A 51044-nucleotide genomic window follows, 5' to 3' on the forward strand; every position below is an offset into this window, starting at 1 on the left:
AATGTATTTCAGTATTAAACCAAGTGTAATAAAAAATGAAAATTTCTTACTCACAAAGATTGGAGAGAAAAGTATAATTACAAGTTCTACCATGTTTCCACTAGTGTAAGTAAGCGTACTGTCTTTATAATGCAATATGTCTGAAACTACATTCGTTAAAAAATAACCGGAAAATAATATGTATTTTACAGATTGTGTTTTCTTCTTTTTAATCAAATAAATAGAAAACGGGATTAGCGCAATCATGACTCCATATTTAAAAAACATATAATCGTGCCATACGGAACCATTTGCACTAACATCGATCCACGGAAATGCTGGGAAAAGTTTATAATAAAATATATCATAAACAAAAAACACAATATTAAATAACCATAAAAATAATACCGTTGAATTCTTTTCTTCTTGTAACAAAGATGTTTTCTTCATTATTCACCTCTAAATTTATTGACCAATTAATAGACCTTAAGTTCCACATCTCAACTATGAACAAGTGAATATCATTTGTATTCTTTCCCATTTAACTTCTGAAAGCTATCTTCTATCAAACTCTCTACAATCCTAAATTGAGGCTGATGATCAATTATCAAAATGCCCTGAGTACAAATACCTTTATCTAACAAATTTAAAAACTAAATTTATATTAAACACCAGGGGCTTAAATGTCATACCCAGTGATGGCGATATCGCCCAATTATACCACCTATATATTCCCTTTTTTTGGTGTATTATACAAAATTATGTCCAATATACTTAAAACAGGTCTTTAGTCATTACATTTTAATAGAGGTTTCATTTCTATATAACTGTAATTATAGTGTTTTTTAATTAAATGTAAATATTTTTTTGTAAGAAACAGGTATTAACTCCAACAATATTTTGGTTCTTTTACAAATATGCTATTTTAAAACATAGAACATCAATTTCCTTTTAATCTGTGAAGATTTAGCGGTACAATTAGCAATTTCTACTTGGAATACTCTCCGTATTGCCAATTCTCTAGAAGAAACGGGACATGTAAATACCAGTTTTCAATACCAAAAAGCGACCAACAACCATATTTAATATGAACCAGAATAGGTTGTTTAAAAACAATACTGGTACTAGAAAAAAACAGCATCACCCCACCCACTTTAGTAACTTTCATAGAATGTTCTACTTCAAACACTTGATCGACCTCTTGAAATAGTTCCTCTCTAAATTCACTTTCTGTTTGTTCTTTCTTAACCGTCAAAAAGCGCCACCTGTTTATCAGGGAAGCTATTCAAATCATTCATCTTTCATACATGCCTCGAATTTCTTCCATTGGTAAATCCACTTCACTCTCAGTCGATAAAATAATGCTTCACATTGTATCTACCTTCCCACTTACGTTGCAATTCCGGTGTAATTATTTTGTATGATTTATTCTAAATATCTACTAAAAGAAAAATTAAAAATGACTCCATATAGAATGAGCATTGCACAAATGACATATATTATAAAACGAATATCCAATCTTGCTGGTATTAACAAAGATATTCATCCACATCAATTAAGGCATAGCTATATCGGATTCGCCATTTCAGAAATTAATAAGTGACTTCCCAAAGGAAATCCGATATCTCTCTTGAAGACTTGTTCAGAGTTGTCGTTACCAGGTCGTAGTTTAATCACTTCCACACCCGTATTCCGGAATGTTTGTTCAAATATCTAATGCTCCGAAATGGCAAGTGCATGGTCAAAAAACTCTCTTTTCAATTTTTTTAACATCATTAATCACTTTTTCAATTTTCATGTATTTACGTTCACAAAAGACCACTTTTTTTAAGTGTTCCATATTCACTTTGGCAATGTATTTGAGATTGCCTTGAAATTGTTATAACCATAAGTCATTCTCCATGTTCTTAATTCATCCCATTTCCATTGCCTTGATTGTTCATTTAATACACTATTTATGAAATTTAGTTCACTTTGAACGTAGTTGTTTTAATAAATTTTGGTCGGGGTATTGACTTGCTTAAAAAAATAGGTGAATAAAGATAATGGAGGCGATTGAATGATTACGAAGGGGCAGGCTTTATTAACAAAAGCAGATTTTCAAACTAGAACAGACTTGCCGAGTTGGCTCTATAAAGAATACGAAACTTTTCACAACACGGTAACTGATAAAACATTCCCATGTTTTTTTGGAATGAGTGGCGAGCAGAAAGATGAACTTCGCTACGCTTATATCAATCAAGACGACTGGAGTAATCTACCGTCTGCAGTAGCGAGTTTTCTAGATTTATTTAAGTACCCTAACTACAAGAGACACGGTCTTTTTGTATTTGTAGAGCCTTTTGAGCAAGAGGGTTCACTCGAAGATTATCGAAAGCAATTTTGGGGTATACTCCAACACTTACATAAAGTGGATGTAATCGAATGGCCTAAAAACAGTCCGCGTGACCCTGAGCATCATTTATGGGATTTCCGTTTCGCTGGAGAGCCAATCTTTGTGTTTGGAAATGCTCCAGCATATAAGAAACGAAAGACTCGTCATCTAGGAAATGCGATGGTTCTTGGATTTCAGCCTCGCAAGATATTTGAAGGGTTAGAAGGAACTAAAAAAGGTGGTATTATGTCACGTGAAAAAGTTCGTAAACGTGTAGAAGCTTGGGATCAGCTGCCTAAGCATCCAGATATCGGCCACTTTGGTGACCCGACGCATAATGAATGGAAGCAATTCTTTATTGGCGATGATATCGAGCCAATACAAGGCAAATGCCCATTTCAGCATAAATCAAAAATATAAACTCTAGTCCCTGATCAAGAAGATATATTTGCCACCTTCAATTATTTGCTTTGCGGTTTTATAATCATTGCTCTTTACTTTATCCATAAAGGAAATAAATGCTCACAAAACAAAGGACGAATTTCACTTACAGAAATTCGTTCTTTTTTTAGTCTATTAGTTCAAGGCAAGCACCGCTTCACAACGGTGCTTGTAGGTTCATCCGTATAGGCCGCAATTTTTATATCAACGGAATCGAAACTATTTTCGTTTTCATATAAATATGTTGGCTTATACAACTTCTCGGAGTAGTAAAGGAAAATCAGTTAGCTGTATGCCCAGATTTGGAAATGGTTAGGATCAATTCTATCATAAGATGACTTAAGCAAATATCATAGTATAAATGATGAATACACACCATAATATCAAGAAAAAAGTGGTTGGACGTGGTTGTTTGAGCATTTTAAACCCCGTTGACCTTTATGTTGAGTTTAGAGAAGGAATTACATATACAGAATCAATAATCCATAGACACTAAACACTGACACACTTCGATATTACTGCAAACCTTTTTTGAAAATTGGATGCTGGCCTTGCACAGAGAAAACAGATGAGTCGTACAGATTTGTACAACAAAGCTCTGCAGCTCATGCTCTTGAGCCAGCCTAATAACTCCACACTTCACCAAAATCTATGCTGGAAAGCCTACATATACGAAAGGTATTTTTTATTTCATTTTATGTATCACTTAAAAATAAGCACAATAAAAGGCGCTGCTCGTATTACTTTTGCTGAGCAACGCCTTTAGTCAAATGTGTCTAAATCATCATAAAGTTCAATTGTTTTTCCCAATTACTAAGTGGCCTCCTTTAGGATTGTTTTGTTGTTTTCAAGAATATGAATGAATTGATTTAAAATCTTCTCCTCCATTTTCATAGAGCTATTCACTTCTTTTGCAATAATTTTGTTTAATTCTAAAATTGTGCTTACGTCGAGCTTATGTTTTTCCGCTAATTGGAATGCTCGCTCTAACTGACCGGTCACCATCGGCAGTCCCCCTTTACATATGATATGCTCTAATTCTACCTTATTTACATAAAAATTTCATCTATTCTAACATAATAATTAAGAATCTTTTGAATAATTACGGATATTTATACTGTATATACGGCTTTCTCCATAAAAAATTTATCTATCACTTCCCTACCGGTTTTTAGATTTATTCTTCGGAACAATGAAGTATACCAACCATTTTAGCCTCACCAGAAGTTTTTAGCAGTTTTAAAAACTACATAGAGCAAGTTCTCCATTTTATGCATCCATTCCGCATAGTTTATCCATGTTTATTCAAAAAACACCTCTAAATAACCTTCAAGAAATAAATACCCTACTTCTTACTTCTTTTCGAATGCACAAATCTCAATCCATTTTTGTAAGGACAACATTACGTCTTTGAACGCTTGACCACTCGCAGTTAGCTCATATTCCACTTTTTTCGTTGAAGAATCGATTAATCTTTTAGTGACTAATTTAGCATCCACTAAATCATTCAAACGATCGGTAAGTAATCGGTCGGAAATCCCAGGGATATTCGCAATCAGTTCGTTATAGCGTTTTGGTCCAGATAATAACGTGTAAATAATCATCCCCATCCAACGCTTGCCTATAAACTCAATTGCTTCATGGTAATTGCTGCAATAATTATTACAGTTTTTTTTATCAATCGCTTTACTCAATAATAACACCTCCATTTATTCATTCCTTTTCTGTTATTGTAACATACTTGATTTTATTATTTGACGGATAAACTTACTAATGATAAGATACCTTTCGTAAACAAACTTACAAAAGGTAAGTTTAAGGAGGAAACCATATGACAAAAGAACAAGATTCAAATTTATATACGATTATGAATGCAAGAAAATCAGTGCGCGTGTACGATCCTAATTTTAAAATGTCTCAGCAAGAGTTAGAGGGCATTATTAAAGAAGCAACATCTGCCCCTTCTTCTAGTAATCTTCAAGCGTGGAGATTCCTTGTTATTCAAGATGAAAAAACAAAGGTTGAGCTTCGTGCTATTGCAAATAACCAAGAGCAAATTGAAACTTCATCTGCAGTCATTGCCGTATTAGGGAATGCCGAGATGTATAAAAAAGTGGAACAAATATATACTCAAAATGTAGCAGAAGGCCATATGGGTGAGGATATAAAAGAACGAACGATTAAAAATACACATCAAACATATCCATATGCTCCATTCGAAACAAGAAAAAACATTGCTACCTTTGATGCTGGTCTTATTTCAATGCAATTAATGTTAATTGCTAAAGAAAAAGGTTTCGACACAGTAACAATGGGCGGATTTGATAAAGATAAATTTGCGGAAAAATTCGAACTACCTGAGCACATTTTCCCAATTGTACTGATTGCCATTGGTAAAGCAGCTGCACCAGCATTCGGTTCATCACGTCTACCGTTAGATGAAATAATTCAATTTATTTAACAATAAAAATCATTCATTTTCTACTGAAAAAAGTGATTCCAATTCGCTACCTTTGACAAAAAGGTAATAGGCTTAGAATCACTTTTTCTTATAATAATGACTTCCTCGCCTTTAGCTAAACATTTTAAACATGCGTCATCTGATACCCAATGGAACGCGCTACCTACCCCTCAGTTTTCATTATTCTACCCGCCATATTAGTTTCTTTGTATATCTCACATTATTCGTAATATACCCATCCACTAATAATTTTCGAACACGCTTCTGTTGGAATTTTTCAATGACTGGCAGATTAAAATATACGTGTATTTTTTTGTCAACCTCGTGTAAACGCTTCACCACCTTCTCTGATACAATTAGGGATTCTAAGCCAATCAATTCATAATCATTTTCTACTGCATCGTTAAGTGAAAATTCACGATTTTTGTAGAGACGAACGAGCGGAATCGATGGTGCAAGTTCTCTTACTTTTTCCAAACTTTCCGTCTCAAAGGATGCAATGATTATACGCTCTTTATCTAGTAAATCGTATTTTTCCAATAGTGAAATCAGTTTATCTTCCACTAAAAGCTCCCCATCTACTGATTTTGTTTCGATATAATAATGCATTTTTTGACCAAACTTTTGGAATATTTCTTCTAACTTTGGAATTGGTGCCCTATGACCATTTTCCACTGTTTCAAATTGGGAAAGTTGTTTCCATGTCAGATCATTTACTTCACCGGTACCTGTTGTTGTCCGGTCTATATCAATATCGTGCATCGGTACAAGCACACCATCACTTGTCATGCGTATATCTATCTCAATCCAATTTGCTCCGTCTTTGATAGACTGCTCAAATGCTTCGATGGTATTTTCATTGAATTGATCTACCGCCCCTCTGTGCGCAATAATCAAAGCTTCACTACTTACTTTCTCCACATCATTACTAGTAGGATTTTGATAGTAATAAAGGACGGCTACGCAAAAAAATAGTGCAAAACAAGTAAATATCCTAATCATCAAACAATTCCCCTGACTAATTCATGTAATATTAGGAAGTTCCCTTTTGTATTGCATAATAAATCACATAAATCCATCCAAATATTCCGTGAAGGATTGCCCACAGTATGGACTTGTTAACAATCCAGGAGATGAATATTGCAAATACAACGCCCAATCCAATCACACTGGATATTAGCTTTCTTATTTTTTTTACTTTTATTCCTTTTAACATTACACCCAACCAATCCTTTCTGCCCTCTTCTCAAACAATATATTCCGTATACGTAATACCTTATGCAAAGCCCTATACAACTTTTCCGCAATAGCTACCCATTTATTACAGCCAACCTAGTCCAAGTAACACATGTTTACAATGACCTTCTGTTAGTTGTCTAATTCGCTGTATCGTTTTTCAAGTACAGTCATGGTATTCTGCTAATGCTTAGAAAATTATTGATTTTTTCATAAAACCACTAAATTCAGCATATTTACGTTCGTTAAGTAAAAGAGTTTCATAATTTCCGTTGCAGCATTAGTTGGAGATACACCTGAAATAATATTTAACATATACCCATTTATTTAAAAAAGATGAATTCGAAATGAGTGAATTTGAGGTACTATTTGAGGTACCTCGTTTAATGCATGAAATTCTTAACCTACTAGCAAATGATTTGTTGCTGTGAACATTTCGGAAAAAATCTTATATATCAAGGTTTTAATCATAAAAAAACACCCAAAATATTATTGGGTGCTTCGAGTTTTTTATGACAACCACTTTGGTGGTGTATTTTTGGACCAGTAAATTTCGCCTAAATCATAATGCTTCACGAAATTGTCTTCGAACGTGTGGTAATGGAAATTGTAATAATAACCGTCAAATGGACGATTTTCTGTTCGAACGTGGAAACGAATAATATCTTGATTTAATTCATTGTCCATAATGTGAAAAATCTTTTCTGCATATTCGCCACTCGGTCTTTCGGAAATAACGGCATTCTTAAGCTTGTCCTCACCTAAACGATCGACTGTGAATGCAATTGCTTCCTCAATCTTCGGGAAAATATTCGTTTCAAATTCATTTTCAATGACCGGACCAATACGCGTTCCAAATTTCATATAAGACTGCTCTTTTGCTGCGGCTGTAATAGATTCAACAGTTGGTCTTGTGTAATCATCAACTATGAATTCATCGAGCTGATAGGCCGAGGATGTATGATTGTTGTCGGACCGTTCAAATGCCCGATTCGAATTATTTTCCTCTTCAAAATTTGCCCAAATTTCGTGTTTCGGCGTAATCATGCCAAATGTTAATACGGCTACGGATACGACGAGTGATTTATATAACCATTTTTTCATGCGCTCCACCTACCTAATATATGTATAATTTATAAACAAGCTCTCTTAATTATATACGAATAATAGAAGAAAAGGTTTCATCTTTTTTCTTTTCATTGTACAATAATTATGAATCTTATGTACGTTGTTTAAAGGAGGTAAATTTTAATGGACACTTCAATCGTAATCGGTCTTGGCTTACTTTTAATGTTAGGTTATATGACTTCTTTATGCTTCACGGACTAATTTTATCTTTTATTCCTGCCACTCAATTTCGAATTGGGTGGTTTTTTCCAATTCGAAATATTAAGTGCAACACCCGACAAAATAAAAAAAGCCCCTAACGCCCCCCGTGTAAAATGTTGTTACTACACAAACATTTAAACGGAGGAAATCGTTATGAGCTACACATATATTATAACTATATTCAAACGTGCAAAAATATTATTGAAATGAATCAGAAAATAAGCGAACCAGCCTTATTCATTTAATGTTGCGGGATTCGTTTTATTTTGCGGCTTTTCCTTATTGTCACCCGTATTTTGCTTTTTCGCCTGATTGTTCTTTCCAATTACACCTAAATCATCGGCACTAATGTCGTACCCGTAGCCAAACTCTTCTCTACCTACCTTTTTCTTGCCACGATTATCTTTTGTCAAAATATCACCTCCATAAGATAGATTAGCCAGTTAGTCAAAATCTATACTTAAGCGATATTTCAAAAAAACTTTCAACCTGTTTGCAAGTAAAATGAAGTGAACTCCTACACCTTTGTCCTATAAATTGGACAAGGGGCACCTTCAATTAAGAAGGCACCCCTTTAGTATTTGATAGATAGTTTTATAAATAAATGAAAGTCTCAACCCGATCATCCGGGGAATTTATCTATTATTAGAAGCGTAAAGCTCCATTTTTAACCGCGGTAAAATTCAACTAATTTTTTCTAACTTAAGCAACATAGTCCCAACCTTCTACTATGTCCTTGCAGCCCTTTAGCATGCGCCAGTGTGAAAAAGTATCTTCAAAAACACTAGTGGAACGCCAATTTATATATACTACTATCTAAAATAGCACATACAAATCATAGCATAGATATGTTCCTTTGTAAAACCAATTGCCCGGCTATGCTTTTTTTACACAATCCGCTATACTAATAGCTATTATGTTTTTGGCGTAAATTCGTCCACATTTCGACTAAAGGAGCGACATTACCATGAATGAAGTAGAAACTGATCTTTCCATTCAAATGAAGCGCATGGGCATTGCGATTATTAATATGGAGCAAAATCGCTTTATGGCCGCGCAGCAAACGATGGATATAACGACACTTGAACAAGATGTCTATACACAATTTTTCGAACAATATATTGATGCGACATTAAATAGTCCAAAATCCGTAGCGTGCAAATTTTTAGATTCAGATAATGATATTTTGACAAAGATGAATCGTTATATCGAATATCCAGATGATACACATTTTTTATCGCTAACAAATGATTTATCCAATAAATTATTCCAAATTATGCAAAATGTTTCGAGTAGTAATGGCTCTGTTTTCGTTGCCCATGTGGAATTAATTGGGGAACAGTACTTACTTCTCCTGAAGATTGACCCACAAGATGCAGTACAAATCGATTTGGAAACACGCGATTTAAAAACGATAGAAAATATTTTACCTGATGCCTTTAGCCGCGTTCAAAAATGTGCGCTTATTCGCATGGATTACAATCCGTTAGAGGAAAACTTATACGTGCTCGACAAGCAATCTGATGTAGAGCCAGCTAAGTTTTTCATGGAAACTTTTTTACAGGCGACTCCCGTTGCAACGGATAAAAAGAAAACGAAAATGTTAATGACCGAGCTTTATGAAACGATTCAGCCGACTTTAGCAGAGGACAAGGCCCCTCTTTTACAACAAGTCATTGATGAAGAATTTGAAAATGGTAAATATATTGAACTTGAAGCATCTGTGCATAATATTTATGAAGCAATCGCACCTGATGATGAACGTGAAAACTTTGTCTCGCAGCATTCAAAAACATTTATTAACGAATTTACCGAACGGAACCCTAGCTTCACACCAAATTTTGAAGCGAAACGTGATGACTTACAAGTAGTATATAAATCCGAAAATAATGAAATCGTTTTTAAATATGATAAAAGCTTAGATCATATTGATATTCAGCATGATCAAATGAGCGGTACGTACACGATTACGATTAAAAATAGCGATGATTTACAATTTGCATTAAGAAAAAAATAGGCACACAAAAGGCAGAAACGTTGATTGAATGACGTTTCTGCCTTTTGTTTGTTACGGTTTATTATTTCGATGTTAATGCGATAAATTCCTCAACATCTTTTTCGCATAACGCAATACCTTTTAACCAGAAGTCTTGTTCTGTAATATCTTCCCCTAAATGTTTCATCGCTAAATCTTCCACCGTCATAACGGCTGTATCGCGTAATAAGGCCATGTATTTTTCCTCGAACCCTTTGCCCTCTTCTTTTGCCTTTGCATAAATACTAAGAGAGAATAAGTAGCCAAATGTGTACGGGAAGTTATAAAACGGCACACCTGTAATATAGAAATGCATTTTAGATGCCCAGAAATGTGGGTGTGTTTCGCCTAATCCACCTGCATGTGCTTCAATTTGCGCTTCTTCCATTAATTCATTTAAACGCTTTGAAGACACCATTCCTTTTTTGCGTTCCTCGTAGAAGCGTGTTTCAAATAAGAAACGTGCATGTATATTCATTAAAAATGCAATGGAGCTTTGTACTTTATCTTCTAATAATGCGATTTTTTCCTGCTCATTTGCTGCTTCTTGCACCGCTGCATCTGACACAATCATTTCTGCAAATGTTGATGCTGTTTCTGCTACGTTCATAGCATAACGGCGGTTTAATGGGTGCACAGGTAACAGTGCATGTGTATGGAATCCATGGCCGAGCTCATGCGCTAACGTTGAAACGTTTGACATCGTCCCAGAAAACGTCATGAAAATACGTGATTGATCGGATAATGGCACGCCTGTACAGAAGCCACCCGCACCTTTGTTATTACGGTCCTCTGCTTCAATCCAACCATCTTCAAATGCCGTACGTGCATAAGATTCCATTTCCGTACCGAAACGACCAAAATGTTTTAAAATAAACTCTGCCCCTTCTTGGTAGCTAACTTTCGTCGTTGAATCTGTTACAGGTGCATTGAAATCAAACCAATCCAGCTTTTCTTGTCCTAAAAGTGATGCTTTATGTGTTAAATAGTTGGCAAATGTCGCTTTACGAGCAGTAATCGCCCCCCACATGGCATCAAGTGTTTCTTGATTCATACGACTAATTTGTAATGGTTCTTGTAAAACCGAATCCCACCCACGCTTTTTATAAACTGCTAAACGGAAGCCTGCAAGATGGTTAATTGTTTTCGCAAAAACTTCCTCGCGCTCCGTAAATACTTTTTCTAATGCTTCAAACGCCGCTTTACGCACGTTACGATCCGCATGTCCACTTAAATTATTTGCTTGACCAACCGAAAGTGATTTCAGCTCGCCATCTACTTCCACTTCCACTTTTATATCACCAATTAACATCGTATACATTTGGCCCCAAGCGGAATAACCGTCCACACCTAGTGCAGAGATGAGTGCTTCTTCATTCTCTGATAGTGTCATTTTCGATTTTTCGCGCCACTCCGTTAAAATAAAGGCAAATGGTGAAAGTGCCTCCGTTGCAAGTAATTGCTCAAATACAGACTGCCCGATTTGACCTAATTTTTGATTGAAGCTCTCTAGAATTGGAGAGAAATTGGCTGCGACACCTGCTAATTGACCTTGTAATAACACCGCATCACGGTCAGTTGTATCTTGAGAAGTTAGGCATGAAATAACTGCACCCGCTTGCGACACATGCATAAACGCTTCTTTAATTTCTTCTAAAATGGCTACTATTTCATCCGCAGCATCTATTGTTTGTGGTACATCAAATTGCGTCACTTTTTTAGTTAATTGTTCAAATCTCGGTGTTAAATTTTCAATATGCTGTTTCAATTCCGGGGATGCACTTCCACCTGGAAAGAATACATCTAAATCCCATACTTCAGGATATTTTACGTTTACCATAAAAACACGCCCCACTTTCAGAATAGTAATACAATAATCATTTTACTAAATTTTCAATGTTTTTGATATAATTATTTCGAAATTTGAAATAATTATACGAAATTAATCCCTAGTATTTCAGAAAATTGAGGGCAAATAAACACTTTATCAACTAAAATGGGGAACCTTGAGAAATCTAGTTTTGAAATGAATATGAAGATTGATGCCATAACAAACCATATTTTTCTACTTAGCGAAGATTTAAAAATCGTTAAAGAACAAACCGTGGGTAATTCTGGTTCAAAATGCTTTTCAAATATCACTTCCTAGTGACTAGTGATTGATTCGTTACCGAAGTAAATGGTTAACCTAGTTCATTCTTACTTTTCAGAGCTCCCCCCTTTCCATTCAGTTCGTTCAGTGGCATCGCTCCATACGTTCAAAATCATTTCCCCACTACTATTAAGTAGCTAATCATCATTCACCCATACTATAATTATTGAGTATTTATCCTCCAACAAATCCTTTGCATTTTTATTTTCCAAATCGGCTTTTATGGAATTCTCGAAGTTTTGTTCAATATTAATTGAACCTACTCCTATTTTTCACGATTAAACTTGGAATTCTTTTGTTCGTCCGATCTATTGATAATTCATTCCGTACAAAAACGAGATCGACTTGCGTTCTAGATTCTTGCTCTACTGAAAATGATTTGACTTCCATTCACAGTTTTATTCAAACAATGATTTTTTCTGTTTAATTGCATCTTACCAACCCTTTTATCCAACTAAAATATAAAACCTTTAATCATACTTAATTTAAAAAGATTGATACTAGCATATTTTTATAATATAAAATAAACACTTGGATAAATGTGACTTTATAGTATAAAATTACGATACAAAAAAACTAAATCTATACTTTTACTAAATGAAGACATCGTGCGAATGTTGATTTGATTAGGTATGATTATTAAGTTTTTATAAATGTATAAAGAAGAAAAGGATGATATTTTTGGTGGACTTCACACAATCAATAAACACACAAGTAACAGATGATTTAGTTGTACAAGCGATTGAACGTAATGTAGCTATTATCCGCTTTGATATGAATCGAAAAGTTGCCTATGTGAATGAACTCTTTGCAAAAACGATGGGCTATACAGTAGAAGAAATGATGGGAAAACACCATAAGGATTTTTGCTTCCCCCATTTTATTCGAAGTTCAACCTATGAACAGTTCTGGCATAGCTTAGAAGCAGGTAAAAGCTTTCAAGATAAAATCGAACGAATGGATGCATTTGGAAATAAAATTTGGCTTGAAGCTACTTATATGCCTGTGTTTGCGAATAATTCAAAAAAAGTAATTGGCGTATCTAAAATCGCAACAAATATAACAGAACGACAAAATTCAATTATTATTGTTGCAGATGATTTGAAGCAAATGTCTAAACAACTTTATAGTCGCTCAGAGGCCGGCATAAAAAATAGCGAAGATTTACTTGTAACAATTCAACAAATTTCAAGAGAGTCTGAGGAGAACGTTAAAAATTTGGCACAGTTGCAAAGTCATGCTGAATCTATTAAAGGTATTGTCAAGACGATTCAAGGAATTGCATCTCAAACAAATTTATTAGCATTAAATGCAGCTATTGAAGCAGCAAGAGCGGGTGAATATGGAAGAGGTTTTGATGTTGTAGCAAAAGAGGTTAGAAAACTTTCAGTAAGGGTTGAGCAATCCATCTCTGAAGTGAAAGAAAATATAGATGGCATAGTTGATGAAATAGGACAGGTTACCGAGAGTATTACACGTTTATCTGACATGGTTGATGTAACGAATGGGCAAATTAATATAACGACTCGCGACTTTGTTGAAATAGCATCTGCTGCGGAGGAATTAGATAATCGTTCCAATCGATTTATAGAAACAGTTTAACTTGATTAAGTAGATGTCTCTTATCTATAAGTACCATGCTGATGTTTATTTTCAAGTGGCAGGAAGCCAATTATGACAAGGCAGACTCAAGCGGAACTATGCGGTATTTTTGGGTTGACTAATTAGTTCTTTTTACAACAAAGTCGTTCGAAAGTGAAAATGCCTAAACGCAGTTAAATCAACGTTTAGACATTTTTACATTTGCACATTTTTAGTTCAAATATACCGTTTGAGATCGCCCCTAATTTTAATTAACTATTAAAAAACTAGGATTAAATGATATTTTACGCAAAACAAGAAATTTCTCCGTTCTTAATGATGATGGGACTGCCCCCCACTACTAAATCATTTCACTATAATATTGGCGAAATTAAACGAGAAACAGCTTCACGAACTTTTGTCCAGTTGCTACGTTGTTCATAAAGGGCAGGCGTCATTTCAAAGCTATTTTGTTGATCTTGTTCAAATAATGTGCGACATTTTATAGTAAGTGCCTCATCAAATAATATCGCATTAATTTCAAAGTTTAAGCTAAAACTTCGCACATCAATATTCGCCGTTCCAATCATCGTAATTTCATCATCTATTACCATCATTTTCGCATGAAGGAAACCTTTTTCATAACGGAATATGCGCCCGCCATGTCGTAGCATTTCCCCACCATACGCTGAATTTGCGCCATAAACAAACGGATGATCCGTTACAGCCGGTGTCATAATACGCACATCGACTCCCGATGAAGCAGCAATTTGAATCGCATGTAGAAAGGCTTCATCCGGTACAAAATAAGGCGATTGAATATAAATATACCGTTTTGCACTTAGAATCATACGAATATAACTATTTTTGATCGACTCATATTCCGTATCTGGTCCACTAGAAACAATTTGAACAGGTAGTAAATTTTCTACATGAAATGACGGGAAATATTTCATATCTGTCTGTTCAAGCATTTCATTGCGTGCTTGATGCCAGTCAAAAATAAAGTGTGCCTGCATGCTGTAAACAGAATGTCCTTGAATTTTTAAATGCGTATCGCGCCAATATCCTATTTTTTCGTCTAGACCCGCATATTCCTCCCCGACATTAAAACCACCAATATAGCCGATTTGCCCATCAAGAATAACAAGCTTGCGATGGTTTCGGAAATTAATACGTGGATTTAATAATGTAAAATAGGATGAGAAAAAGGCTTCAACTTCACCGCCCGCATCTATTAGCTCTTGAAAATGCTTTTTCATTAATTTTCGCGAGCCTAAATCATCGTAAATCACTTTTACTTCGACACCCTGCTGTGCCTTTAAAACGAGCGCATCATAAATACTTCTACCGACTTTATCCATTTTGAAAATATAATATTGCATATGGATCGACTGCTTTGCCTGCTCAATATCCTTGATTAATGCGGTAAATTTGTCCTTTCCTTCTGAAAAAATTTCCACTTCATTATGGGCACTTAATAGCGCTTGATTGTAATCAACATTCATTTGAATTAGTTGCTGGTGCTCTTTTGTTACGGCATTTGGAAATTCATACGTATTTTCGTCTATTTTTTTCTGTTGCTCTTTAAATACCGGTAACGATTCATTTTGATTGATTGTCATCCACCGAACAAAATTCTTTTTCCGTAAGTTTCGACCAAATAATAAATAAAAAACAAATCCGACAATCGGAATGAAAAATAAGACAAATAACCAGGCCCATGCAGATGATGGACTTTTACGACTAATAAAAACAACAAACAATGCGAATAAAAAGTTTAACGCATACAGTGAAATTGTAAAAATACCGGTGAACGTCATGTTTTTCCTCCTTTTTTTATACATCTATATCTTTTACCAATCCATTTCAAAATAAACTCTCTGCTTTATTGCAAGATGAGCTTTTGGATTTTAAGCAAACCACCTTAAAGATACCGCCAAATAAAAACCACCTACCCGTTATTTGGTAGGCGATTATCGATACATTTTAACTTTAATTCCATCCATGTTCGAGTTTGAGTTTTTTGAAAGAATGGATGAGCATAAACCGCTGGATGCCTTTTGCTGCATGAACTGCTTTCACCGAAGCCTGTTCAAAACGCTGCTGATCCTTTTTCGCAAAAGCAAGTTGCGCCTCAATCGCATATTTCATCCATTCGCGCTTTATGTCATACTCCACAAGTTGCGCTTCATTTCCTTGCACAGCGGCAATTAACGCCTTTCCATATAGTTTATGTTGCGTATTCTTCAGCTGTTCAGCAAAATAGTGTGCACGGTCGTAATCTTCTAATAAAATCGTCCGGTTCATCTCGAATGTATTTTTCATAGCAGGCTGTTTATAATGGGCAATCACTTCTTCCATAGCTGCCAGTTCCTCTTCCTTTGTCCCATTTTCCACCGTTAAAATAAACTTCATGAATGGATCTTTTTTATGATTTTCTATGTATTTTTTGACTTGCTTCATATTTGTTGAAGCATATACTTTATATAACATATTGGCAATGACAAGGAGCCCCATACCGGCAATAATCCCCATACTCCACAAAAATGGTAAATTAAATACACCCGACGCAACCCCTACTACAAGACCAAATATAATAATTTGAAGCCAGTTTACCATCTCAAATCCCCCCAAAATAAACAAGTCATTCTATTATATACACTCTCACAATAAATAACAGTTAAATCTGATATTCCTGCTAAGTTTATGTATTAAAAAAAGGATGTTTTCAAAACTCCCATTGAAAACATCCTCCATTTTATATCACTACAATGAGTCTATTTCTGTTTTTTCAACCCTTTTGAAATTTGCTTCCACTTTCTTTTTTCAGTTAATTGGGCAGCAACATTTGTTTTCTTTTCGATGTAAGCAGCCTCTTTTTGTAATTTGAAATAGTTTTTTAATCGGGATTCCTCTAAATTGCCTTCATTAATTGCTTGAAGTACCGCGCAATGAGGTTCATTTTTATGTGTGCAATCACGGTAGCGGCAATTTTGGGCAAGTTCTTCAATATCTGAAAAACTTGCTTGTATGCTGTCACCTTGATCCCATAATTGCAATTCGCGCATTCCAGGTGTGTCGATTAAGCACGCGCCCGTCGGTAAAACGACTAGTTCCCGGTGTGTCGTCGTATGGCGCCCTTTCGCATCGTCTTCTCGGATATCCGATACTTTCATTTGTTCGGTCGCTAATAATGCATTCGTCAATGTCGATTTCCCCGCCCCAGATGAACCGAGTAGCGCAGCCGTTTTTCCCTCTGTGAGCATGGCGCGTAATGCATCTAACCCTTCTCCAGTAACGGCACTTAACGCAATAATTTCGACGCCAAAAGCAACTTGCTCGACTTCTCGAATATACGGCTCGACATCGTCACAAAGATCTGTTTTCGTTAATACGACAACCGGTGTGGCGCCAGAATTCCAAGCCGCGACTAAATAGCGTTCTAAACGGCGAATATTGAAATCCGCATTGATGCTCATGACAAGTAGCACAAGATCAATATTTGAGGCAACGATTTGTTCATCGATTTCAAGCCCCGCCATTTTGCGTGAGAATTTCGATTTTCGCTCTAATAAATGATGGATAATCGCTTTTTCCTCACCTGGCATTTGTTCAACTAATACGAAATCACCGACTGCTGGATAATCGACACGTGAAAAGGCTTGATACGCATAGCTTCCTGAAACTGTCGCGAGCCATTCACCTTGTTCTGTCAACACGCGATAAGAATGCTTGTGCTCCAATAATACACGCGCTGGAATTGTATTTTTTACCGTTAATTGTTCTAGTTGTTGTTCAAAAAATGGGGTAAACCCAAGTTGTTGTAAATTCAATGTTTTTTCCTCCTAAATGGACATCTTGTAATTGGCCCTCCTTTACACAAAACGTGCGGGATGAAGCCATTTCTTTTGTGGATTTTCATTTTTTACGTTTTTCTCCACGAAAAAAACCTTATGAGAAGCAATTCAGCTTATCACAAGGTTTACGATGCACATTTAAAAGGTATGCAAGATTAAAAATCAGCACACAAAAGGCATGTAATTGGTGACAAACTGAATTGCTTTTTTACACTCTTCGCTATAATTGTCATCCTACATCACCTTCTTTCAAATTAATTATTTTCACTATACCAACATTTGGATGTTCCTGTCAATAGTTTCCCAAAAAATATTTCTTCTACATATTTTCTAGCATTCTAATTAAACATTCTGAAATAGCGCAATTTTTCCTACTATTTATTCATTTTATTGAAAAATCCCTTTATATAGTCTATATTTATAATATTTTTAAAGGGATTGAGGTATGTTTACGTGTTTTATTTTATTCAATTTATTATTGGTGGAACCGTGATGTTGCTTGCAGCTTGGCTTAGCCGTTCCAATTTACATTTTCTTTCGGGTGTCATTACTTTACTGCCGATACTAACGTTATTCAATATGCGTCTTCAAATGAAGAGCATGACCGATGAAACATTCCATCTCGTTCAGCAAAATGCTATAGTTGGTGCAATCGGCATCGTCCTATTCACGGCCCTTGTTTTTTATTTTTCAGGTATTTGGAAACCTGGACAAGCTGTCATGACCGCGCTCGCTATTTATGTCCTCTTTATGATAGCGGGAAAACAAGTTTTAAGTATGCTGCAGCAAGCATAATCGCTAACTAGAATGGATGAAAGGTTACGTTTATCTATTCTAGTTATTGAATGCGATTAACTTCTTCCCACGGATCGCCGTAGTCATTACGGTTAAAATCGATTATACTCAGTTTTCCTTCTGGCGAAATTATCATATTCCCGACGTGATAATCCTCGTGTTGAAAACATTACGGTTTCTCTTCAAGTTGGTGTCTGTATACCAATCAACAATGACTAACTTGCCGTTCATATTACATACAAGAATTTCAGTATCTTCACCATCCCCCCTACATCCTTAATAATTTCTACAGGTAAGTGCAAATAAAGCCCCCCATCCATATAGCCCGTTTCCAAATCCTGAATGGATAGCTCATTTTCATTTCCAGCTAAATATACAGGTGAATTTTTTACTACATTTTGATCCGCGCTAGGTATAATTTTTTCCTTTATATTACTAATTTCAGACACGACTATTGCATTTCTTTCGGTAATATCATTCGTTTCATTTTGACTACAACCAACTAATAAAAGTCCACTTGCGATAAAAATCATCATTAATTTTTCCATATTATTATCTCAATTATATTTTCGTTACTAAAAATTTAGCAGTAGCTGCCTGAAAACAATTTAGTGTTAACGGGCAAAAAATCAGTTATGGTCGCTTGTTTAATCAACTTGCTGTTTAGGAATGATATAAAAATAAAAGACAAGCCCAATAATTATAGCTGGCACGAGCGCAATATAAATATTTTGCCCAAAAGTTATCAACACGATTTTTATGATTTCACTAACATCTCTGCTTAGAATGTCTTGATACAGCTCTTTTTCTTTCAACCCTTTAATCAATATCGTAAGCACAAAAATAAGGCAGTAGCTAATAAAGGCATAGTGTATGCTTTTTTTTGATCTACTTTCATTCGTTTGATCTTCAATCATTAATGCTTCTAATGATACATTGAGAATTTCTGATATTTTTATCATATTCTTCTTACTTGGGTAGCCATTCCCTAATTCCCATTTCGATATGGATTTATTACTCACATCTAGTAACTCCGCAAGCTCCTCCTGTGTAATGCCTTTTTGCCTACGGTATTCTTTTAATTTTAAACTCAATATACTCTTTTGCATTTTTCATCCTCCTCGTGATCTTATTTATTTTATTTTTGAATAAATGCCACTTTTTTTGAAGGAATTTCTCAAAATAGAATTCTATTTTACAATTTCATCCGATTTCCGAACAAGAAAGTTCCTGAATATCGTACGAATTTTATGTTCAAAGTAATTTTTGTTCCACTACTATGCTATTCCTCTAATTAGTTATTAATAATTCGAAATACCATTTTCCACCTAAAATAACCTCTTACGGATATACTACCCTAAGAGGTTATTCTTCACTAAATATTGTATGAATTATTTATTCTTTAATAGGAGAATACAAAATCCATCACTCTTACCCTAAAACTTCTTAAACAATCCAACGATCAAAACAATAAGCCCAACTAGGAAGAACAGCGGTAATAACAACATAAGCATTCCAATTGCCGCAAACCCGTCTCCCTCATAAATTCCATAGATAAAGGAAAGTAACCACGAAAGCAATGGCGTAATGACCAGCATCGTGACCACTCCCCAGGCAAGCCATTTTGTTTTTAGCTTTGCATGCCTTGTGAAAAATGCAGTAAGCCCAACACCTAGTAGTAGAAGACATGATGCAGTAAAAATCGCGATTTCTCCTGAACGAAATCGTTTCGTTTCAATAAGTGGATGTTCCATCGGCAAGTATTGCATTTCATTTGTCAATATAAATTGCTTCACAAAATTAGTCATTTCCTCCGTATTTACATCACCGGTATAGCCAATTTGATAAATAAATCCGTTGTAATACGTGTAAAATTCATTCGCCCTTGTCGCCGTTACGTTAATTGTATTCGTTGATTCGTTATAATGAAAATACGAAAAAACATAGCCGCTATCCGTCGTTTGTTGCAAATGATATAACAGTGTATCATCTGTTAAAGATTGCCTCGTCAATTTATTGCCAAATGAATCCGTCTCATCCATTTCTAGATTTTCATCATGCACATTATCCATAAAGTATTTCGACATGGATATATTTAATAAGTTTCCGTCCTTATTTTTAAAATGAAATTGCAACCCCGGTTGCATCCCGTCATTTACCGCAATCACTTCGCCCGTATTTTTTTGATAAGGTGCAGGCAACTCTGGAAACGTAACATCATTAGCGAATGTAAAATGGTTCAAGGTAACCGGTTTAAAGTAATAAAGATCTACGTAATTTCGGTGATTGTCAAACTCTTTAAACGCCTCGCTTGTAACGACACCGTCTCCACCAATTTGCTCAAAAACTTCCAAAATCCGCACATCTGATGCTGCATGTTGTGTGTTCGTACTTGCAGGTGAAAATTGCAGTAGTAGAAACACCATGATCGCCACACTCATAATAGAAACAAAAACCGGGATTAATTTTTTGTTTTTGCGAGCATTCAAATTTTTCTTAACATGCTGAAAAACGGCTTGCTCATGCTTTTCCGTGTTGCGCAATTCCTTCAATTTATAAGGGCTCATTTTTCAACACCTCCCATTCCACCATCTCCAACTTTTGCTTTAATTCATTACGCCCCTTCACTAAACGGGATTTCACGGTGCTATCCGGTATATTTAATAGCTGTGCCACCTGCTTAGCATTAAATCCTTCCAAATAATAATAGGCAATCACTTCCCGCTGCTTCACCGGCAAACTGAAAATCGCAGCACTAATCATGTCCTCTTCATCTTGGAGAACTAATTGATCAACTGGCATCACTTTTTTGCCCGCAAACCATTTTTCTTGAAACCGTAATTTTTGGTAATGCCAACTTTTCAAATGATCCTTCGCTTTATTAACAGTCATTTTCATTAAGTACTTCTCTACCGCATCCCCTTGTAACGAGCGCTTTTTTTGAAAATACTTAATAAAAACATCTTGGACAATATCTTCAGCCGTATGTAAATTTTTCGTATAATAATAGGCAATTCTTAGTAAAATAGCATTATGCTTTTTCATCAGTTCGTCAATGATTTCCTCGTCCATCTAGCCACGCCTCCTTTCCCCTCTCTTACTATAACGATTGCCAAAAGCGTTTGGTTGAAAAATGTGGAAATTAATTTTGTAGACTCTAACGAAAAAAGGGACTTCTCACATTAAATGAACGAATCATTTACATTCTTTGGATTTTCACGTATTATTTGTTTTAATAATCAGATAAAAAGGAGCGAGACGGATGACGATTGAAACATTAGATCAAGTAAAACTTCGCCTATTGGATTGTTTAACGGCTGCGCAAGTGACGGATAATGAAACCGTCCGTGCATTACACGGACAGGATGAATCGTATCATGAACCCGCACTTCCGGATCTCGTTGTATTTCCTCGTTCTACGCAGGATGTTTGCGAGATTATTAAAATTGCTCATGAGTATGAAATTCCTGTCATTCCATTTGGGCGGGGCACGAGTCTTGAAGGACATACTATTCCGTATGATGGCGGAATCTCCATTGATTTTAGTGAAATGAATCAAATTTTGGCCATTGAACCTGAAAACTTGCTTGTAAAGGTCCAACCGGGCGTGACGCGTACGCAGTTAAATAAAGAATTAAAAAAACACGGCTTATTTTTCTCCGTCGATCCTGGTGCAGACGCAACACTTGGCGGAATGGCTGCAACGAATGCAAGCGGCACAACTGCCGTTAAATATGGTGTCATGCGGAATCAAGTGCGCAATTTGGAAGTCGTTATCGCGAATGGTGAGATTATACATACAGGAAATTCTGCTGCGAAATCGTCATCTGGGCTCCATTTAAATGGCTTATTTGTCGGTTCAGAAGGTATTTTAGGCTGTATTACTGAGCTTACTTTGCGCGTGTATGGCATTCCGGAGCATGAAGTTGCTGGTCGGGCAGTATTTGCTACGACTGCGGATGCCGTTCAAGCAGTAACCGCATTAAAGCAAGCTGGCATTCCAATCGCTCGTGTTGAATTAGTCGATGCAGCATCCATCCATGTCACGAATCTTTATAGTGAAACGAACTATCCGGAAAAGCCGACGTTATTTTTAGAGTTTCATGGCAATGAAGCGGGGTTACAGCAAGATATTCAATTCGCCACGGACATACTACAACAATTTCAGTGCGAGGAACTTCAATTTGAAAAAGATACAGCCGCGCGCAATAAGTTATGGCACGCTCGCCACAATCTTGCCTACGCTTTTATCCATGCGAGTCCTGGAAAGAAGTTTATGTCAACCGATGTTTGTGTGCCTATTAATGAATTAGCAGAAGCCATTGAATATTCAAGGGAACTTCTGAATTCATCTGGTTTGACTGGTGGCATAACGGGTCATGTTGGGGATGGTAATTTTCACGCACTACTAATGATTGATTTAAAAAATCCAATGGAAGTGGAAGCTGCCAAACAAGTGAATGAGCAGATTGTGGCCTTTGCACTAAAGCGCGGTGGTACATGTACAGGAGAGCATGGGGTCGGAGTTGGTAAGATGAGCTATCAACAGCAAGAACATGGCAATGCCCTTTTCGTAATGAAGGCGATTAAACAAGTGCTTGATCCTAAAAACATTATGAATCCGAATAAACTGCTATAACAACATCGTGTTGACCTATTACCCCGGCGGATGTCACAGAGTTTTTCGAGAACCTCGAAAAAAATCTGGACGCAAATATGCCGAGTCAAATTTGATTTAACAGCCTTCTAGCCATTGTGCTAGAAGGCTATTTAATTTGTTCTATTGTTTATGCTTCCGTCGCAGAAGGTTTCCGTTGCATCATTTTATAAAACACGGAAGCTAAAACTTGTTGGAACAGCATACCGAAAACGACGGGCATCGCTACTTTTGAAGGGAAATACGTTGTCGCAATGACCACACCTACTGCGATATTTCGCATGCCAGCATTGAACACAAATGTCGCTTGGTCCGCGCTTGATTTCCAAAAAAGACGGGATAAAATAAGCGAAAATGTATAACCTGAAATCGCAACGAATAATACTAGGCCGATAACCGCTGCTAATTCACCATTAATTGATTTCACATACGGCGCAATCGCACTACTATTAATCATAATAATACTAAATAAGCATAGCTTCGATATAAGAGATAACGGTTGTCCTAGCTTTTCTTGCAATTTTCCCTTCGTCCATTCACTAATTAGCATGCCGAAAATCGACGGCAGCACAATCATCCATACTAAATCAAGAATAAGTGATGTTGTCTCTAATTGAATAGATTCCCCAGCGGCTAAATGAAGTGTCACAGGCATTAAAATCGGCGCGAGTAATGTATCGATTAAAATAATGGCTAAGCATAATGGCAAATTCCCTTTACTAATCGTCACCCAAATGACGCTCGTGACACCTGTTGGAACTGCAACCGACAGCAAAAATCCAATTGATAATAGACGGTCATCAAATATCGTTTCAGCTAAAAAGAACGCCCATAATGGCATTAAAATATGTAAAAATGCGATGATGAAAAGAATCGTTTTCGGATACTCCTTAAACACTTTAATATCCCGAAATTTTAAATTCAGACTGCTGATGAATGTCATACAGGCAAATAAAATCGGGACTAAAAATAAGAAATGTCCCCCGACTTTTTCTAGTAGTACCCCAATTACTAAGCTAAGCGGTGTTAGTACAGGCATCCATCGTTGAATAAATTGATTGAGCTGTTGAACCATGATTTGCGCCTCATTTCTAGTAAAAAAATTCCTATTCAATTGTAGCATATATAGAGTTCTTTGCATGGGTTATGTTATTTAATGAAGGTGATTGATTGAGCGATGATATACAACCAAACACAAAAAGACCTATGGAAAATTCGAGTGCACTGAAAAAGTCCATATGGTGTAAGCATTCTATTTTAGATTCTAATAAAGTAAGTCCTTGTAGGCTGGCTCAAGCACATGAGGCGCACTTCGCATAATCATACGCTGTCACATTGTAACCATTTTTCGATAAGAAAACTGCATTGCACCCTTCCCCTTCTGCATAAGCAGCAATTTGATTTCCTTGATTTAAAAATGAATATGCTCCTTAATAAACTGGTTCGGCTCTGTACCGTAAACATAGTTTTGTTGCGCAAATCTTGATTCCCACGGATTCATTTTCATCACCCCATATAATTATTGTACCAGTATTGCCAAAAAACTACTTTTCAATATGACATAAAAAGACTACAATACCCCTATAGGTAAATTAACAAGGGGGATTTCACATGAAGAAATGGTACATTTATTTTGTTGCAATGATTGCGGTATTTGCTTTAGCAGCTTGTAGTACAGATAACAAAGAAGGCTATGTGACAATTCAAATCGATGAAGTCGCGCAGAAAATGAAGGACGGCTATGTTGTGCTTGATGTACGAGAAGTCAATGAATTTGCAGAGGGACATATTCCAGGTGCACAAAATAAGCCTCTTAGTATGTTACAAGCCGCGGATTTCACGGAATTATCAAAGGATGAAAAATATATTGTTATCTGTCGCAGTGGTAATCGATCCCAAACAGCTAGTGACATTTTACAAATAGAAGGCTATTCCATCATCAATGTTGCACAGGGCATGTCAAGCTGGACTGGTGACGTAGAAAAATAATTACCCACACATAGATAGGAACATTAAGCCTGCATTCAAACAGGTTTAATGTTCCTTTATCCCCAAATTTACGATTGATCACATCCAATGCCCTATAGCTTTGCGAATTTTTGCGGAGAACCGTTGGAATGGTGGTAATTCTATCCGTCTGACCAATAAAATACCGCCATTGTAATACAACAACTAGTAATTGGACCAATCACCCCACTGCGCACCACCCATTCATAATTGCTAATGAATTCCATATGATAATACATCTATATTTTGGAGGTCATGGCTATGCAAAATAATAACCGGAAGAGAAATAGTGAAGCCACGCAGGAAAACAACCCAGCCATTCAAGCCGCAACCGTTGAAGTAATAGCGGGTTTATTTGCTACGCTAGCTGAAGGACTTGCTACATTTGCATCCGTATTAGCTGTACAAGAAGTCCAACAACTTGCTGAAGAGAATGAAAAAAGTAGTGCGGATATACAAGAAATACAGCGACAGCTTACTAATTTAACAAAAGAAGTGAAAAAAATTTCAAAGGCTTTAAATATATAAATTGTTCAAATTCGTGAACTTCGCTAATATGAGGAAGTTCACAAGATTGAGTATGAAAAATACGTTACTTTTAATAGCGAAATGCCAGCATTTCAGCCTAAAAAGTTGGGTATCCCAAATATAGTGAGGCGTACATGCTTTAATATCAAATCAACGATATTATCGACTAGTAAAGCCTATAATCGAGCTGACGTATGAAGTATTCACAGGCACCCGACTATGAGCTTCATGCCATGCTTTATCTGGTTACTGAATCACCGGATAACCCTCTATTCGCTGTTTCTACTATATGATAATGAATTAAAAGACTTCTTACCTAAACTCTCAATAGCTTTACTATATGCCCCTACATCTATTAATGTACTAGCAACTTTAAGTACACCCAGTTTGATACGCATTTCAATTTCAAATAGTACATTCTTAGTTCTAATAAAGTCTGTTGCACTAACAATCTGAGTTATTTTGATATTAGGCACATTAATAAAAAAAAAATTTAATATAAATACAAATAAGACCACTCATTATGGACTGCATCCCAATGGTTATTGTCTAACCATTGGGATACTGTTTCATCACAGAGTGATCTTTTTATTAGGAAATAAATTTATCACACAACTAACTTGTGAAATAAACACAAACTATTGATCAACAGATCATTCACCATAGGGAGTTCCGCATGTAATTGTTTATTTATTTGGCACTGCTTTTCTTCCATAGGTCATAAAGCGCCATAGCTTTTCAAATGGTCCCATTTTAAAGAATTTGAACCAGCTAACACTAAAGATAATTTGAATGGCAAAAATTAAGATTGCAATGATAACCACATAAGAATGCGAAACAACTTCAAGCCCCATTAAAGAAATAATAGCTAGGCCAATAAAGCTTTGTGCCAAATAATTTGTGAATGCCATTTGACCAACTCGACCAATTGGCTTAAGAAACTTCGCAATGCTTTTGTTCTCCAACATAACAAATAGACAAGTTAAATAAAAATATGTTGTCGGAACTACACCTAAACCAATAATTAATTGTAGATTTTGATAATCTCCTTTTGGGGCAAACCCAATCCAAAGAGAGATCCCTACAAAAATGGGGAATGTCACAAATTGAATCCACTTTAGTTGTTTTGAGCATTCACTAATATGATTAATCCAATCCGCTTTTGCTACTAAAAAACCAGTTAAAAACATGATGAAAATAGTAACTACATCATTTCCTAATATTCCAAAAACAGTTGAAAAGGCTCCTTGATTTGGCATAAATAATTGTCCGAGAATGCAAAGCACATGAACAGTAATAATAGCAAATAGCCATTTACTAATCGTTGAAATCTTTGCATTATAGAATGGAATAAGTAAAAAACCAATAATTGCATAGATAGAAAGGATTGAGCCCCAAAAAACAATTATATGGACGATACCAATTAATAATAAAGCTAGTAAACGTCTTGCAAAACGCCATCTTGGCTTATCGCCACGTGCTTCTGCTCGTGAAGCAAAAATATAAAAACCTACACCAAATAGGAATGAAAAAATCGAAAAGAACTTCTTCTCAATAAAAATATCAATAAACGTTTCAATAATACCATTAATTCCGCTATATTCAGGTAGTTCACCCTCTACCAATATCTTGAAGGCTGCTACATTTATAAACAAAATGCCAAATAACGCTAGCCCACGAATAATATCTAAGGAAACGATTCTTTCTTTCTGAGTAACAAACGAATTCATTTTTAAAAAATCCTTTTCTTTCGCACTTAATTGCGCTATAGCTATCATAGCCTCCCCTCCTTACAGTAACTTTTAGAAAAGCTTACAGGAACCTTAAATTTATAGATGTGTCTCATTATTTATTGCCTTTTTTCATTTATATTAGCTTTTAATCCCCTTCTAAAAGCAAAAATTTCATATTTTACAGTAACAATTATTTCTTTTATTAATGAGAATAGATGATGTATAGACACCGCAAATTTTTTTCCTATCCTAGCTATAAATACTGTGGACCATGATGTTCAGGATCAGGTAGACCTCTATAGTTTAAGTGCATATCTTCACAGAAGGAAAGAGTCACCTTAATTTCACACTATAATACCTCATTGCTTTTGGAATTCCCTTTATTTCAAAAACTCCTTTATAGATTAGACTTCTCACCCTATATTCTATAAAAGCATCACCTAATTGATTGTTCTGTCCATATACTTCTCCGATTAACCTTGCTGATTTCATAAAATCTTTTTCACTTTGCTTAGCATGTAAATTTCGGGCAGTATTTACAATAAAATCATCAAAGTAATCTTCATTGACAGTGTTGATTTTGTTCTTTACCCAAATCCTCACCAAACCTTTTGATTCTGATAATGCGATCCATTCTCTTTCAAATCGTGTTCTATCCTCATCAGTTAATGGTGCTGATATTTTTTCTTGATATATATTGTTTAATTGTTCACCATTTACTTCGCCCGTATGGATATCTAAACACCCAAATTCAGGTGTGTTAAATAATTCCTGATAAGCAAGTGTAGTATTGATCACGAAAACCTCATTCTTTTTTTCTTTTAGCAAGTATAAAAGATAGCGTAATCCAGTTTGTTCATTTGAATTTTCAGCAGTCCATATAACAATGTGGACCTCTCCGTTTAAACGATCTATTTCTGCAAGTGTTTTTGAAAATCTATTTTCATACTCTTCTTCAAAATAGTCATCGGAATAATTGAGATGGTCCTTCAACCATTCATGTCTGTGCTTACGACCAACCTCTTGATGAAGTTCCCAAATTGGACCAACAGCAAAGAAATCAGGAAATCCGATTATTTTATTCTCACGCCCTAATCCTACTCGTAAAGAACCGGCAGGAGATTCTCCACACACAATATGAACTGTTGAATAATCTCTCTCAACATGATTTCTATTTTGTACAACTTCGAAAAATAAATCGTATATAGAATTTAATTGTTCTAAAATTTCCTCTGGTGAATTCTTTGATTCCTGCACCATTTTTATTCGAAACATTATGCTTAACAATAGGTTCTTTGCGTCGCTAACGCTTAAATCTTTTATTGATTTATGTAACTCTTCTATCACCAAAATTCACCTCGTTATTTATTCCATTTAGTTTCTTTGTTATCTATAAATTTCTCGCTTGGAGATTCGAACTTCCTTCTTTAACTAAACTGCCCCGTTAGTTCAATAAGAAAAAGAGCTGCAAATGCAAATCAATGACCTTCAAGTTACGCCCTCGTTAGTTTATTAAGAACAGAGACGCTTACTAAACAATCGCGCGTGATTGTGGAACAAGTACCTAGATGGAATTATAGACGTACCTACAATAGATAATTATGCTATTTATATAATAGGGTGAAAACTTATTTGCTATGGGTTCGTAAATAATTGTAATTAAACCAATTATAGAAAACATCTTTTCTTCGTGGTTTTTGAGAAGTTGTGCTATATTCAAAGTGTCAGGAGTGAGTTGATGAAAAAGTTTTTAACATTTACCGCAATAATTCTTGTTTTGCTCGGAGCAGCTGGCTATGCTGTATGGCATTTTGGGACAAATATCGCTTCTGAAAAAATAATCGAAAAAGTGGAATCTACTTTAGATGACGAAAATCTAGAAGAAGTAAAATCCTATATCGAGAACGATTCGAAGGTTCAAGAAATTGTAAGCGAGGCAGCGACTACAAATCCGGATACTCTGCCCTTCCAAACTAAGGAAGAAGCGACACGTGTGTTAATAAAAAAAGTGGGCGTTAATCGTTTACTTGATATTCAGGAACAAGCGCAAAACGGTTCAATTAATAAGGATGAAGTATTATCCGAAATTGAAGGTAAACTGTCTGAAGATGAAATTTCTGCTTTAAAATATGTTTTATATAAAGAATTGAATAAATAAAACTAGCCATTTAAATGTTAAAATAAAAAAAGCAGTAAGGCTGAGATTCACATAAGGATTTTCAACACAGCTATTTTTTATTTACTTACACTAACTCCAACCGCTCGATAGCCTCATAATGTGTCGAGTGTATATGGCAACACATTGGTGCTGGTGGGTTTAATTATATAGGCTCGATTCCTATCTAGAGGAATCGAGTCCTTTTTTATCATTCTTCTACTGTTTCTTTATTAAACTAAAGCCCCCGTTAGTTGAATAAGAAAAGTGAAGCTTATTCAACAATCGCGCCAGATTGTTGAAGATCGTTTTTTAACTAATATCCCTAAAGGAAACCCCAAGAAATGTTGTTTTCACAGCATTTCTTGGGGTTTTGTGACTTCCCAAACTTTAATTTGGGAACGTTTATTCAATTTTAGATGTATAGAATATTCAAATTAGATTATTACTTTTCCTTTTTTTGTTTTATATAGTCCATTAAAATTGATATAAACATAACTAATGAAATAAGAAAATAAATTATAGTGAAAGCCTTAGAAACTAAATCTTCTCTAACCAAAAATTGAGACACTGATAAATACATAACTAAAAATGCAAGAATTAAAGCTGAAATTTTCCTCCATCCCATAAATTCATATCCTTTCTAAGCTTGCTTCAAAGGTGATATTGTAATATTTGGTACCATAGTTATTTTCGAAAGAATTTTTCAGAAAGTCACCAAAGTGTCATTTGGGAACGTTATTTAATTTAAAATTTATATCATATTCATAATTTTTGAGAAGAACCTTTTTTAAAGAAAAGGATCATAATACAAATACTACAGATGACAGTTTTAAATATTCCTAAAACGAGATAAGAGTAGTGTGAGTGATTTACTATGTTAGTAATACCATCTAAAAGGAATAAAAGCATAATAAAAATAGCAAACTTACGTACTAGATTAATATTAATATTAATATTCATTGAATTATCTCCTTACAGCTTTTTTTAAAGAACCACCAGTAAGCAAATTTCTACAGTATAGATTGTGTTTTTTTCTTAACAATGTTACTTCAAGATTAACTGTATATTTTATCCATATCAAGTGAAAATCGTTCCCAAAGCGGGATTTGGGGACATTTTGGTGATTTTCATATACCACAATGATATATATAATATTTGCCCTCAGACAGTTGTTTGGACATAGAAATGATTTTTTCAAATCTTTCTATGGTGTCATCTCTTTCAAAACTTAACGTATCTTCGCCCTCATGGAAAAAAATACGTTTTTCGATTATATTTGGACCATTCTTAAATAAATCTCTCCAAGCAGTAAAAATAGAAGTAAGGGAAGAAGCCGAATGTTCGTCAAATAATGTTACACCAATTTCATTAAGCCCTATCTCTTTCGGCATTCCTGGCAAACTAGGGATTCTACATGGAATCCATGTAAGAGAATCATGAATATAATCAAATATTTTCATATCAACTGTAATGTAATCAACAATTATATCCTTGTGATTTTCTCTATTTCTATAAAATGTTTCAAAAAATTCTTCATCTTGTGTTTCGGTTCTTTTTATCAAAAAAAACTCATGCGCGCTCATACATAAATATCCCCCTACATAAAATTCATTTAATGTAATTAACAGAGATAATATACCATGAAATTCGTTTGTTAGATTAAATAAAGTCCCCAAACCGTCGTTTGGTAACATTTCTTTAATAATTGTTAATCAATAATATGACCCGATTTTTGATCACAAGTTAAACATCACTCTTCAACTAACCTGCCCCGTTAGTTCAATAAGAAAAAAGACTTTACTCCGGCTTGAAGTAAAGCCCCCGTTAGTTGAAGAAGAAAGGAGTTACATATTATGAAATCGTGGCGATTATTGAACAGAGTCATTAAAAACCCTAATAAATTCTATCCAATATTTTTCGTATTTAAATCGTTGTTTATTTTAGAAACAACACTACTAAATGCAAATTTGATAAGGTATAACGAAAGAATAACAGCAATAAACTGGCTAAGTTACTTCATCCATCCTGTTAGGTGCAACCTATCATTAATAAAGTGATTGGCTAGTTGAATAAGCCCGAATACAATACCCACTGATGCAATAAAAGCGAACAAGATTACAATGACTTGCAGTATTGACATTTTTTTTATTTTTTTAATACTGTCATCTTTAATTGAAAAACAAATAGTAGCAACAGGTAATAATATCAAATATAAATCTAAATAGCCCAATCTAATCCACGAAGCAACCATCCCTAAAAGAAAAATCCATCCAATTATGTTAAATACTCTTTTGTTCATTTAACCATCCTCTCGTTGAAATAAAGTATAACGTTAAATGGTCCTATTATTGAACACATGTTAAACAACACTCTTCAACTAACCTACTCCAGTTAGTTTAAGTTCATTTCTTCACAATCTTTATAGTTACATTAACATAAATCTCCAAAAAAAATCATCTAACCTCTAAGAAATTTACAGAGGAGAGAGGATTTCAATCAAACTTTATTACAAATTATCGATCTTTATTATAAATAATCAAACTTTATTACAAAGCTACAGTTACCCTTTAATGAGCCATCTTTTAACCAGTCTGCGACCATCCTACAGTCACAGCTCACTCCTAAACCTCGAATCTTTATTTCTATTTCCTGTATAGTAAGAATCTCCATTAGCTGCTTAACCTCCTGTATTTATACATGTATATTCCCACATAAAACAAACTTTGTCGGCGTTTCATTCGATAGCTATCTTCATTCATGTGAACGATTTCTACCCGATGGAGTAGGCGGTGTAAAATAGCTGTTGTAATCCCATCATTACCAAATAATTCGCCCCATTGAATAAGGGCTTTTATTAGAAGTGATGATTAATGAACCACGCTCATATAGATGATTATGGTATAGCTGTAGCTTTTGAATAAAGTTTGATAAAAATCATTGCTTTTCACAGCTTATATATAATAAAGTTTGATTAAAATTTGTCGAAAAACGCTGTTCTATCAATTTTCCAACTAAAAAACAGTTTCTCTTTTATCAATCATTATAAAAACGATCAATCTTTATTTAAAATCAATACCCATCATCTCAACTAAATTACGAAGGCTCAAGTTGTACCACAGGTGCCATCTCACTGCTAATAAAATAATCTTAGGTCGATAAAGTTTCCAATTTAATACATTTCACTTTCGATACTGATCAAAATTTAGAGTAATAGTATCAGAATGTCCAAGATTCTATTTCCGGGAGTTTTGGGCGAAAATTCATTAAATTATTAATATTCCCTGTAATAAATTTACTTTTATATTCCCAATAATTCTCTTTAAAACCATTTATTTATATTTATTGAGTCGGATTTTGTTGGAATGTATGGTTTGCAATATTGACGGAAAATTAAAGTTATCGTAATATATATACAATGTTACCAATTAATTCTAAATATGGTAACGTTGTCAATATCATATGGAGATGGAGATGTAGAAGATGAAATTTTCAAAATGGGTTTTAGCAAGCGCAATTACACTAGGTTTAGGCGGAACGATTTTTACACCAGCTAATGCAGCGTCAACAGATACTTCTTTTGACAAAGTGACAGATGAGGAAATTGGAACAGTATACGGTGGTTGGAGTGAAGATACAGGTTATTTCACTAATTCATCATTATTAGAGAGAAGTATTTCACTTTTGAGTACCCCTAATCATTCTGCTGAAAGACAATGGAATGAAGGCACTACTCTGCCCTACGAACGTATAGTAGCTACTACTACTTGGGACGGTGTATATCACTATTCACGAGCACGCTATGAAAATTTATTTGGAAATGTAGAGGCAGACAGTAAACGTGTATATGGTACTGGTAAAACTAAAGCAACAAGTGGCTGGCACTCTGGCGGTGGTTCTTATGCAGGTAAATCTTATTACGGAGTAGATTAAGAATAATTGGATGAACGGGATAGTCTTATGATTATCTCGTTCTCTTATTTGAGGGAAAGTTTATGAAAAGAACAGTAATATCGAACAAATTCATATTAATAATGTTTATTAGTTTTACAATAAGCAACGTATTATTTTATCTAAATGATTCTATAAATTATAACAATATGATAAACAATGGATATGTTAATAGTAATGCTATTGAATTTGTCATTCAAGAAGAAAAAGGTTTATTCAAAAATGAGACTGAAGCCCCTTATTTATTATTCCAGTACAATACAGCAACGCCTAATTTCCGATATATCTATTATAATGATTCTTCAATTAAATTACCTCCTACAAATATTAAATCTAAAGGAATTAATAACAATGAAGATTATATTATTAAAGGTTCGCTATATCCAAATGAATCTGTACCAGATTCTTATAAAACCTTAATTATAGGTGAATTCGACACACCATACTCATATATTCTAAATAATCAAATGTGGTACTTTCCAAAACAACAGCAGATAGATCTCACAAATGGGACACGGTTTATTTTGAACGGAAAGGATCCCTACAAACTAATTGATGATTTATTTCCTAATACAGATTATAAAATATTGAACATTGAAGAAAGTGGTACGTATATTTTAAAATCAAATATGTTAATGAAAATATTTTTAAAAGTTTCAACAATTTTTATTATTATATTCACCATATTATTTATGATTTACTCTCTTAAGCATAAAAAAACAATGATTATTATTGGTTATCTATACGGAGGGGACGGTCGTTCAATATTTTTTAAAATATTCAAATTAGAGATGATGAGTTTATTGTATATTGTAGTATTAGAAATTATACTGCTTCTAGTTTTTAAAAGATTTTATCCTGTCTGGGAAAATAATTGGATATATCACATTATTATTTATATGTTTTCGTCTTGTTTAGTATATATATTATCGTGCTATATCTTAACAAAATCCTTAATAAAAAAAGGAGTTCAATCAATTTGAAAATCGGTAAAACAATTCCCCCCCAAAAAAAATGGTATAAGTTCTTATTAATACTTTTGTCGTTCATTCTAACTTCAGTAGTATTACTGGTTTTGATAAACATTAACTCATCAAAATTAGAAATAGAATCGACAAATAAATTCAATAATCAGAATTTATACGAAATTACAGATATGCTAATAAACGAACGTGAAGTTGAGTTTTTTAATGATATTAATAATTACGATGTGTTAAATAATTTTAATGTGAACGTAGAAAAAAATAATAATTTCAGTTTTTATAATGTTGTTTGGCAACCTATAGCTATTCAAAACTATCCTGATAATGAACAATTTGCGGCTTATTACGATATAGAAGGTGACGATGAACTAGTTGAGGTTGAAGGAGAAGTTTATAGAGTTTCGAACGCAATACAAGTGAGTAAAAATGTGTTTAATTTTAATACAATAGAACTTATTAAAGGGGAAAAATTTATTGACAGCGATTATCAGTATAATTCTGAATCTAATATAATCCCGATTATCTTAGGTTATGATTATCTAAATTATTTCGATGTAAACGATGAAATTAAGATGAATTTATATGGAGAAGATTTTATCGGGAAAGTTATAGGTATCGGCAGTAAAGATGCGTCTGTTTATTCGAATCAAGATCCTCAACTATTATTGAATAGATACATAATATTACCATCTTTAAACTTTTCTGAACAACCTTCGGAAATGCTAGCTGCTAACCAAGTAGGGGCATTGTATATTAAGGCACTTTCTTTAACTAAGGCTGGTGGAAGTTTAATATCTAATCAAAGCGCAGTAGAAATAAGACAAGAAATATCAGAAATAGCTAATTTAACAGGATTCTATGATTATCAAATTATTGGAGCTAATTCAACATCAGTAAACCTTTTATTTAAAATGGTGAATTCTAATCAAATTGTAATAAATATAGCATCTGGTGCTGTGATGATTTTAATTTTATTTATGATTGTTTTGTTAATTAATATTAGTATAAAACGGGAGTTTGAATCTTATTTAGTTTATATCATCAACGGTGTTACACATAGTACTGTTAAAGCTGCGATAATAAAAGAGTTTTTAATATTCAGTAGTGTAGGTAGCATATTCGCAATATTAGTAATATGTATGTTTATTAAAGATCTATCCTTCTTATCTATGTTTATTTTTGTAGCATGTTTTATAGTAGGGGGATTGTCAGGATTGATTTATTACTTAGTAAATAAATTAGTAGCAGATACGAACGTAGTTGAAAAGTTAAAGGGTGATTAAAATAGAACTTATTACATTAAATAACATTGTAAAAAAATATGATGATAAAGTAATTATGGATGGATTGGATTTGAAAATTTATCAAAATCAATTTATATCAATTAAAGGTGCAAGTGGTATAGGAAAAAGTACGTTATTAAACATACTTGCAGGATTGGAAAAAAGTGATAGTGGCAAACATGTTTTTAATAATGAATCAATGCATGATATGAATAATAATCAATTGTCCGAAGTTAGAGGGAAATATATGGGCTATATTTCTCAAAATAATCCAATGATTAGAAAAAGGACAGTTAGAGAAAACATTTTATTCCCCTTGACATTAGGGAACCATAATATTCAAAAGGCTAATGTATTAATTGAGGAATTAAGTGCATATTTGAAAATCGATCATTTATTGGATAATAAAATCGAAAAGTTGTCTGGTGGGGAAAAACAACGCGTAGGAATTGTAAGAGCCTTAGCCAAAGAACCAATGTTGTTAATAGCTGATGAACCTACCGGCTCATTAGATGAAAATACAACAATTTTAGTGTTTGAATTATTTAAAGAATTATCAGCGAAAAAAATGACTATAATTATGTCGTCGCATAGCCATTTAAGCAAATCATATGTTGATAAGGAATACATTTTTAATGACAATAAGTTGATGCCCTCCTGTTAGATTAATATGAGACAGATAAAAAGTAAGCACGTAATCAAATAACGCATTTGAACACCCAGACACCTCCGGAACGATAGAAGTATCAATTAAAGGGGGTGCTTCGAACTCCACCGCTTCTTCTTTATCTAAAGTAGAAATAGAAGGAGCTGCAAACAAAGCACGAGCGTACTCTCGTGCAATGTCTTTACTGCCTGAACATCAGCTTCATTGTAAATTTGATTAGCAGTAATTGTGACTTGTCCTTCAGCATACAACTATATTTTAACCCCGTCCTAAATTTAGAACGGGGTTATGCTAAATAACTTTATTATCTTTTTACACAATAACCGGAGGATTTTTGTTTATTATTTATCGCTATGTGCTACATTTGTCTCTTTTGCTATTTTGTCATACAGATTTCTCTTCAACCAGTAAATTATATCAGGTATCATATTCACGTTAGAACGTGCTAAAAAAATAATATCTTGGTAACCCCTGGTGTTATTTACTATGCCATCATCAGTTTTTGAATAATTTTCAACATCTGCTGTAACTTTCGATAAAACTTTTTCTAATGATTCATATCGTTGCCTATGCCCGATTGCTGTCTCATATAAGTGCAGAATCAAAGGAAAGGATGGAACTAAAAAAGAAATAATCAATGTTTGAGTAGGGAATTCCATAAAGAAGCAAATTCCGAATATAATTCCAATATACAAACCAAGAATAATGTATAATATCCATTTATAAAGCTTCCTTAGTTCTATATCCCAAATAATGCTTGTTTTTTGAGCTAATAAAACATTAAAAAAATGATCAGAACTTTTTAAGCCAGGGTACCAATCTTTAAGATTTCCCTCTTTTTCCTGTGACTTTTCATTCAACTCCCTTATCCGTTCAATAGGAATCTTCTCACCGACTAAAAGGTTATTCCAAGAGATGTTGAATAAATCCACATCAAATTTTTCCTGGATTTTTGCTGCATTTTTCACCATTTTTTTTTCAATTTCTATAAATAAAACCCTGTTAAGAACCAGCCAAATTGCAGCTACGAAAGCTAATCCTTCCTTAAAATTAGGGAAATAGTTTAAACTTAAAATACTTACAATAGGAAGCATTACTGTTATACAGACTCTAGAAGATCTTAAAATCTTAGCTCTGCCATACAGAAACCGCATGGCCGCTAAAAGACGCAATGATTCAGGTTCATTTTGTTTTACATTAATAGGAATAATTTTATTCATAGTTAGGGAACTCACTTCCAAAAACTTTTTTCCATTCGTCATGGGCTGCTTTATGGTCACCTTTAGCCACGAAATCAATAGCATTCTGTGCATATGAACAAGCTTTTGTAGCTGCTTCAGAGAATTTTTGTCTGGTTTCAAAAGGAAGTGTATTTAAATCCCCTTGTATTTCTTTGGGATCATAACAACTAGAAAAGATGCTATTGCTTAAATAATAGAAAACATCTCTTAAAGTAAACTGGTCAGTTACAGATACCTCGTTAGTATCAAAGTAATTTAAAACTAAATTTTCTATAAGGTAAGAGCCAATGCCTGGAACAATCGGTCTTTTTTGCCAATACTTTATAAGCCTTATGATCCTTAATACTTTCCCTTCCCTCTTTTGATTTATCTCAGTTGCTCTTTTAGCATCTACTCGCGGATCAGTTTTTTTCCATTTACCATTACCATCGGGGATCAGATAATATGCCTTTTGAAGGCTATCTGGAGCTGTTATAAAAGCCGGAACTATATCAAAATTCCAATCATAGCTAGTTAGTTTAAGTGTTATAGCTTCTTGATTACGTTTAATATCTGCAGCAGAATACTGAGGGACATTTTGTAAAGAGCTTTTTAACTTATTTAAAAGTTTAATCGAGTTTAAGGTATAGTCATCATTTGTCAAACGCCTTAAATTGGTTGCCTTCTCAGGAACGGAAATAGTAATTTCACCGTTATTAAAAGTTGTGTTATAAGTACTTCCGTTTCCTGTAAATACTATAATAAAATCAATGTCATCCAACGGGCGAATTTTTGTCTTTCTTGCGAATGACCCCATTTGCACGTTGTTTTCTTTGGTGTAAATTTCCGGAAAGTATTCATCGTTATTTTCGAATTTTTCAATTATTTCAACCAACCAATTTCGACTACTTCTTGCTGTTCCCAGCTTAGTAGAATCTAAATCAACACAGTTCTTAGAAAAATCGCTAATAGATGTAAATATGCTTTTCGCCACTGAATCATCTCCCTTTTTAAAATAAATTATAACAATGTTCACCCTTATTCACTAACTTTTACCATCATATTACCTTTCCAATATAATAATATAATCATATCCAGTCAGATTCTAAGATTATTAATCTTTTCAGAGAAGTAATATTCTAATTATTTTTAAGCTAGGAAGCCTATCCTTTTTAAAGGGTCTCTCTTATTAATGTCTCCTTTAGGTTGGGGAATATATTGAGTTCACTTCTATCTGTTTAAAATTGTATACCCCTAACTCTTGTTAAAAACGAAAAATCGTCAGGAAAATGGGCTTAGCGTGTAAATCCGCATTTTCCTGACGCTACCCCTGAAAGTACAACTTCTTGACTCATATAACTCACCCCACAAAACGGGCAATAAACATTTGCTACTTTATGGTCAAGGTTGACCGTAATAGTTTTATCACAACAATTTAAATCAATTATCTCCAAGTCCTCATTTTCCGCTAATAATTTTGGTGCTTTTTCTTTTGGTTTCTTCATGTTGAAAGTTAATCCAGACCCTTTTGATTTTCTATTCGTCTGTTAAACAGATTTAAAGATTTCTTGTTCCATAAAATTTATTGCAAGTGTCTGAGCGTGTTCAATAACATCTCGCGAAAAAAAGCTTGAACTACTACCAATCAATCCGCAAGAAGGACAAAATAACTCCTATATATCTTCAGCATCAACATCTCCTGCCAAAGCTTTAAATCGGTCTTAACAATGCGGACATTCAAGAGAATAATAACCCTCACTATCAGTAGGTATATTAATTTTCATTTGCATTCTAATCCTCCTAGTACACCACCCTTACATTATATCGTTAAATTATATGTATTTGGTTTTAAAGGTGATGTTTTCTATTTCGCTTATTAAATTATTCTTGTCCCCAAATGATATGTAATGAACTCTAGTTCTTAAAAAGTTTTATCTTCAGGTTGTTTTTTTATCAATCTTTATTAAAAGATGACATTAATTTATGAAAAATATCAATTCAGTTTTACTCAAAAAGTGTTGCTCCACAATCTAACTTTATTGTTGAATAGGGTGACTAATATTTTTAAATGAATTTATTATTTTTCAAATGACGTTATTATCTGTATACAAGTTTACATTAACTTTTTAAACTTGAAAAAGTTAATATATTGTATAATTTATCCCAATATATTCGGGAAAAAATATGTACAAGTTTAGTTAAAATAAGGGTTTGTTACTTTATCCCAAACATTTTAGATGTACAATTTTTAGGTCCAATCAATCCGCAATTGTTAGAGGAAAAGATGATAAGGAGAGGGAAGTTTATTTTAATATACGTTGCGACATATGGCTTAAACGGTATATTGAAAGTCGGAATGACAATAATTCTGCTATCTTTGTAACAGCAAGGAAGCCACATAAAATGAGTGTTGCCCAAATGCGATACATCATCAAGCGAATCTCCCATCGGGCTGAAATAAATAAAGAGATTCATCCACACCAACTTAGACACAGCTATGCAACTCACTTGTTGAATAATGGCGCTCCTATTGAAGTCATTCAAAGTCTTATGGGGCATGAGAAAAGTGAAACCACAAGGATATACGCTCAATTAAGCGGAAAACTACGGAAAGAGTATTATCAAAAGTACTTTTAAATGTAAAATGAGCAACGTCTTAAAAGACGTTGCTCTACTTGACTATGCCCCCGTTTGTTTAAGTACATTTTTTCACAAACTTATAAAGCAACTGTACTTTTAAGGTTGTTTGTATCCTTTAAGAATTTCTCCGTTAGTATTTCTCAATTTTTATTGTTCTATTTTCTTCGCTAATTGCTACGTTTTCTGTTTTTATGTAATTCTGATAATAAATTTGATTCTGAATTAATTGGTAGAAGTTCCGAAATGAAAAATGTTTTTTGCAGTCGATTTAATGGGAAATGGTCATTCGACAACAGTTATAATAACAATTTTCTTGCTTGCTCAAAGGTCTTATACTCCTGAAAGAAATGATTATAGTTTGCTATTTGGTCTTCAAAAAATTCATACTGATAATAGTATTCAAAAAAAGACTTATATAGCATGTCAATTTGTCCTTGTGGAAATTGATTTGTCTTATCTCCTAAAACAGAACTTAACGTTCCAGCTAAGTTATCACAGTAATTGTTGGTTTAGAATAAAGTTTAATTATAAATTACTCTAATTCCTTGATTTTACTGTATATAAAAAGCTGTCGTTTTGAATAAAGATTAATCAAAATGACAGCTTTTTTTTATTTTTAATAACTGTTTATATAAATAAGATTGATTATTTTAAATCTCTTTATTCCACAAATATCTAACTACCCAGCGTCTCTAACTAAAATGAAGCAGTTATTTTTTGTGGAAGTTTATTACTCATTTTACTTAACCCAATAAATATAACCACAATGATTAATATAACCGGGGCTAACTCTTTCGGGAAAAATAGCATTAGAGACAGTCCTACTAGTAAAGGTGTCTTTAAAATAGAGATCGAAGCACTACTACCTATAACAGCTACGATAAAGAGCATATCTAGTTGTGGAAACAGCGTCGCGATAGCGTAGCCTTGTAATATGGAAGCAAATATTACTGGTAAAACATTTCCACCAACCCAACCTGACTTTAAACAAAACTCCATTAAAACCAGTTTTAAAACAGAAGCCAAAATTAATGTAGCAATCGAAAGTGTCGGTACTAAACTAGGCAAAGCTTGCATAGAAAGTTGGCCGGAAAAAAGTAGATTAGGAGCAATTAAAGACATCAAACCAATACCAATACCACCGATAACAGCACTTAAAATAATTTTATTGTTCATTTTGGAAAAGAATGTATTCATTGTTCTTTCCATTAGTTCATATAGTTTACTAAACAAAATACCAAACAAAATAAAAGGAATAAAAAGAACCAATTCATCCAAACCCCAATTAGTTTCCCCTAATTTTGTCACAAAAGGGGGTTGGTCTGTTATTTTTATTAAAAACATAAAGGCAACCATACCGTTAACGATAAATACCATATATAAAAATTTTTTAAATAGAAGCAGCTTTTTCTCTTTAGGAGCCCGATCAGGATCATAGGAAATAAGGTAGTTATGAGGTAATGCTAATTTTTTCAGTCTAATTAACCAAGATTCCTTTTTCCATTCGTTGTAGGAAAAATAAAAGTAACGCATTTTATCCCCCTGCCATACCGATAACGCAATAACAGAACTTAATATGGCTGCTGCGGGACCTACACTTGCACCAAAGACTAAAATGAAAAAAGCAATTAAAAAATTGAGCCATACATATGAATAGTCAATTCTTTGAGTTGTTTTTAATTCAATAATAGAAGCATTAGCTGTTTTAGGCAGATTTCCCCACTTATACCTGCTAAAACCTACTAAAATACCACCAAAAATACATAAAAATAATGGATAGATGAAGGGTGTTTTTAAATTATTGGATATGTCAGTCCATAAAAAATCTGTCAACTCATTAACTAAAATTAAAAAAACAGAAGAAATAGAACCGATTATCCCACTTAGAATTAAGCCATAAACAAGTAATCCGATTATTTTAAAGTACTTCTCAGTCAAAATAAAATTCCCCACTTTAAAAATGTATATTAAGACTCTCTCTTGTTGCTTTAAGTAACTATATTCATTTGAAATACTAATAATTTTAATTATGTCGATATAATTATACTTGACTATAAAATGAAAAGCTACTTTAAATGAGTAGCTTCATTTTTCATTATACTAATTCCAACCACGCGACAGCTTCGCAATGTGCGGAGTATATGTGGCAACACAGGGGTGCTGGAGGGCTTTACTTTTTTAGTTCTTATCCAAGAATAACAAATAAAAAAGGCAATTCAAGAAAACGGTAAGATATCATAAAGCAATCAGGTCATAAACTCTTTGATATCAAACATTTCTTCTTGAACTGCCGACTAAATTTCAACAACTAATTAGATTTTACATTCTCATTTTTGTAATTGTACTGCGAAGGGTCAACTGGAGTATAACCTGTTGGCGTATAGAATCTCAATAAATCACCATTCACCACTCTGTCAGATAACCCCATTTTATAATCTACTTCATTTTTGATAGATTTCGCCATTTCTAATTGACTATCTTCTAATAGTAAACCTGTTTTATTATCATAAAACTTTTCATTAATTGAATAAATCGTAGGACTGACAAAATCGCCATTTCTAAATGGTACTACTTCATTATGCTTTTCTGATAATAAGTCTGAGCCAAATTGAATATAGTTTTGCGTATCAATTCCTAGTAAATGTAATACTGTTGGAAGAAGGTCTATTTGCCCACCATAAGTATGGTTGGTTCCACCTTGCATTCCTGGAACATGTATTAATAATGGTACGCGTTGTAAATTAGCACTTTCATATGGTGTAATTTCTTTTCCAATGACTTGTTCCATCGCTTCATTATGATTACCTGAAATACCATAATGGTCACCATAAAGAACAATCATCGTATTATCATATAAGCCTAATTCTTTTAATTGATTGAAGACCTGTTCGATTGCTTCATCTGCATAACGTGCTGTTTGAAAATAATTATCAACACTTGCATCTCCAGTATCAGCTTTATCAATTGTTACTAAGTTTTGGTTCATTTTATATGGATAGTGGTTCCCTACCGTAATAAATTTCGTATAAAAAGGTTGTGGTAACGAACTTAAAAGACTTTCAGATTGTTCAAAGAATGGTTTATCTAACAAACCATATTCAGCCCTGTCTTCCGAAGAACTCGTGTCATAATAACTACCATCAAAAAATTTATCGTATCCAAATGATTTATAAATTTCATCCCGATTCCAGAAGCTTCCGTTATTACCATGGAAGACAGCTGATGTATAACCATAATCTTTTAAAATACTAGGAGCTGCTTGGTACGTATTTTGTGCTTTTGTAATATAAGCAGACCCTGTTGGCAACCCAAATAAAGAGTTTTCCAGCATAAATTCTGCATCGGAAGTTTTACCTTGAGCCGTTTGATGGAAGAAATTATCAAAATACATTGTATTCTTATCTTTTGCTAATGAATTTAAAAATGGTGTAACTTCTTCACCGTTTAATTTATAGTCGATAAGAAATTTTTGGAATGATTCTAAATGTAAATAGATGACGTTCATTCCTTGTGCTGTACCAAAATATTCTTCATTAGGGTTGGCGTAGGTAGATTTTGTATAGTTAACCACTTCTGTAATATCACTACTATCCGCCAAAACTCTCTGTGATGATGCTTTCAGAGTTTCTACTGAGTCATAAATCGTATAGTTATACATTCCTAGATATTTCACAATATAGTTTCTATCAAAACCTCGAGTTAATAGTTGCGGACGACTAATTTCGGCTAGTCCTAAATTTACGATTGATATTACGAGTGCCAAAGCAATAATTGCTATTGCTTTTTTATATCCAAAACAATTTGTTTCTTTTTGTACTTTTTTTGAGAATCGTAGGTAAAACATTACAATGACATCCACAAAGAACAAGATATCATAAGGTTGTAATAAAGAAAGAATACTACCACCTAAATCTCCGAAGTTCTGCGTTTGGATAATTGTAGGTAATGTAATAAAATCACTAAAGAATCGGTAATAAACAACATTGGAATATAAAAGAATAGACATCAGAGCGTAAACTACAACTAGTGATGTATACTTTCTCTTTCCACTAAATAAAAATGAAAATCCTAGAAATAGCATAGCTGATCCTAGTGGATTTAGCATTAAAAGAAATTGTTGAAGGAACCCTTCTACACCTAGTTCAAATTGTGTTGCTTGAGTGATGTATGTTTTAATCCATAACATCAAAACAGCTAATATATATACCCAAAAAAAGTTGTTTAATAGGTCATCTTTTTTAGTTATTAGACTTTTCATTTTTGCACCTACCTTTTACTAATTTACATTTAAATCTAAATTTATATTAATTTAGATTATAAGTATAAAATTCGAAAAAATGCTACTTCACAATAGCTTTTTTAGTAGCTAAAGTAGCTTACTCCCCATTTACACTTCTGTCAAGCTGTTAATATAACGAAAGACAATTAAAATAGTTTCTTCTATTTTTAATTTTGTCATAAAAATACCCCGCAAACGTTAGTCTTTAACTAACATTTACGAGGTATTTCAAGCCATAATTCTTTCTTTTACATCTCCACAAAGTTCAACCACGCAACCGCTTCACAATGTGTCGAGTGTATGTGGCAACACAAGGGTGCTGGTGGGTTAAAGTATTGGCTAGGTCCTACCATAGTAGAACCTAGCCTTTTTTATTTATCTTCAAACAGTTATTTCTTCAATTAAAGCACCCCGTTAGCTTAAGTGCATTATTTCACAAACTCTAGATTTCCTCTCATTTATTACAGGAATCCTGCTTATAGTGAAATAACAAAAGAACTCTTATAATTAAGAAACTCCCATAAAAGACACTGACTAAACTGCCACTTTAGCAGTTTACGGAAAGCCCACTAAATTCCGATTTTTTTTATAATTAATAGGTAAATGATGGACTATAAACAATAATAAAAGCTGTTTCCAAGGGGAAACTATTAGTTTACACCCTTGCAACGATGTGGTTCTTTAGTTTTTTAGTGCAAATAAATATACTGTGGATAGGAGTTGATCATATGTATTTTTCTTCAAAAATAAAAGAAGAACGTCAAAAGCATAATATGTCACAACAAAAGCTCGGAGAAAAACTTAATATTAGTAGACAATCCATTTCCAAATGGGAACGTGGAGAAAGTTACCCTAGTATTGAATTGTTAATTAAGTTAAGTGACATATTTGATATTACTCTTGATGAATTAGTAAAGGAGGATAATTCTTTGAAAGAGAAACTCATAAAAGATAGCCAAAAAATAGTCTATCCAAGGTGGAAATTGTTTTTTGATATACTTCTAATAATCGGATTTTTATTCATACTAGCTAAGATATTCATTGTAATAGGTAATAAGTTATTTGATTTAAATATTGTGTTCTTACAGGATTCTCTTTTATTTCAAATTGGACCGTTTTTTATGACTATCATTGGAGCAATTGGCAGCGAATCTCTAGCTAAAAAATACAAATAATCGTTTTGGATTTAGAGTAATACACTAATTATATAGGAAAGTCCCTTCAAAGCTTGTCCGGACATTTTTATTCATATATCAGGCTAGATGTTTGAAGAAAAAGAAACGGCTGAAGTTCTTGTGTTACAAGGGTCTCAGCCGTTTCTTTTCCAGGATGGATGTTGGGTGCTAAAATAGTGTTTTGATTTTTATTTTATAACTAGTTTGACCATTTACATTTCATTAACCTGATTCATAACCTAGTTTAGATTGGAGTTACATCCTAATAATGAAATACTTAAATTCTTTAATTTCACGCCTTCTCATAGCCTTTGAAAAAGTACCTCTTATGACTAATAACTAATATTACCAGTTGGATATAATGTAGTACCTCCAATTGAAACTTTTATTTCATTAGATAATGGAACATTGTATTCATCAATAATTGTTCTCCACCAATCCCATGCAAGACCCGTACATTCTCTTGCATAAATTCTAATATTTTTTGAATTAGGCGGAAGTGGTATTACTGTAGAGAAATGAGCAGTTTTATCTTTCCAGCTTCCATCCCAAGTTTTATGGGATAGTACTTCTTTTCCATTCTCATCATATGAAAATTCATCCCAGGCTACTTCAAATTGAGCAACATATGCACCATAATGATCCAGGATGATGCTGCCTTTAGAATATTCTGTAGCTGTCGTCTCGATATAATCTGTATTGTTATGAACAGCAGCAATCGAATTGTCCTTTAAGAAAACACTTGTATATGAAATAGGGTATGCTGGATTTTTAAGACTAAATTCTGCATTATCTTTAATTATTTTTCTAATATCATTAAAGTCTTTTGAGACAACCTGGTTATGCGCTTGTGAATCTCCACCTAATACTACAGCAGTAAAGGAACTTTCTTCAAAAATATCTTTGTACTGTCCACTAGTTTCTACATTAGTATTGATATCCTTCAGTAAGGCTTTAAAAGCAGCTTGTACATCCTTACTCTTAGAGCTTGTTTCTAATTTCACATAAATTGTTCTGCCATAAGCTACATTTGACACCATAACGGGAGGGGCATCATTACTTACCCCTTTACGTGTTAACTCTTCAAAATGAACACTGTCATCAAATAGGTCTGATGGATTGTTAGGTAGTTCTGCACTTACGGTATAAAATATTTGTTTATACGCCGCAACCATCACTTTTTTCTCTCCATTTGCAATCGCATTAAAGTCAATCCCCAGTGAATTGTCAAGAACATTGGCGTTAACATTCAGAGTGCTTGCTATTTGAGATTTGCTATAAACCATAGATTCTGAATATTGTAGTCTTGCAGGTAAAGTATGGGTTGTTGAATATTTTTCACTCCAAGTAGATACTAACTCATCTACTGCCCCAGATACATTACCATATGTTGGATTATCTACTGTGATAGTATTTTCTCTTTTCATGCCAGGTAAATCTATGCTAATATTTAGCGGTTTTCTTTTGGCCACCAATAAACTAGGTTGATTGTCTGCAAAAGCTTGGTTTGCAAGTTGTAATGCTCCTGGATATGCACGATTCGCCATAGAATCGATAATTGAAATATCCACTGGTGAAGTTGTAAGTGATTTTTTGTTACGTTCAACCACTATAAACTTATCATTTGAGTTTATACCTTCTTTTGGAACAAAACTATCAATCTTATCACCATTCACTGCTAAAACTTCGCTGTTATTATAGTTCAAGTTTGCTATACCAGTATCAATGTCATTAGATTTGCTTGTTTCGCTAGCTAAATTAGTATCAAGTGTTTCAGCAAAGGAAATAATCGGATAATTTATAATGCATAAACAAACAGCTAAACTCACTAGAAATTTCATTACTTTAAAATAATTTCGAATCCCCAAAAAAATCACTCCTTTTTTAGGAAATTATACCACGAAAATATTTTATTCAAATATAGTAGTTTAGTTGTGTATTTGCATTACTATAGTGCGGACAAGTAAATTGTTAAAATTATAATATTCTTACAACTGCAATTGCAATATAATGATGATTAAAACTAAAATGCCTGATTTATGAAATCCATATTTACCATTGTAGCTACTTTACAACCTACTGCAGCTGCTATTACAAGCAAAGTAGATTTAAGCGCTCTGGATGAAGGAGTGTTTAGAATCTTATTTTTCAGATTATACCGATTTAATCAGAGGGAAGATACTTGACCCTCAAATCGAAGAAGTGAACGTTAAAACTAAAGGTGGAAATGAGTTTAAAGCAAAACTAATCGAATATAACAATGACAAGGAGTTTTGGTTTTTAGTTACTAACGGTGTAGACCTTATAGGCTCTATTGCAGAGTCATCCGAAGTTTTTGCATTCCTTTTAGATTCAATCTTTTGTATTTCATTTTCAGAATAGCCCTTTTCTTGCATCAAAAATTCCTTGACCTGTTCTTCCGTAGAACGAATTATCACAGGATTATACTCCGGTTCAGAAGAGTTTAAGATATTAATCATACTAAACATTATTCCAAATATAATGGCAATTGCTGCAAAGGCCATCATCATTCCTTTTTTCATTCCTTTTTTCATTCCTATCTCTCTCCTTGCTCAAAATATCCATCCATAAACGATGATAATAACATCAAATCAACAATGAAATATTTCAAAATCTACCTTTCAACATTATAAATCTAGGAATAGTCTTGTACTCGTTTGAGTATTATGAGAGTGAAGTAGATGAAAGTGCAAAATACGTAGATTCATCTTCAATTGCTATCTTTAGATTTATCTACACATCATCACACACTGAAAGGGGAATCGAATGGTCGCATATCATAAACAAACAGCAGATGAAGTCATGAAGAAATTGAACGTGTCCAATCAAGGTTTGTATAATTATGACGTCCTCAAAAGGCAAGAAACAAACGGTTATAATCAATTAACAGAAGGTAAAAGGACAAGCACATTGGCCGTTTTCTTTGGACAGTTTAAAGATTTATTAGTCATTATTTTAATCGTTGCCGCTGTTATTTCATTTCTATTAGGCGAAGTAGAAAGTACGATTGTTATACTCATAGTCATTTTTTTAAACTCCATCCTTGGTACGGTGCAGCATGTGAAAGCCGAGCAGTCTTTGGACAAGCTCAAAGCACTCACCTCCCCCGTTGCCAAAGTGATGCGCAACAAACAAATTATCGAAATCCCTTCAAAAGATATCGTCGTTGGGGATTTGCTTTATTTGGATGCTGGGGATTATATCAATGCAGATGGACGCTTATTAGCCAGCTATAATTTGCATGTGAATGAAAGTTCGCTGACAGGTGAATCATTAGCCGTCGCAAAAATGATCGACCCTATTCGAAAAGACCGTGTTACAACTGGAGATAAAAAAAATATGGTGTTCACAGGCGGCTTCGTGACGAGTGGGCGCGGCATTGTGATTGTAACAGCGATTGGCATGGATACGGAAATCGGCAAAATCGCCAATTTAATGGATACAGCAAAGGAAAAGAAAACCCCTCTTCAAGTAAGTCTCGATCAGTTTGGGGAAAAATTAGCTTTAGGCATTACGCTCATCTGTTTAGGTATCTTCCTCATTGACCTATTTCGTGGACGAGCATTAGGTGATTCGTTCATGTTTGCCGTTTCACTTGCCGTAGCAGCCATTCCAGAAGCATTAAGTTCCATTGTTACGATTGTGTTAGCATTTGGTACGCAAAAAATGGCGAAGGAAAACGCCATAATCCGTAAGCTATATGCGGTTGAAAGTTTGGGCAGTGTATCGGTCATTTGTTCTGATAAAACAGGTACATTAACGGAAAATAAAATGATTGCGCTTCAAGTGTACGTTGATCAAAAAGTCGTACCATATGATCAACTACATACAGATAACACGTTGCAAAGAAATCTACTTTTAAAAGCTGTTTTATGTAATGATGCGTTGGAAAGAGATGAAAAAGAAATTGGCGATCCGACTGAAATTGCCCTCGTGAAATTAGGCAAGCATTACGGTTATGATGAATTACGTATTAGAAATCGCTATCCTAGAATTGCTGAAATCCCTTTTAATTCGGACCGCAAGCTGATGAGTACCGTCAATCACTTTGAACAGAAAAACATCCTCATTACAAAAGGGGCTTTAGATGTTCTGCTCAATCGCATCGTGAAAATCGACACGTCAAACGGTCCAATTCCAATGACAGATGAACAGCGTAGAAAAATCGAAGCCATCAATAGCGGCTTTTCAATGAATGGGCTGCGCGTGCTGGCGATTGCATACAAAGAAGTGAATGGCAATCAAATAATCGATGAAAAAATCGAACAGGATTTAACGTTTGTCGGTTTAATTGCGATGATGGACCCGCCAAGAAAAGAAACGAAAGAAGCGATTGAAAGCTGTATCAATGCTGGGATCAAGCCTGTCATGATTACAGGTGACCATAAATTAACGGCGACTGCCATTGCGAAAGAAATTGGGCTGTTAAATGATCCTTCAGAAGCCATTGAAGGACATGATATTGAAGGGTTAACAGATGAACAGCTACAAGAGTTGGTTGAAAATATTTCCGTCTATGCTCGTGTCACACCAGAGCAAAAAATCCGTATTGTCAAAGCATGGCAGGAAAAAGGAAATGTCGTGGCTATGACAGGTGATGGTGTCAATGATGGCCCCGCCTTAAAGCAAGCGGATATCGGTGTAGCAATGGGTATGACCGGTACTGAAGTAGCAAAAGATGCGTCAGCTATGGTTTTGACCGATGATAATTTTTCAACAATTGTCACAGCCATTTCCAACGGTAGAAGTTTATATACGAATATTAAAAACGCTATTTTGTTCTTATTGTCCGGGAATGCTGGTGCGATTTTTGTTGTGTTATATGCAACGATATTTGGTTTAGCCGTTCCCTTTGCACCCGTTCATTTACTATTTATTAACCTACTGACAGATAGCTTACCTGCCATTGCGATTGGGTTAGAGCCGCATAATAAAAATGCGATGAAGGACAAGCCGCGAAATATTCACGCTCCGTTATTAAATAAAGCCTTTACAACACAGGTCCTACTCGAAGGTTTATTAATTGCCATTGCGACAATCGTTGCGTTCCAAGTGGGCTTAGCAACGGGCGATACACTAACAGCAAGTACCATGGCCTTTTCCACATTATGTTTGTCACGACTTGTCCACGGCTTTAACTCACGGTCGAAAGAATCCATTTTCGCAATCGGTCTGTTTTCGAATTTATATACATGGGTTGCGTTTTTAATAGGTGTTTTAAGTTTACATGTCGTGTTATTTGTACCCGCGCTTACAGGTGTGTTTGAAGTAGCCACGTTAAATTCAGCACAATTAAGCCTCATTTATTTCTTGTCTGTCATGCCATTCCTCGTGAATCAATGGTATAAACTACTATTCGTTCGAAGTAAGTAAACGTAGAATGAAACAAACACCATTTTGAGCAGTGGGGACTGACCCCCGTATATAAGACAGAGGTCAAAAAAGCATTTATCCAACCAGTTGTCGGTATTGAACCGGCGACTGGTTGTTTAATTTCGCTTG

43 protein-coding genes and 7 pseudogenes (1 of these 50 cut by a window edge) are annotated in these 51044 nt (G+C 34.2%); 18 read left to right on the forward strand and 32 right to left on the reverse strand.

The genetic code is table 11. The features are described from left to right. Positions 1–429, reverse strand: partial view of an HD-GYP domain-containing protein gene (locus tag ACQKIH_RS09190; RefSeq protein WP_427765308.1) — the 5' end (the start) only. It extends 765 nt beyond the left edge of the window; the window shows 429 of its 1194 coding nt (coding positions 1–429); it begins with the start codon at positions 427–429; its stop codon lies beyond the left edge, outside the window. A gap of 538 nt (positions 430–967) precedes the next feature. Continuing rightward, positions 968–1234, reverse strand: a complete 267-nt coding sequence (locus tag ACQKIH_RS09195) for a hypothetical protein (protein WP_057988762.1) — start codon at positions 1232–1234, stop codon at positions 968–970. Positions 1235–1444: 210 nt separating this feature from the next. Between ACQKIH_RS09195 and ACQKIH_RS09200 the strand changes: the two are divergent. After that, positions 1445–1549: pseudogene (locus ACQKIH_RS09200) on the forward strand (integrase); the annotation flags it as partial. A 489-nt stretch (positions 1550–2038) separates the two neighbouring features. Next, a complete protein-coding gene (locus ACQKIH_RS09205) occupies positions 2039–2773 on the forward strand; it encodes a YqcI/YcgG family protein (protein ID WP_427765310.1) in 735 nt (244 codons plus the stop codon). Between the two features lie 834 nt (positions 2774–3607). Here the strand turns inward: ACQKIH_RS09205 and ACQKIH_RS09210 are convergent. Beyond that, positions 3608–3799 carry a hypothetical protein gene (locus ACQKIH_RS09210; RefSeq protein WP_057988758.1) on the reverse strand — a complete coding sequence of 64 codons (192 nt, stop codon included), beginning with the start codon at positions 3797–3799 and terminating at the stop codon, positions 3608–3610. A gap of 347 nt (positions 3800–4146) precedes the next feature. Continuing rightward, positions 4147–4497: a winged helix-turn-helix transcriptional regulator gene (locus ACQKIH_RS09215; protein ID WP_427765384.1), complete on the reverse strand. Its 351-nt coding sequence runs from the start codon at positions 4495–4497 to the stop codon at positions 4147–4149. Between the two features lie 128 nt (positions 4498–4625). On the opposite strand from ACQKIH_RS09215, the gene ACQKIH_RS09220 reads away from it, so the two are divergent. Continuing rightward, complete coding sequence (locus ACQKIH_RS09220; RefSeq protein ID WP_057988754.1) at positions 4626–5255, forward strand: nitroreductase family protein; 630 nt, start codon at positions 4626–4628, stop codon at positions 5253–5255. Between the two features lie 180 nt (positions 5256–5435). Here the strand turns inward: ACQKIH_RS09220 and ACQKIH_RS09225 are convergent, their stop codons facing one another. From ACQKIH_RS09225 to ACQKIH_RS09235, 3 genes are all read right to left on the reverse strand, one after another. Then, positions 5436–6257, reverse strand: a complete 822-nt coding sequence (locus ACQKIH_RS09225) for a glycerophosphodiester phosphodiesterase (protein ID WP_427765314.1) — start codon at positions 6255–6257, stop codon at positions 5436–5438. Between the two features lie 744 nt (positions 6258–7001). Continuing rightward, positions 7002–7595, reverse strand: a complete 594-nt coding sequence (locus ACQKIH_RS09230; protein WP_057988750.1) for a YpjP family protein — start codon at positions 7593–7595, stop codon at positions 7002–7004. 458 nt (positions 7596–8053) lie between these two features. Beyond that, the gene (locus ACQKIH_RS09235; RefSeq protein WP_057988748.1) at positions 8054–8233 is read right to left on the reverse strand and encodes a hypothetical protein; all 180 of its coding nucleotides are present in this window, start codon (positions 8231–8233) and stop codon (positions 8054–8056) included. Between the two features lie 554 nt (positions 8234–8787). On the opposite strand from ACQKIH_RS09235, the gene ACQKIH_RS09240 reads away from it, so the two are divergent. Next, positions 8788–9837, forward strand: coding sequence for a nucleoid-associated protein (locus ACQKIH_RS09240; RefSeq protein ID WP_427765318.1), 1050 nt, complete (start codon positions 8788–8790; stop codon positions 9835–9837). A gap of 61 nt (positions 9838–9898) precedes the next feature. Here ACQKIH_RS09240 and ACQKIH_RS09245 read toward each other — a convergent pair whose 3' ends face one another. Further along, a complete protein-coding gene (locus ACQKIH_RS09245; protein ID WP_427765320.1) occupies positions 9899–11695 on the reverse strand; it encodes a M3 family oligoendopeptidase in 1797 nt (598 codons plus the stop codon). A gap of 984 nt (positions 11696–12679) precedes the next feature. Between ACQKIH_RS09245 and ACQKIH_RS09250 the strand changes: the two are divergent. Then, positions 12680–13072 (forward strand): annotated as a pseudogene (locus tag ACQKIH_RS09250) (PAS domain-containing protein); the annotation flags it as partial. Positions 13073–13117: 45 nt separating this feature from the next. Further along, positions 13118–13609: a methyl-accepting chemotaxis protein gene (locus ACQKIH_RS09255; RefSeq protein WP_427765386.1), complete on the forward strand. Its 492-nt coding sequence runs from the start codon at positions 13118–13120 to the stop codon at positions 13607–13609. A 353-nt stretch (positions 13610–13962) separates the two neighbouring features. Here ACQKIH_RS09255 and cls read toward each other — a convergent pair whose 3' ends face one another. From cls to rsgA, 3 genes are all read right to left on the reverse strand, one after another. Continuing rightward, the gene (gene cls, locus ACQKIH_RS09260) at positions 13963–15411 is read right to left on the reverse strand and encodes a cardiolipin synthase (protein ID WP_427765323.1); all 1449 of its coding nucleotides are present in this window, start codon (positions 15409–15411) and stop codon (positions 13963–13965) included. Positions 15412–15583: 172 nt separating this feature from the next. Further along, positions 15584–16210 (reverse strand): hypothetical protein, encoded by a 627-nt coding sequence (locus ACQKIH_RS09265; protein ID WP_057988738.1) that lies wholly within the window; start codon positions 16208–16210, stop codon positions 15584–15586. A gap of 158 nt (positions 16211–16368) precedes the next feature. Then, entirely contained in the window at positions 16369–17424 is a 1056-nt protein-coding gene (gene rsgA / locus ACQKIH_RS09270) for a ribosome small subunit-dependent GTPase A (RefSeq protein WP_427765326.1), read from the reverse strand. Between the two features lie 477 nt (positions 17425–17901). On the opposite strand from rsgA, the gene ACQKIH_RS09275 reads away from it, so the two are divergent. Then, complete coding sequence (locus ACQKIH_RS09275) at positions 17902–18243, forward strand: hypothetical protein (RefSeq protein WP_057988734.1); 342 nt, start codon at positions 17902–17904, stop codon at positions 18241–18243. Between the two features lie 49 nt (positions 18244–18292). Here the strand turns inward: ACQKIH_RS09275 and ACQKIH_RS09280 are convergent. The 5 genes and pseudogenes from ACQKIH_RS09280 to ACQKIH_RS09300 all read right to left on the reverse strand — a co-directional run. Next, positions 18293–18439 (reverse strand): annotated as a pseudogene (locus tag ACQKIH_RS09280) (aminoglycoside phosphotransferase family protein); the annotation flags it as partial. A gap of 31 nt (positions 18440–18470) precedes the next feature. Then, complete coding sequence (locus tag ACQKIH_RS09285; protein ID WP_427765329.1) at positions 18471–18791, reverse strand: putative periplasmic lipoprotein; 321 nt, start codon at positions 18789–18791, stop codon at positions 18471–18473. Positions 18792–18890: 99 nt separating this feature from the next. Further along, positions 18891–19352: a helix-turn-helix domain-containing protein gene (locus tag ACQKIH_RS09290; protein WP_427765332.1), complete on the reverse strand. Its 462-nt coding sequence runs from the start codon at positions 19350–19352 to the stop codon at positions 18891–18893. 327 nt (positions 19353–19679) lie between these two features. Continuing rightward, positions 19680–20810, reverse strand: coding sequence for a hypothetical protein (locus ACQKIH_RS09295; protein WP_427765335.1), 1131 nt, complete (start codon positions 20808–20810; stop codon positions 19680–19682). Further along, entirely contained in the window at positions 20797–21315 is a 519-nt protein-coding gene (locus ACQKIH_RS09300; protein WP_427765337.1) for an RNA polymerase sigma factor, read from the reverse strand. The genes ACQKIH_RS09295 and ACQKIH_RS09300 overlap by 14 nt, the downstream gene beginning before the upstream one ends. Before the next feature lie 190 nt (positions 21316–21505). Here ACQKIH_RS09300 and ACQKIH_RS09305 point away from each other — a divergent pair, with 190 nt between their 5' ends. Continuing rightward, a complete protein-coding gene (locus ACQKIH_RS09305; protein WP_427765339.1) occupies positions 21506–22882 on the forward strand; it encodes an FAD-binding oxidoreductase in 1377 nt (458 codons plus the stop codon). A gap of 148 nt (positions 22883–23030) precedes the next feature. Here ACQKIH_RS09305 and ACQKIH_RS09310 read toward each other — a convergent pair whose 3' ends face one another. Continuing rightward, the gene (locus ACQKIH_RS09310) at positions 23031–23975 is read right to left on the reverse strand and encodes a bile acid:sodium symporter family protein (protein WP_427765342.1); all 945 of its coding nucleotides are present in this window, start codon (positions 23973–23975) and stop codon (positions 23031–23033) included. Between the two features lie 536 nt (positions 23976–24511). Here ACQKIH_RS09310 and ACQKIH_RS09315 point away from each other — a divergent pair. Then, a complete protein-coding gene (locus ACQKIH_RS09315; RefSeq protein ID WP_427765344.1) occupies positions 24512–24889 on the forward strand; it encodes a rhodanese-like domain-containing protein in 378 nt (125 codons plus the stop codon). Positions 24890–25168: 279 nt separating this feature from the next. After that, positions 25169–25435 carry a hypothetical protein gene (locus ACQKIH_RS09320; protein ID WP_057988721.1) on the forward strand — a complete coding sequence of 89 codons (267 nt, stop codon included), beginning with the start codon at positions 25169–25171 and terminating at the stop codon, positions 25433–25435. A gap of 269 nt (positions 25436–25704) precedes the next feature. On the opposite strand, the gene ACQKIH_RS09325 is transcribed toward ACQKIH_RS09320, so the two are convergent. From ACQKIH_RS09325 to ACQKIH_RS09335, 3 genes are all read right to left on the reverse strand, one after another. Next, positions 25705–25911: a hypothetical protein gene (locus tag ACQKIH_RS09325; RefSeq protein ID WP_427765346.1), complete on the reverse strand. Its 207-nt coding sequence runs from the start codon at positions 25909–25911 to the stop codon at positions 25705–25707. 210 nt (positions 25912–26121) lie between these two features. Further along, positions 26122–27165 carry a DUF418 domain-containing protein gene (locus ACQKIH_RS09330; RefSeq protein ID WP_427765389.1) on the reverse strand — a complete coding sequence of 348 codons (1044 nt, stop codon included), beginning with the start codon at positions 27163–27165 and terminating at the stop codon, positions 26122–26124. Between the two features lie 336 nt (positions 27166–27501). After that, positions 27502–28515, reverse strand: a complete 1014-nt coding sequence (locus ACQKIH_RS09335; protein ID WP_427765348.1) for a DUF1835 domain-containing protein — start codon at positions 28513–28515, stop codon at positions 27502–27504. A 391-nt stretch (positions 28516–28906) separates the two neighbouring features. Between ACQKIH_RS09335 and ACQKIH_RS09340 the strand changes: the two genes are divergently transcribed. Continuing rightward, positions 28907–29326, forward strand: a complete 420-nt coding sequence (locus tag ACQKIH_RS09340; RefSeq protein ID WP_057988717.1) for a hypothetical protein — start codon at positions 28907–28909, stop codon at positions 29324–29326. A gap of 1127 nt (positions 29327–30453) precedes the next feature. Here the strand turns inward: ACQKIH_RS09340 and ACQKIH_RS09345 are convergent. From ACQKIH_RS09345 to ACQKIH_RS09360, 4 genes and pseudogenes are all read right to left on the reverse strand, one after another. Further along, positions 30454–31020, reverse strand: coding sequence for a hypothetical protein (locus ACQKIH_RS09345; protein WP_427765351.1), 567 nt, complete (start codon positions 31018–31020; stop codon positions 30454–30456). Between the two features lie 317 nt (positions 31021–31337). Then, a complete protein-coding gene (locus ACQKIH_RS09350; protein ID WP_427765353.1) occupies positions 31338–31625 on the reverse strand; it encodes a disulfide bond formation protein DsbD in 288 nt (95 codons plus the stop codon). A gap of 370 nt (positions 31626–31995) precedes the next feature. Beyond that, a pseudogene (locus ACQKIH_RS09355) lies at positions 31996–32221 on the reverse strand (ATP-binding protein); the annotation flags it as partial. 182 nt (positions 32222–32403) lie between these two features. Further along, a pseudogene (locus tag ACQKIH_RS09360) lies at positions 32404–32472 on the reverse strand (IS6 family transposase); the annotation flags it as partial. 334 nt (positions 32473–32806) lie between these two features. Here ACQKIH_RS09360 and ACQKIH_RS09365 point away from each other — a divergent pair. The 4 genes from ACQKIH_RS09365 to ACQKIH_RS09380 all read left to right on the forward strand — a co-directional run bounded on the left by ACQKIH_RS09365 (position 32807) and on the right by ACQKIH_RS09380 (position 36204). Further along, complete coding sequence (locus ACQKIH_RS09365; protein ID WP_427765356.1) at positions 32807–33256, forward strand: hypothetical protein; 450 nt, start codon at positions 32807–32809, stop codon at positions 33254–33256. 62 nt (positions 33257–33318) lie between these two features. Continuing rightward, complete coding sequence (locus ACQKIH_RS09370) at positions 33319–34257, forward strand: hypothetical protein (RefSeq protein WP_427765358.1); 939 nt, start codon at positions 33319–33321, stop codon at positions 34255–34257. Continuing rightward, a complete protein-coding gene (locus tag ACQKIH_RS09375) occupies positions 34254–35540 on the forward strand; it encodes a hypothetical protein (protein WP_427765360.1) in 1287 nt (428 codons plus the stop codon). The genes ACQKIH_RS09370 and ACQKIH_RS09375 overlap by 4 nt, the downstream gene beginning before the upstream one ends. Further along, positions 35533–36204, forward strand: a complete 672-nt coding sequence (locus ACQKIH_RS09380) for an ABC transporter ATP-binding protein (RefSeq protein WP_427765362.1) — start codon at positions 35533–35535, stop codon at positions 36202–36204. Before ACQKIH_RS09375 ends, ACQKIH_RS09380 begins: the two co-directional genes overlap by 8 nt. 344 nt (positions 36205–36548) lie before the next feature. Here the strand turns inward: ACQKIH_RS09380 and ACQKIH_RS09385 are convergent, their stop codons facing one another. The 3 genes from ACQKIH_RS09385 to ACQKIH_RS09395 form a co-directional block, all read right to left on the reverse strand. Beyond that, positions 36549–37427: an S-4TM family putative pore-forming effector gene (locus ACQKIH_RS09385; protein WP_427765365.1), complete on the reverse strand. Its 879-nt coding sequence runs from the start codon at positions 37425–37427 to the stop codon at positions 36549–36551. Then, complete coding sequence (locus ACQKIH_RS09390) at positions 37420–38421, reverse strand: hypothetical protein (RefSeq protein ID WP_427765368.1); 1002 nt, start codon at positions 38419–38421, stop codon at positions 37420–37422. Before ACQKIH_RS09390 ends, ACQKIH_RS09385 begins: the two co-directional genes overlap by 8 nt. A gap of 301 nt (positions 38422–38722) precedes the next feature. Beyond that, positions 38723–38932, reverse strand: coding sequence for a hypothetical protein (locus tag ACQKIH_RS09395; RefSeq protein ID WP_427765370.1), 210 nt, complete (start codon positions 38930–38932; stop codon positions 38723–38725). Between the two features lie 748 nt (positions 38933–39680). Here ACQKIH_RS09395 and ACQKIH_RS09400 point away from each other — a divergent pair. Further along, a pseudogene (locus ACQKIH_RS09400) lies at positions 39681–40064 on the forward strand (tyrosine-type recombinase/integrase); the annotation flags it as partial. Between the two features lie 299 nt (positions 40065–40363). Here the strand turns inward: ACQKIH_RS09400 and ACQKIH_RS09405 are convergent. From ACQKIH_RS09405 to ltaS, 3 genes and pseudogenes are all read right to left on the reverse strand, one after another. Continuing rightward, positions 40364–40561: pseudogene (locus ACQKIH_RS09405) on the reverse strand (YxiJ family protein); the annotation flags it as partial. Between the two features lie 202 nt (positions 40562–40763). Next, the gene (locus ACQKIH_RS09410) at positions 40764–42005 is read right to left on the reverse strand and encodes a chloride channel protein (RefSeq protein ID WP_427765372.1); all 1242 of its coding nucleotides are present in this window, start codon (positions 42003–42005) and stop codon (positions 40764–40766) included. A 370-nt stretch (positions 42006–42375) separates the two neighbouring features. After that, positions 42376–44325, reverse strand: a complete 1950-nt coding sequence (gene ltaS / locus ACQKIH_RS09415) for a lipoteichoic acid synthase (protein ID WP_427765374.1) — start codon at positions 44323–44325, stop codon at positions 42376–42378. 749 nt (positions 44326–45074) lie between these two features. Here ltaS and ACQKIH_RS09420 point away from each other — a divergent pair. Further along, positions 45075–45521 (forward strand): helix-turn-helix domain-containing protein, encoded by a 447-nt coding sequence (locus ACQKIH_RS09420; RefSeq protein WP_057987864.1) that lies wholly within the window; start codon positions 45075–45077, stop codon positions 45519–45521. 332 nt (positions 45522–45853) lie between these two features. Here ACQKIH_RS09420 and ACQKIH_RS09425 read toward each other — a convergent pair whose 3' ends face one another. Further along, positions 45854–47362 (reverse strand): thiol-activated cytolysin family protein, encoded by a 1509-nt coding sequence (locus tag ACQKIH_RS09425; RefSeq protein WP_427765392.1) that lies wholly within the window; start codon positions 47360–47362, stop codon positions 45854–45856. A 348-nt stretch (positions 47363–47710) separates the two neighbouring features. Further along, positions 47711–48076, reverse strand: coding sequence for a hypothetical protein (locus ACQKIH_RS09430; RefSeq protein WP_427765376.1), 366 nt, complete (start codon positions 48074–48076; stop codon positions 47711–47713). Positions 48077–48308: 232 nt separating this feature from the next. Between ACQKIH_RS09430 and ACQKIH_RS09435 the strand changes: the two genes are divergently transcribed. Next, positions 48309–50915 (forward strand): cation-translocating P-type ATPase, encoded by a 2607-nt coding sequence (locus ACQKIH_RS09435; protein WP_427765378.1) that lies wholly within the window; start codon positions 48309–48311, stop codon positions 50913–50915. The last annotated feature ends 129 nt before the right edge of the window (positions 50916–51044 follow it).

Origin of the sequence: Solibacillus cecembensis, assembly GCF_050272495.1 — a bacterium.
In the GTDB taxonomy this organism is placed as follows: domain Bacteria; phylum Bacillota; class Bacilli; order Bacillales_A; family Planococcaceae; genus Solibacillus; species Solibacillus cecembensis.

Bases quoted from the DNA above. Each gene is read 5' to 3' on its own strand.
- ACQKIH_RS09205 (WP_427765310.1), top strand. From the start codon at position 2,039: ATGATTACGAAGGGGCAGGCTTTATTAACAAAAGCAGATTTTCAAACT.
- ACQKIH_RS09210 (WP_057988758.1), bottom strand. From the start codon at position 3,799: ATGGTGACCGGTCAGTTAGAGCGAGCATTCCAATTAGCGGAAAAACAT.
- ACQKIH_RS09220 (WP_057988754.1), top strand. From the start codon at position 4,626: ATGACAAAAGAACAAGATTCAAATTTATATACGATTATGAATGCAAGA.
- ACQKIH_RS09225 (WP_427765314.1), bottom strand. From the start codon at position 6,257: ATGATTAGGATATTTACTTGTTTTGCACTATTTTTTTGCGTAGCCGTC.
- ACQKIH_RS09230 (WP_057988750.1), bottom strand. From the start codon at position 7,595: ATGAAAAAATGGTTATATAAATCACTCGTCGTATCCGTAGCCGTATTA.
- ACQKIH_RS09240 (WP_427765318.1), top strand. From the start codon at position 8,788: ATGAATGAAGTAGAAACTGATCTTTCCATTCAAATGAAGCGCATGGGC.
- ACQKIH_RS09245 (WP_427765320.1), bottom strand. From the start codon at position 11,695: ATGGTAAACGTAAAATATCCTGAAGTATGGGATTTAGATGTATTCTTT.
- ACQKIH_RS09255 (WP_427765386.1), top strand. From the start codon at position 13,118: ATGTCTAAACAACTTTATAGTCGCTCAGAGGCCGGCATAAAAAATAGC.
- cls (WP_427765323.1), bottom strand. From the start codon at position 15,411: ATGACGTTCACCGGTATTTTTACAATTTCACTGTATGCGTTAAACTTT.
- ACQKIH_RS09265 (WP_057988738.1), bottom strand. From the start codon at position 16,210: ATGGTAAACTGGCTTCAAATTATTATATTTGGTCTTGTAGTAGGGGTT.
- ACQKIH_RS09285 (WP_427765329.1), bottom strand. From the start codon at position 18,791: ATGGAAAAATTAATGATGATTTTTATCGCAAGTGGACTTTTATTAGTT.
- ACQKIH_RS09290 (WP_427765332.1), bottom strand. From the start codon at position 19,352: ATGCAAAAGAGTATATTGAGTTTAAAATTAAAAGAATACCGTAGGCAA.
- ACQKIH_RS09295 (WP_427765335.1), bottom strand. From the start codon at position 20,810: ATGAGCCCTTATAAATTGAAGGAATTGCGCAACACGGAAAAGCATGAG.
- ACQKIH_RS09300 (WP_427765337.1), bottom strand. From the start codon at position 21,315: ATGGACGAGGAAATCATTGACGAACTGATGAAAAAGCATAATGCTATT.
- ACQKIH_RS09305 (WP_427765339.1), top strand. From the start codon at position 21,506: ATGACGATTGAAACATTAGATCAAGTAAAACTTCGCCTATTGGATTGT.
- ACQKIH_RS09310 (WP_427765342.1), bottom strand. From the start codon at position 23,975: ATGGTTCAACAGCTCAATCAATTTATTCAACGATGGATGCCTGTACTA.
- ACQKIH_RS09315 (WP_427765344.1), top strand. From the start codon at position 24,512: ATGAAGAAATGGTACATTTATTTTGTTGCAATGATTGCGGTATTTGCT.
- ACQKIH_RS09320 (WP_057988721.1), top strand. From the start codon at position 25,169: ATGCAAAATAATAACCGGAAGAGAAATAGTGAAGCCACGCAGGAAAAC.
- ACQKIH_RS09330 (WP_427765389.1), bottom strand. From the start codon at position 27,165: ATGAATTCGTTTGTTACTCAGAAAGAAAGAATCGTTTCCTTAGATATT.
- ACQKIH_RS09340 (WP_057988717.1), top strand. From the start codon at position 28,907: ATGAAAAAGTTTTTAACATTTACCGCAATAATTCTTGTTTTGCTCGGA.
- ACQKIH_RS09345 (WP_427765351.1), bottom strand. From the start codon at position 31,020: ATGTTACCAAACGACGGTTTGGGGACTTTATTTAATCTAACAAACGAA.
- ACQKIH_RS09350 (WP_427765353.1), bottom strand. From the start codon at position 31,625: ATGAACAAAAGAGTATTTAACATAATTGGATGGATTTTTCTTTTAGGG.
- ACQKIH_RS09365 (WP_427765356.1), top strand. From the start codon at position 32,807: ATGAAATTTTCAAAATGGGTTTTAGCAAGCGCAATTACACTAGGTTTA.
- ACQKIH_RS09370 (WP_427765358.1), top strand. From the start codon at position 33,319: ATGAAAAGAACAGTAATATCGAACAAATTCATATTAATAATGTTTATT.
- ACQKIH_RS09385 (WP_427765365.1), bottom strand. From the start codon at position 37,427: ATGAATAAAATTATTCCTATTAATGTAAAACAAAATGAACCTGAATCA.
- ACQKIH_RS09395 (WP_427765370.1), bottom strand. From the start codon at position 38,932: ATGAAGAAACCAAAAGAAAAAGCACCAAAATTATTAGCGGAAAATGAG.
- ltaS (WP_427765374.1), bottom strand. From the start codon at position 44,325: ATGAAAAGTCTAATAACTAAAAAAGATGACCTATTAAACAACTTTTTT.
- ACQKIH_RS09420 (WP_057987864.1), top strand. From the start codon at position 45,075: ATGTATTTTTCTTCAAAAATAAAAGAAGAACGTCAAAAGCATAATATG.
- ACQKIH_RS09425 (WP_427765392.1), bottom strand. From the start codon at position 47,362: ATGAAATTTCTAGTGAGTTTAGCTGTTTGTTTATGCATTATAAATTAT.
- ACQKIH_RS09430 (WP_427765376.1), bottom strand. From the start codon at position 48,076: ATGAAAAAAGGAATGAAAAAAGGAATGATGATGGCCTTTGCAGCAATT.
- ACQKIH_RS09435 (WP_427765378.1), top strand. From the start codon at position 48,309: ATGGTCGCATATCATAAACAAACAGCAGATGAAGTCATGAAGAAATTG.